General features: G+C 42.8%; 53 protein-coding genes. 26 read left to right on the top strand and 27 right to left on the bottom strand.

The window, feature by feature from the left end:
* Positions 1 to 8 precede the first annotated feature (8 nt).
* Positions 9 to 866: a 3-deoxy-8-phosphooctulonate synthase gene (gene kdsA / locus H4I94_RS00910; RefSeq protein ID WP_092819466.1), complete on the bottom strand. Its 858-nt coding sequence runs from the start codon at positions 864 to 866 to the stop codon at positions 9 to 11.
* Positions 867 to 898: 32 nt separating this feature from the next.
* A complete protein-coding gene (locus H4I94_RS00905; RefSeq protein WP_261180987.1) occupies positions 899 to 2,539 on the bottom strand; it encodes a CTP synthase in 1,641 nt (546 codons plus the stop codon).
* Positions 2,540 to 2,765: 226 nt separating this feature from the next.
* Between H4I94_RS00905 and H4I94_RS00900 the strand changes: the two genes are divergently transcribed.
* The 3 genes from H4I94_RS00900 (at position 2,766) to H4I94_RS00890 (ending at position 4,828) form a co-directional block, all read left to right on the top strand.
* Positions 2,766 to 3,182 carry an internalin gene (locus H4I94_RS00900; RefSeq protein ID WP_261180986.1) on the top strand — a complete coding sequence of 139 codons (417 nt, stop codon included), beginning with the start codon at positions 2,766 to 2,768 and terminating at the stop codon, positions 3,180 to 3,182.
* A 543-nt stretch (positions 3,183 to 3,725) separates the two neighbouring features.
* Positions 3,726 to 4,202: a CinA family protein gene (locus H4I94_RS00895; protein ID WP_261180985.1), complete on the top strand. Its 477-nt coding sequence runs from the start codon at positions 3,726 to 3,728 to the stop codon at positions 4,200 to 4,202.
* A gap of 2 nt (positions 4,203 to 4,204) precedes the next feature.
* Positions 4,205 to 4,828, top strand: a complete 624-nt coding sequence (locus tag H4I94_RS00890; RefSeq protein ID WP_261180984.1) for an aminotransferase — start codon at positions 4,205 to 4,207, stop codon at positions 4,826 to 4,828.
* Positions 4,829 to 4,861: 33 nt separating this feature from the next.
* Here H4I94_RS00890 and prpC read toward each other — a convergent pair whose 3' ends face one another.
* A complete protein-coding gene (gene prpC, locus H4I94_RS00885; protein ID WP_092819461.1) occupies positions 4,862 to 5,998 on the bottom strand; it encodes a 2-methylcitrate synthase in 1,137 nt (378 codons plus the stop codon).
* A 37-nt stretch (positions 5,999 to 6,035) separates the two neighbouring features.
* Entirely contained in the window at positions 6,036 to 6,911 is an 876-nt protein-coding gene (gene prpB, locus H4I94_RS00880) for a methylisocitrate lyase (protein ID WP_092819460.1), read from the bottom strand.
* Between the two features lie 246 nt (positions 6,912 to 7,157).
* On the opposite strand from prpB, the gene H4I94_RS00875 reads away from it, so the two are divergent.
* The 3 genes from H4I94_RS00875 (at position 7,158) to H4I94_RS00865 (ending at position 9,411) form a co-directional block, all read left to right on the top strand.
* A complete protein-coding gene (locus tag H4I94_RS00875) occupies positions 7,158 to 7,808 on the top strand; it encodes a TetR/AcrR family transcriptional regulator (RefSeq protein WP_261180983.1) in 651 nt (216 codons plus the stop codon).
* A gap of 111 nt (positions 7,809 to 7,919) precedes the next feature.
* Positions 7,920 to 8,840, top strand: coding sequence for an ornithine carbamoyltransferase (gene argF / locus H4I94_RS00870; protein ID WP_092819458.1), 921 nt, complete (start codon positions 7,920 to 7,922; stop codon positions 8,838 to 8,840).
* Between the two features lie 100 nt (positions 8,841 to 8,940).
* Positions 8,941 to 9,411, top strand: coding sequence for a hypothetical protein (locus tag H4I94_RS00865; RefSeq protein WP_261180982.1), 471 nt, complete (start codon positions 8,941 to 8,943; stop codon positions 9,409 to 9,411).
* Between the two features lie 25 nt (positions 9,412 to 9,436).
* Here H4I94_RS00865 and H4I94_RS00860 read toward each other — a convergent pair whose 3' ends face one another.
* The 7 genes from H4I94_RS00860 to rpiA all read right to left on the bottom strand — a co-directional run bounded on the left by H4I94_RS00860 (position 9,437) and on the right by rpiA (position 16,670).
* Positions 9,437 to 9,790 (bottom strand): YnfA family protein, encoded by a 354-nt coding sequence (locus tag H4I94_RS00860; RefSeq protein ID WP_092819457.1) that lies wholly within the window; start codon positions 9,788 to 9,790, stop codon positions 9,437 to 9,439.
* A 104-nt stretch (positions 9,791 to 9,894) separates the two neighbouring features.
* A complete protein-coding gene (gene clpA / locus H4I94_RS00855) occupies positions 9,895 to 12,171 on the bottom strand; it encodes an ATP-dependent Clp protease ATP-binding subunit ClpA (RefSeq protein WP_131273984.1) in 2,277 nt (758 codons plus the stop codon).
* 9 nt (positions 12,172 to 12,180) lie between these two features.
* Positions 12,181 to 12,603, bottom strand: coding sequence for an ATP-dependent Clp protease adapter ClpS (gene clpS, locus H4I94_RS00850; RefSeq protein WP_092819455.1), 423 nt, complete (start codon positions 12,601 to 12,603; stop codon positions 12,181 to 12,183).
* Between the two features lie 18 nt (positions 12,604 to 12,621).
* On the bottom strand, positions 12,622 to 13,377 hold the full coding sequence (locus H4I94_RS00845) for a DUF6776 family protein (RefSeq protein WP_261180981.1): 756 nt from the start codon (positions 13,375 to 13,377) through the stop codon (positions 12,622 to 12,624).
* 78 nt (positions 13,378 to 13,455) lie between these two features.
* A complete protein-coding gene (argC, locus tag H4I94_RS00840) occupies positions 13,456 to 14,511 on the bottom strand; it encodes an N-acetyl-gamma-glutamyl-phosphate reductase (protein ID WP_261180980.1) in 1,056 nt (351 codons plus the stop codon).
* Positions 14,512 to 15,195: 684 nt separating this feature from the next.
* Entirely contained in the window at positions 15,196 to 15,870 is a 675-nt protein-coding gene (locus H4I94_RS00835) for a M48 family metallopeptidase (protein WP_261180979.1), read from the bottom strand.
* 128 nt (positions 15,871 to 15,998) lie between these two features.
* A complete protein-coding gene (gene rpiA, locus H4I94_RS00830) occupies positions 15,999 to 16,670 on the bottom strand; it encodes a ribose-5-phosphate isomerase RpiA (RefSeq protein WP_261180978.1) in 672 nt (223 codons plus the stop codon).
* Between the two features lie 107 nt (positions 16,671 to 16,777).
* Between rpiA and ilvA the strand changes: the two genes are divergently transcribed.
* On the top strand, positions 16,778 to 18,316 hold the full coding sequence (ilvA, locus tag H4I94_RS00825; RefSeq protein ID WP_092819450.1) for a threonine ammonia-lyase, biosynthetic: 1,539 nt from the start codon (positions 16,778 to 16,780) through the stop codon (positions 18,314 to 18,316).
* 56 nt (positions 18,317 to 18,372) lie between these two features.
* On the opposite strand, the gene H4I94_RS00820 is transcribed toward ilvA, so the two are convergent.
* Positions 18,373 to 18,918, bottom strand: a complete 546-nt coding sequence (locus H4I94_RS00820) for a hypothetical protein (protein ID WP_261180977.1) — start codon at positions 18,916 to 18,918, stop codon at positions 18,373 to 18,375.
* Positions 18,919 to 19,221: 303 nt separating this feature from the next.
* Between H4I94_RS00820 and H4I94_RS00815 the strand changes: the two genes are divergently transcribed.
* Together H4I94_RS00815 and H4I94_RS00810 are read left to right on the top strand one after the other, a co-directional pair.
* Positions 19,222 to 19,872, top strand: a complete 651-nt coding sequence (locus H4I94_RS00815; protein WP_131273991.1) for a potassium channel family protein — start codon at positions 19,222 to 19,224, stop codon at positions 19,870 to 19,872.
* Positions 19,873 to 19,875: 3 nt separating this feature from the next.
* A complete protein-coding gene (locus H4I94_RS00810; protein ID WP_131273992.1) occupies positions 19,876 to 21,216 on the top strand; it encodes a TrkH family potassium uptake protein in 1,341 nt (446 codons plus the stop codon).
* A gap of 54 nt (positions 21,217 to 21,270) precedes the next feature.
* Here the strand turns inward: H4I94_RS00810 and H4I94_RS00805 are convergent, their stop codons facing one another.
* The 3 genes from H4I94_RS00805 to H4I94_RS00795 all read right to left on the bottom strand — a co-directional run bounded on the left by H4I94_RS00805 (position 21,271) and on the right by H4I94_RS00795 (position 26,214).
* Positions 21,271 to 22,425, bottom strand: a complete 1,155-nt coding sequence (locus tag H4I94_RS00805; protein ID WP_261180976.1) for a phospholipase A — start codon at positions 22,423 to 22,425, stop codon at positions 21,271 to 21,273.
* 29 nt (positions 22,426 to 22,454) lie between these two features.
* On the bottom strand, positions 22,455 to 25,394 hold the full coding sequence (locus tag H4I94_RS00800) for an insulinase family protein (RefSeq protein WP_261180975.1): 2,940 nt from the start codon (positions 25,392 to 25,394) through the stop codon (positions 22,455 to 22,457).
* A gap of 370 nt (positions 25,395 to 25,764) precedes the next feature.
* The gene (locus tag H4I94_RS00795; protein ID WP_092819444.1) at positions 25,765 to 26,214 is read right to left on the bottom strand and encodes a GNAT family N-acetyltransferase; all 450 of its coding nucleotides are present in this window, start codon (positions 26,212 to 26,214) and stop codon (positions 25,765 to 25,767) included.
* Between the two features lie 136 nt (positions 26,215 to 26,350).
* Here H4I94_RS00795 and H4I94_RS00790 point away from each other — a divergent pair, with 136 nt between their 5' ends.
* Genes H4I94_RS00790 through H4I94_RS00780 form a run of 3 tightly spaced genes read left to right on the top strand, consistent with a single transcriptional unit; the run spans position 26,351 to position 28,316 of the window.
* A complete protein-coding gene (locus H4I94_RS00790; RefSeq protein ID WP_092819443.1) occupies positions 26,351 to 27,355 on the top strand; it encodes an adenosine kinase in 1,005 nt (334 codons plus the stop codon).
* Positions 27,356 to 27,369: 14 nt separating this feature from the next.
* Positions 27,370 to 27,681, top strand: coding sequence for a Rieske (2Fe-2S) protein (locus H4I94_RS00785; protein ID WP_261181331.1), 312 nt, complete (start codon positions 27,370 to 27,372; stop codon positions 27,679 to 27,681).
* A 17-nt stretch (positions 27,682 to 27,698) separates the two neighbouring features.
* Entirely contained in the window at positions 27,699 to 28,316 is a 618-nt protein-coding gene (locus H4I94_RS00780) for a YqiJ family protein (protein WP_261180974.1), read from the top strand.
* Between the two features lie 75 nt (positions 28,317 to 28,391).
* On the opposite strand, the gene H4I94_RS00775 is transcribed toward H4I94_RS00780, so the two are convergent.
* Both H4I94_RS00775 and H4I94_RS00770 read right to left on the bottom strand, forming a co-directional pair.
* Positions 28,392 to 29,060: a YidB family protein gene (locus H4I94_RS00775; RefSeq protein ID WP_261180973.1), complete on the bottom strand. Its 669-nt coding sequence runs from the start codon at positions 29,058 to 29,060 to the stop codon at positions 28,392 to 28,394.
* A 98-nt stretch (positions 29,061 to 29,158) separates the two neighbouring features.
* Entirely contained in the window at positions 29,159 to 29,629 is a 471-nt protein-coding gene (locus H4I94_RS00770; protein WP_261180972.1) for a DUF6231 family protein, read from the bottom strand.
* A gap of 34 nt (positions 29,630 to 29,663) precedes the next feature.
* Here H4I94_RS00770 and H4I94_RS00765 point away from each other — a divergent pair, with 34 nt between their 5' ends.
* Positions 29,664 to 30,536, top strand: coding sequence for a DUF2797 domain-containing protein (locus tag H4I94_RS00765; RefSeq protein ID WP_131273999.1), 873 nt, complete (start codon positions 29,664 to 29,666; stop codon positions 30,534 to 30,536).
* A 59-nt stretch (positions 30,537 to 30,595) separates the two neighbouring features.
* Here the strand turns inward: H4I94_RS00765 and H4I94_RS00760 are convergent, their stop codons facing one another.
* The 3 genes from H4I94_RS00760 to H4I94_RS00750 form a co-directional block, all read right to left on the bottom strand.
* Entirely contained in the window at positions 30,596 to 32,464 is a 1,869-nt protein-coding gene (locus H4I94_RS00760) for a SurA N-terminal domain-containing protein (protein ID WP_261180971.1), read from the bottom strand.
* A 132-nt stretch (positions 32,465 to 32,596) separates the two neighbouring features.
* A complete protein-coding gene (locus tag H4I94_RS00755) occupies positions 32,597 to 32,869 on the bottom strand; it encodes an HU family DNA-binding protein (protein WP_004651791.1) in 273 nt (90 codons plus the stop codon).
* A gap of 158 nt (positions 32,870 to 33,027) precedes the next feature.
* Entirely contained in the window at positions 33,028 to 33,495 is a 468-nt protein-coding gene (locus H4I94_RS00750; protein WP_261180970.1) for a phasin family protein, read from the bottom strand.
* 190 nt (positions 33,496 to 33,685) lie between these two features.
* Between H4I94_RS00750 and H4I94_RS00745 the strand changes: the two genes are divergently transcribed.
* The 8 genes from H4I94_RS00745 to fdx all read left to right on the top strand — a co-directional run bounded on the left by H4I94_RS00745 (position 33,686) and on the right by fdx (position 39,871).
* Complete coding sequence (locus H4I94_RS00745; RefSeq protein ID WP_261180969.1) at positions 33,686 to 34,333, top strand: hypothetical protein; 648 nt, start codon at positions 33,686 to 33,688, stop codon at positions 34,331 to 34,333.
* A gap of 112 nt (positions 34,334 to 34,445) precedes the next feature.
* Entirely contained in the window at positions 34,446 to 34,919 is a 474-nt protein-coding gene (locus H4I94_RS00740; protein ID WP_086197843.1) for an Rrf2 family transcriptional regulator, read from the top strand.
* Between the two features lies 1 nt (position 34,920).
* The gene (locus H4I94_RS00735) at positions 34,921 to 36,138 is read left to right on the top strand and encodes an IscS subfamily cysteine desulfurase (protein WP_092819435.1); all 1,218 of its coding nucleotides are present in this window, start codon (positions 34,921 to 34,923) and stop codon (positions 36,136 to 36,138) included.
* A gap of 105 nt (positions 36,139 to 36,243) precedes the next feature.
* Positions 36,244 to 36,630, top strand: coding sequence for a Fe-S cluster assembly scaffold IscU (gene iscU / locus H4I94_RS00730; RefSeq protein WP_092819434.1), 387 nt, complete (start codon positions 36,244 to 36,246; stop codon positions 36,628 to 36,630).
* Positions 36,631 to 36,668: 38 nt separating this feature from the next.
* Positions 36,669 to 36,989, top strand: a complete 321-nt coding sequence (gene iscA, locus H4I94_RS00725; protein WP_086196349.1) for an iron-sulfur cluster assembly protein IscA — start codon at positions 36,669 to 36,671, stop codon at positions 36,987 to 36,989.
* Between the two features lie 105 nt (positions 36,990 to 37,094).
* On the top strand, positions 37,095 to 37,610 hold the full coding sequence (gene hscB / locus H4I94_RS00720) for a Fe-S protein assembly co-chaperone HscB (RefSeq protein WP_261180968.1): 516 nt from the start codon (positions 37,095 to 37,097) through the stop codon (positions 37,608 to 37,610).
* Between the two features lie 46 nt (positions 37,611 to 37,656).
* Positions 37,657 to 39,519 (top strand): Fe-S protein assembly chaperone HscA, encoded by a 1,863-nt coding sequence (hscA, locus tag H4I94_RS00715; RefSeq protein WP_092819432.1) that lies wholly within the window; start codon positions 37,657 to 37,659, stop codon positions 39,517 to 39,519.
* 13 nt (positions 39,520 to 39,532) lie between these two features.
* Positions 39,533 to 39,871, top strand: coding sequence for an ISC system 2Fe-2S type ferredoxin (gene fdx, locus H4I94_RS00710; RefSeq protein ID WP_092819431.1), 339 nt, complete (start codon positions 39,533 to 39,535; stop codon positions 39,869 to 39,871).
* A 70-nt stretch (positions 39,872 to 39,941) separates the two neighbouring features.
* Here fdx and H4I94_RS00705 read toward each other — a convergent pair whose 3' ends face one another.
* The 5 genes from H4I94_RS00705 to aspA form a co-directional block, all read right to left on the bottom strand.
* Positions 39,942 to 41,402 carry an adenylate/guanylate cyclase domain-containing protein gene (locus H4I94_RS00705; protein WP_131274005.1) on the bottom strand — a complete coding sequence of 487 codons (1,461 nt, stop codon included), beginning with the start codon at positions 41,400 to 41,402 and terminating at the stop codon, positions 39,942 to 39,944.
* A gap of 65 nt (positions 41,403 to 41,467) precedes the next feature.
* Positions 41,468 to 41,902, bottom strand: a complete 435-nt coding sequence (locus H4I94_RS00700; protein ID WP_092819429.1) for an HIT domain-containing protein — start codon at positions 41,900 to 41,902, stop codon at positions 41,468 to 41,470.
* A 233-nt stretch (positions 41,903 to 42,135) separates the two neighbouring features.
* Complete coding sequence (gene mfd, locus H4I94_RS00695) at positions 42,136 to 45,594, bottom strand: transcription-repair coupling factor (RefSeq protein ID WP_261180967.1); 3,459 nt, start codon at positions 45,592 to 45,594, stop codon at positions 42,136 to 42,138.
* A 133-nt stretch (positions 45,595 to 45,727) separates the two neighbouring features.
* Positions 45,728 to 46,099, bottom strand: coding sequence for a hypothetical protein (locus H4I94_RS00690; protein WP_131274007.1), 372 nt, complete (start codon positions 46,097 to 46,099; stop codon positions 45,728 to 45,730).
* Between the two features lie 139 nt (positions 46,100 to 46,238).
* Positions 46,239 to 47,687, bottom strand: a complete 1,449-nt coding sequence (gene aspA / locus H4I94_RS00685; protein ID WP_261181330.1) for an aspartate ammonia-lyase — start codon at positions 47,685 to 47,687, stop codon at positions 46,239 to 46,241.
* Between the two features lie 474 nt (positions 47,688 to 48,161).
* Between aspA and putP the strand changes: the two genes are divergently transcribed.
* Positions 48,162 to 49,700, top strand: a complete 1,539-nt coding sequence (putP, locus tag H4I94_RS00680; RefSeq protein ID WP_261180966.1) for a sodium/proline symporter PutP — start codon at positions 48,162 to 48,164, stop codon at positions 49,698 to 49,700.
* Between the two features lie 66 nt (positions 49,701 to 49,766).
* Here the strand turns inward: putP and H4I94_RS00675 are convergent, their stop codons facing one another.
* On the bottom strand, positions 49,767 to 50,252 hold the full coding sequence (locus H4I94_RS00675) for an Lrp/AsnC ligand binding domain-containing protein (RefSeq protein ID WP_092819505.1): 486 nt from the start codon (positions 50,250 to 50,252) through the stop codon (positions 49,767 to 49,769).
* 118 nt (positions 50,253 to 50,370) lie between these two features.
* Between H4I94_RS00675 and putA the strand changes: the two genes are divergently transcribed.
* The 3 genes from putA (at position 50,371) to H4I94_RS00660 (ending at position 56,010) form a co-directional block, all read left to right on the top strand.
* On the top strand, positions 50,371 to 54,141 hold the full coding sequence (gene putA, locus H4I94_RS00670) for a trifunctional transcriptional regulator/proline dehydrogenase/L-glutamate gamma-semialdehyde dehydrogenase (protein ID WP_261180965.1): 3,771 nt from the start codon (positions 50,371 to 50,373) through the stop codon (positions 54,139 to 54,141).
* Between the two features lie 312 nt (positions 54,142 to 54,453).
* On the top strand, positions 54,454 to 55,536 hold the full coding sequence (gene trmA, locus H4I94_RS00665) for a tRNA (uridine(54)-C5)-methyltransferase TrmA (RefSeq protein WP_261180964.1): 1,083 nt from the start codon (positions 54,454 to 54,456) through the stop codon (positions 55,534 to 55,536).
* Positions 55,537 to 55,779: 243 nt separating this feature from the next.
* Entirely contained in the window at positions 55,780 to 56,010 is a 231-nt protein-coding gene (locus tag H4I94_RS00660) for a hypothetical protein (protein WP_092819423.1), read from the top strand.
* Between the two features lie 80 nt (positions 56,011 to 56,090).
* Here the strand turns inward: H4I94_RS00660 and H4I94_RS00655 are convergent, their stop codons facing one another.
* On the bottom strand, positions 56,091 to 56,849 hold the full coding sequence (locus tag H4I94_RS00655) for a phosphodiester glycosidase family protein (protein WP_261180963.1): 759 nt from the start codon (positions 56,847 to 56,849) through the stop codon (positions 56,091 to 56,093).
* Between the two features lie 157 nt (positions 56,850 to 57,006).
* Here H4I94_RS00655 and H4I94_RS00650 point away from each other — a divergent pair, with 157 nt between their 5' ends.
* Positions 57,007 to 57,540 carry a lecithin retinol acyltransferase family protein gene (locus H4I94_RS00650; protein WP_261180962.1) on the top strand — a complete coding sequence of 178 codons (534 nt, stop codon included), beginning with the start codon at positions 57,007 to 57,009 and terminating at the stop codon, positions 57,538 to 57,540.
* Positions 57,541 to 57,671 lie beyond the last annotated feature (131 nt).

Raw genomic sequence — 57,671 nt, 5'->3', positions numbered from 1 at the left:
TATATAATTTAGTGTGTATCCAGCTTTTTGAAACCTTTGACCAAGGTATCCAATTCTTTCAGCTGCGCCAGGAATGGCTCAAGTTGCGACATACGAAGTGCGCAAGGACCATCACATTTGGCATGTTCAGGATCTGGATGAGCTTCCAGGAATAAACCGGCAAGACCAGTGGCCATACCCGCACGAGCCAAAGTGGTAATTTGCGCACGGCGACCGCCCGCAGAATCAGCACGACCGCCCGGCGTTTGCAGCGCATGGGTCACATCGAAGAATACCGGCACATTCATTTCTTTCATGATGTCGAAGCCCAGCATGTCTACAACCAGGTTGTTATAGCCAAATGCCGAACCGCGTTCACAAAGAATCAGCTTGTCATTTCCGGCTTCCAGACACTTATGCAGAATATGACGCATTTCGTGTGGTGCCAGGAACTGGGCTTTTTTGATGTTAATGATGGCTTGGGTTTTTGCCATGGCTTCAACCAGGTCAGTCTGACGGCTCAGGAATGCCGGAAGCTGGATAATGTCCGCCACTTCAGCCACAGGCGCGGCCTGGTAAGGTTCATGTACATCGGTAATGATGGGTACATTGAAGTGTTTTTTAATGTCCGCTAACCACTCGATCCCTTTTTCCAAGCCTGGGCCACGGAAAGAGTTCAAGCTTGAACGGTTGGCTTTATCAAAACTTGCCTTAAACACGTAAGGAATTTCCAGACGCTTGCAGATATCCACATAAGTTTCTGCAATTTCAAAAGCAAGGTCTTTTGACTCAAGTACATTCATTCCGCCGAATAATACAAATGGCAAGTGATTTGCCATTTGTATATCGCCTAAACGTACAATTTCTTGTGGTTTTAATTGCGACATTTAAACTTTCCTAGTTTAGTCTTGCCCAGCCATTATTTGGTTTTTTGGTACTGTTTTTTCGCAGCATCAATAAAGCTGGCAAATAACGGATGCCCATCACGTGGTGAACTTGTAAATTCCGGGTGGAATTGTACAGCAATAAACCAAGGATGTTGAGGAATTTCAACTGTTTCTACCAAATGTTGTACTGGTGAATAACCTGAAATCTTCATGCCTTTCTCTTCTAGAGCAGGAATGAAACGGTTGTTCATTTCGTAACGGTGACGGTGACGTTCGATAATTTCATTCGAACCATACACTTCTGCAGTTTTTGTACCTGCAACCAGTTCAGATTTTTGCGCACCTAGACGCATGGTGCCGCCAAGATCAGAATCTACAGAACGCTGTTGAACTTCACCGCGCTCATCCAGCCATTCAGTGATCAGACCAATCAACGGTGATTTGGTTGAACGGTTGAATTCTGTTGAAGATGCATCAGTGATACCCGCTACGTTACGCGCGTATTCGATCACTGCCAACTGCATACCTAAACAGATACCCAGGAATGGTATACCGTTTTCACGTGCATATTTGATTGCCAGCATTTTGCCTTCAGTGCCACGCTCACCAAAACCGCCTGGAACCAGAATGGCATCTGCATCTTTAAGCGCTTCATTTACATCTTGGCTTTCAAGATCTTCAGCATTGACATAGTCAATTTGGACTTTGACGCGGTTTTTAATGCCCGCATGAAGCAGCGCTTCGTTCACAGATTTATATGCATCTGGAAGCTCAACATATTTACCAACCATTGCAACACGTACTGTGTATTCAGGGTTTAATAAAGCTTCTACAACATTGTCCCAGTCAGAAAGATCCGCTTCGGGCAGGTCGTTATAACCAAAACGTTCACAAATTAAATCATCAACATCCTGTTCATAGAAAGTGCGCGGGATTTGATAAATAGTACGTGCATCTTTACAGACCACAACCGCACGCGCTTCCACGTTAGTGAATAGTGCAATTTTACGGGTTGTATCTGCATCTACATCATGCTCGGTACGGCAGATCAAGATGTCAGGTTGAATACCAATAGACAACAGCTCTTTCACAGAGTGCTGGGTCGGCTTGGTTTTGAGTTCTGCTGCTGACTTGATGTATGGAAGCAAAGTCAAGTGCATCAGCATGGTGCGTTTATGACCAAGTTCTACCATTAACTGACGTACAGATTCCATGAATGGGAGAGATTCGATGTCACCTACTGTTCCGCCAATTTCCACAATTGCAACGTCATAACCTTCACCAGCGCGAAGAACACGTTCTTTAATATTATCGGTAATATGTGGAATAACCTGAACTGTACCACCCAGATAGTCACCACGACGTTCTTTATTTAAAACGTCCTGATAAACTCGACCTGATGTGAAGTTGTTCAGTTTGGTCATTTTCGCACGACGTAAGAAACGTTCGTAATAACCCAAGTCTAAGTCAGTTTCAGCACCATCCTCTGTGACAAAAACTTCACCGTGTTGGAACGGACTCATCGTCCCTGGATCGACATTAATGTATGGATCCATTTTGACCATGGTCACTTTTAAACCACGGGCTTCTAAAAGCGCAGCCACAGATGCAGCTGAAATACCTTTACCTAGTGATGATACAACACCACCAGTAACGAAAATAAAATGGGTCATTAAGTTTCTCGTACAATGGAGCCTAAATTGGCCTACAATGTTGTGCGATTTTACTTTACTCTGTACCAATAAAGCAAAGTCATTCCGCATCAATTCATAGAACAATAAACAATTGGTTATTCTATCAGCATTTCCGATAAAAAATTAGGGTAAGCTGATAGGATTTTTAAATTCGTATTTGCTGTTATAATGGCGACATCCAATTAATGCTTTATTTTGTGCGATTATGAATAACAAACTTTTACTTTGTGGTGCTATTGCAATCAGTTTACTTTTAACAGCCTGTGTAAAAAAAGAAAGCCCTGAAGATGAGCAAGAGCAGGTTGAAACAACCGAGCAAACCGAGCAAGTGAATCAGCCTGCACAAGCTGTACCTTTGGAAGCTGTTGAAGATAATGACACCCAGGTTCCAGCACAAGTAGAAGTTGAACGTGAAGAAACGCCAAATACGACGACAACCATTCGTCGTGAAGTGCGTGAAGCCCCTCAACCAACTGCGGCTGAAACGGCTAAACCTGAAGCACCAAAAGCTGAACCAAAACCTGCTTCAGAAGCCCCGGCCAAATCAAATAATGAAGCTCAGACTGAGGATGATGCTGTTGCTGCTGCAATTGCTGCTGCAACACCTGCGTTGGATCAATAAATTCAGTCAGTTTCAAAGACCCGTCTTTATGACGGGTTTTTTATTGTGGTTTGTTTACCAGAGATCGAAAATAATTTATAGATTCTAAATAAACTTTTTATTTAAAAACAATCGAGATAAAGTAAACTTCTTTCATAAATCATTTTAGAAACTAAAAATTGTTGGTAAAGCTGAAATTAAATTAGATTTTAGTCGATATCAGCTTCACGAGTGTGGCATGGATGCCACACGTTTCCCATCACGACAAGGATGTCGTGTATGGGAAACAAAAGGTTTTTGTCTACTTTTGACCTTTCAAAAGTAGAGAGATTGCCTACGAGAAGGTAAAAGAATTAAATCAGTTAAATGAGGCCGTGCTGATTTAAAATATCTTATATTGAACATTTTTTGATTTATGAAAAACATCTAGTGAAGCACAAAGAATACTGATTTAAAAACAAACCCAAAAATGAAAAATTGGTTTCTGTCTTTAATCCTATGTAAGTGAAGTAACCCAAAGATAAAAAAGCAGAACAAATAGCATTTATGTTGAGAGATAAACCCATGCTAAAACAATGTTGTGATTTGCTCGAAACACATCAGTTAAAAATTGCTTTTATCGAAAGTGCCAGCTCGGGCTATCTTTCCAGTCAGTTTTCTATTTGCAAAAACAGTGGCGCCGAGATTTTACTGGGTGGACTGGTCAGTTATGACCCCTCAATCAAGATTGATATCCTGCATATTGATGCTGAACTGATAGAAAAATATACCGCGGAATCTGCTGAAGTCACAGAAGCAATGGCAAGGCAAGGAAAACATCTGTTTACTCAAGCCGATATTATTGTGGCTTGCACAGGTTTACTCAAACCTGGCGGTAGCGCAACACAAAGTAAACCTGAAGGCACATTTTTCACCTCAATTTTATATTTAAATAAAATTCACAATTTTCAATATTTTATTGAGGGTACACCATTAAAACGCCTTGAGGTTTTAACTCAATATATTGCAGATGAAGTCACCCAACTCATTCAGGGAATTTAAGCATGTTTAACAATAAAACTTTCGCATTGAGTCTGATACTGCTGCCCTGCACCTGTTTTGCAACCGTAGGCGGACCTCAAAATATTCAAGTGTTGGGCTATGAAAGCAAAGAGCAAAAAGTCTATCTGCTTAAACATTATCTGGATGGTCGTGGTCGCCTGCCGCAGCTTTATTATTATCAGTTTAAAAACACCAAATACCCGGAAAAGCTGATTCAGGTGAATTCGCTGTATATCAATCCTAAAACCAGGAAAATTGATTATGATCAAGACAGTCGGCAGTTCGATAAGGAAATAGCAAAAATCAAAAAACGGCTTAACCCTCTTGCACCACTTCCTCAATCGGGCATCAAAATTCAGGTGTTAAAGAAAATCACATCTAAAGAGAAATCCTGGTATGACCCGAAACAATATATTCCGAAATATACTTATAGCTACCAGCTCAGCAGTCAAAACTTGAAAAGCCAGATCCATCAGGCAATCATTTATCGCTACGGATTAAGCATATCCCAAGCCTACAAGATTCCCCAACAACAGAAGATTCTAGCGGTAGTTAAATACCTGGGCATTCCTTTTGAAACAGGTTACACCATTGAAGATCCGGTTTTACTGACTGCAAAAAAATAAAGCCTCTTACGAGGCTTTATTCATGCTTTTATCTTAAGCTGCAGTACGCTCTGCAATTGGAACCACTTTACGCAGTTCAGGACCAGTATAATCCGCGCTTGGACGGATAATACGGTTGTCTGCACGCTGTTCCATTACATGTGCTGCCCAGCCTGTTACACGACTCATCACAAAGATTGGCGTGAACAGTTTGGTTGCAATCCCCATAAAGTGGTAAGCAGATGCATGGAAGAAGTCTGCATTACAGAACAGTTTCTTCTCGCGCCACATCACTTCTTCACAGCGTACTGATACCGGATAAAGTACGGTATCACCTACATCTTTAGCCAGACGCTCAGACCAGATCTTGATGATGCCATTACGCGGGTCATTGTCTTTATAAATGGCATGACCAAAGCCCATGATCTTTTCTTTACGCTCCAGCTTGCCCAGCATTTCGCGTTCGGCTTCTTCTGGAGAGGTCCAGTTTTCAATCATTTCCATCGCTGCTTCATTGGCACCGCCGTGTAATGGACCACGCAGTGAACCAATGGCACCGGTAATACATGAGTGCATATCAGACAAGGTCGATGCACACACGCGCGCAGTAAATGTAGATGCGTTAAACTCATGCTCTGCATAAAGAATCAGCGATACATTCATCACCTGCTCATGCAGTTCATTCGGTTTTTCACCACGAAGTAAGTGCAGGAATTGTGCACCGATTGAATCATCATCGGTATTTTCTTCAATGCGCACGCCATCGTGGCTATAACGATACCAATAGCAGATGATTGCAGGTAAAGTCGCCAAAATACGGTCGGCAACATCTTGCTGCTCATCAAAAGATTTTTCAGTTTCAAGGTTGCCGAGCATGGATACACCGGTACGCATCACATCCATCGGATGCGAATCTGCCGGAATGCGCTCCAATACTTCTTTCAATGCTTGTGGAAGCTGACGTAAAGATTTCAATTTGGCCTTATAAGCCGCAAGCTGTTCAGTCGTTGGCAATTCACCAAAGAAGATAAGATAAGCCACTTCTTCAAATTGGCAATTTTCCGCCAGATCCTGCACATCATAACCACGATAGGTTAAGCCTGCGCCACTCTTACCAACAGTAGAAAGTGCGGTTTTACCTGCAACCTGTCCACGTAATCCTGCACCTGTCAGTACTTTTCCTTCAGCCATTTTTAATTCTCCATTTTGAATTATTTATTTAAAAAACTTATTTAAACAGTTTATCTAAAGTGTTCTCAAACGTATGATAATCAAGAAACTCGTAAAGCTCTTTACGCTGTTGCATCTTGTCCAATACATTCACTTGCGTACCGTTTTCACGAATAGAACGCATCACTTCAAGTGCCGCTTTCTGCATTGCACGTGTCGCAGACAGTGGATACAGCACCATACGAATGCCTTGCTCACCCAACTCGTCTACAGTGTAATAAGGTGTATCACCAAATTCGGTAATATTTGCCAATACCGGCACGCCTACTGCATCGCAAACAGTTTTATACATGGTAATGTCGGTCATTGCCTCAGCAAAAATCGCATCTGCACCCGCTTCCACACATGCACATGCACGGTCAATTACCGCTTGCAAACCTTCTTTTTGCAAGGCATCGGTACGCGCCATCACGACAAAGTTCGAATCGGTTTTGGCATCCACTGCCGCCTTAATGCGGTCGACCATTTCCTGCTGTGACACGATTTCCTTGTTTGGACGGTGACCACAACGCTTTTGTGCAACCTGATCTTCAATATGCACTGCTGCTGCACCAGCCGCAATCATCTGTTTAATGGTACGGGCAATATTAAATGCTCCGCCCCACCCTGTATCAATATCTACAAGTAGAGGCGTATCGACACGTTCGGTAATACGACGCACATCTTCCAGAACATTGTCCAAACTGGTCATACCCAGGTCAGGCAGGCCATAAGAATAGTTGGCAACTCCTGCGCCCGATACATAAATGGCTTTATAACCTACTTCTTTTGCCATCATGGCTGCATAGGCATTCACTGTGCCGATAATTTGTAATGGCTTTTCCACTTCCAGTGCTTGTCTAAATCTTAAGCCTGCAGACATTTGTTGTGTCATCTTCCTTTCCACAGTTTCACTTTATTTATCGAAGTTTGAGTATATCCATAAACCCCTGTGTGACCATGACTATTTAGAATCTTTACTCTATAACTTTAGTCAAATATTCAGCAAAACTATAGTAATATTTCGTTTCTTCATAATTGTTTCAAAATAAGACAACGCCTTTATTTCAAGAAATGTGTGCATATTTTTGCTATAATTGCAATTGATTTCATTTTTTAATTATTGAAGCCAATACGCCATATGCAAGAACTCGCTCAATTAGAACCACTCGCTCGTGATACACCACAAACAAAACGTGGTCATGAACGATGTCTGGCGCTTTTACTCAGTGCCAATGAGCTGTTTTTGAAACATGGTTATGATGCTGTGTCTCTGGATGATATTGTCAATCATGCAGGCGGTTCCAAAGCGTCAATCTACAAATTTTTCGGCAATAAAGAAGGCCTATTCACCGCGATTTGCGATTATCGTCGGGAACAGTTTTTTAAAGACATTTGCATCCCGTTTGAACACGGCAAAGATGATCTTCGTGCCTATTTAATTCAAACCCTGATGAATGTTAAACAGCACTTGATGCTTCCAGAGAATGCTGCCTTCCTTCGCTTAATCATTGAACAGACACAGCGCAGCCCACAACTCGCCCTCTACATTCACGAACAGGGTCCAAAGCATATTCAAATTGCTATAGCCAATGCGCTAACCAAAGCGGATGAAATCGGGATGATTCAATGTAAACAACCGATTTATTCTGCTCAACTGTATTTTGGCATTATCCGTAATATTGAATGGTGCGTACTCATGGGTGTTCCAATCGGTGAAAATGATCAAGAAACCATCAATTACATCACTTATTGTGTAGATCGCTTCCTGGAAGGTCATCAACCTCATTAGATTTTTTGCAATTTGTCTCGCATATAGTATATTAGCCGATTCCGTATTTTTTCTTAACCAACCAGCAACTAATTGCTGATGATTTTTTCAGCGGTTATTGTGGAGTAAATGATGGCTCTCCGTCACTTTCTGACTTTACGTGATTTATCGACTTTAGAACTTAACCAGATTTTGCAACGCGGGATTGAACTCAAGCGTAAGCAGCATAACAATGAAGTTTTCCAACCTTTCGTTGGTAAAGTCATGGGTATGATTTTTGAAAAATCCAGTACTCGTACACGTGTTTCGTTTGAAGCTGGCATGAGTCAATTCGGTGGTAGCGCAATTTTCCTTTCTTCACGCGACTCCCAACTTGGTCGCGGTGAGCCAGTTGAAGATTCGGCACGCGTGATATCGAGCATGCTGGATATCGTGATGATCCGTACTTTTGGCCATGACATCGTTGAGCGTTTTGCTTCTTATTCAAAAGTACCTGTAATCAATGCATTAACAGATGATCACCATCCTTGCCAATTATTGGCTGACATGCAAACTTACCTCGAACATCGTGGTTCAATTGAAGGTAAAACCGTTGCCTGGATTGGTGATGGCAATAACATGTGCAACTCTTATATTGAAGCAGCGCACATGTGGGGCTTTAAACTTAAAATTGCAGCGCCTAAAGGCTATGAGCCGCAAGAAAAATTCCTGACCGAATTTGCGCATTGTGTCGAACTTGTCGATTCGGCTGAAGATGCAGCGGTAAATGCCGACCTGATCGTGACTGATGTCTGGGCGAGCATGGGCCAGGAAGAAGAGCAAAAAATCCGTGAAAAAGCCTTTGCTGATTATCAGGTCAATGAGCGTTTAATGGATCTTGCACACCCGGATTGCCTGTTCATGCACTGCTTACCCGCTCACCGCGGCGAAGAAATTTCAGAAAACATGCTCGACCACAAAAATGCCGTGGTTTGGGATGAAGCTGAAAACCGCCTGCATGCACAAAAAGCGCTGGTTGAATTCTTGTTAAACGAGAATTTAAAACAAGATTAAATTTTCAAACTAAAGTTTTCTAAAAAAGTACCTTCGGGTGCTTTTTTTATGCCTATAAATTGTTTAATTTAGATCATAAACATTTTAAGTGATGATGATCATGCCATTTAAAACAATATTTTTTTGTTTCAGTACTTTTCTCATATTCAATACCGCACATGCCAAAGCCACCGAACTTGATCAATATTTTGTTAAAAAGCAGATTCTGGATTCATCTTATAAAATTAAAGACCGCAAAGCCCTAAATGAAATTTTAGATGTAATCAGTGATGAAGATTCGCGCACCCTGCCTTTCCAGATCGATCAAAACATGTTGATGGAAAAGTACCAAATGAGCGCGAATGAAGTAAAGATTGAAGGCATTATCACCACGCCTGATTTTGCCCAGTTTGCTCAGGATGTGGGGGATAAGGAAGTCAAAAAACTGCTGAGAAAAAATATCCTGCAAAACTGCAGCTTATTGTTTGAAAACGAATTTCAGCGTGTCAATCCCTACCATGTTGAATTAAAGTTGTCATCAGAAAGTAAAAACTATGACTTTAAAATTAAAAATAGTGAATGTTCTTTTTAAGAGAGTATCTTGATACGTTAGTTGACTAACGTATCAAACCTTGCGGCTGTAAAATAATAAGCATCGCACCCAGTATGACCACCAATCCTCCTAGCATATCCCAACGTGTCAGAGTGACATGATCAACAAAACGTAGCCACATTAAAGCGGTAAAAATATAAATGCCGCCATAGGCTGCATAAATTCGCCCCGAGGCAGCAGGATGCAAAGTCAGCAACCAGACAAATACCGCCAAAGCCAAAGCCGTAGGCAACCATAACCAATGGGATTTTCCTTGATTCAGAATCAGATAAGGGAAATAACAGCCTAAAATCTCCATCACAGCAGTGACTAAAAATAATAGGCATGTGGTAATAACCTTATTCAGTTGAATATCCATAATTTTAAATTTTCAGTTTTTCTATCTTCAGGAAAGGATCAGAATGCGAGCAAGTAAAATAAAATAACCCGTGCAAACACGGGTTATTTTATTCATTGGCTTGATTAAGCTGGTTCCGCTGTTTGATCTTCAAACACTTCCAGTTTAAGACCGACCGCTTTACCATTTTCTTTCTTCACAGAAACCGCAACATTACCGCCATGTTCTGCCAATTCACCAAAGAGGATCATTTCAGCAAGCGGTTTTTTCAGGTGTTCCTGAATCAGGCGTTGCATTGGACGAGCACCCATCAAACGGTCATAGCCATTTTCAGCCATCCATTCACGTGCACTCTTATCCACTTCAAGAATGACTTTTTTGTCATCCAGCTGTGCCTGAAGTTCAGTCAGGAATTTATCCACGACATTTTCAATAATTGTGGTTGGCAATGCCTTGAATTGGATCACCCCATCCAGACGGTTACGGAATTCTGGAGAGAATGCGCGTTTCATCGCTTCCTGATTGTCATTGCTGTTGTCTTGCTCTCTAAAACCGATGCTGACACGTGAAATGCTCTCCGCACCGATATTGGTAGTGAGTACCAGAATCACATTACGGAAATCTGACTTACGACCATTATTATCTGTTAAGGAGCCATGATCCATAATTTGCAATAATAAGTTGAATACATCCGGATGCGCTTTTTCAATTTCATCCAGCAGCAATACACAATGTGGACTCTTATGAATCGCATCGGTCAGCAAACCACCCTGATCGAAACCCACATATCCCGGAGGCGCACCAATTAAACGTGAAACTGCATGACGCTCCATATATTCCGACATATCGAAACGGACCAGCTCTACGCCCAACAATTTTGCCAATTGCTTGGTTACTTCAGTTTTACCTACCCCGGTTGGGCCTGCAAAAACAAAGCTACCGACAGGTTTATCCGGTGATTTCAGGCCGGCACGTGATAATTTAATCGCTGAGGACAATGCTTCAATCGCTTCATCCTGACCAAACACCACACGTTTAAGATCACGCTCAAGGTTGGAAAGCACCGTTTTATCATCTTTGGATACGGTTTTCGGTGGAATACGCGCAATCTTGGAGATGATATCTTCAATGTTTTCAACCGTAATCAACGTATCATCTTGCTCAGCTTTCAAACGGCGTTGAGCCCCTGCCTCGTCAATCACATCAATTGCTTTGTCTGGCAAGAAACGGTCATTAATAAACTTGGCTGATAACTCCACTGCAGAAACCAAAGCTTTATCTTCATACTGTACGTGATGAAAATCTTCAAACTTGGATTTTAAGCCTCGCAAGATATCAATGGTTTCTGGAATAGAAGGTTCATTGACATCAATTTTCTGGAAACGGCGAGACAGTGCATGATCTTTTTCAAACACCTGACGGTATTCCTGAAAAGTGGTTGAACCGATGCAACGCAAAGTTCCATTCGATAATGCCGGCTTAATTAAATTTGATGCATCCATGGTGCTGCCCATACTTGAGCCAGCGCCAATAATCATGTGAATTTCATCAATAAAGAGCACGGCTTCCGGTTTCTTTTTCAACGCATTCAGCAGTTGTTTCAGGCGCTTCTCAAAGTCACCGCGATATTTGGTTCCTGCAACCAGTGCACCAATGTCCAGACTATATACTTCTGCATTGGCCAGTGGCTTAGGTGCTTTACCGTTAACGATCAACCAAGCCAAGCCTTCTGCAATCGATGTCTTACCCACACCCGGATCACCAACCAGCAAGGGATTGTTTTTACGACGACGGCATAAAATTTGTGCCGTACGTTCGATTTCTTTTTCGCGCCCGATCAAAGGATCTGTTTTGCCTTTTTGCGCTTCCACATTCAAATTGGTGGTATATAAATCGAGTGGACCGGCGTTGGAAGAGTTTGAGGTTTCCCCATCCAGCTCTTCCACTTCTTCTTCAGCCTGCACGTCTTCTTTACGTGTGCCGTGAGATAAATATTGAGTTAATGTTAAACGGTTAATTTGATGACGTTTAAGCAAGTAAACCGCGAAAGAATCACGTTCAGAATACATCGCAACAAGAATGTCTGCACCTTCAACCGTACGATCACCACCGCTGGATTGCACATGGAAAATTGCACGTTGCAGAATACGGTCAAAACTTTCAGTCGGATGTGGCGCCTGATCGCTATGTTCGCCTAATTTAGGGGTGTGTTGCTCAACATATTCTTCCAGTTCTTTACGAAGAACGATAATGTCTGCTCCACATGCTTTCAGCGCATTTACCGCAGAGTCATTATCCAGTAAAGCCAACAATAAATGTTCAACCGTGAGAAACTCATGTCTCTTTTGACGAGCCATGCTGACAGCCAAACGTAAGGATACTTCTAATTGACGACTGAGCATGTAATCCCCTTAATCTTTTGGCTCAATCTGGCAAAGTAATGGATGACCTTGAGACCGAGCATAATTATTGACTTGGTTCGCTTTCGTTTCCGCAATGTCTCGTGGATAAACGCCTGCAACACCTTTCCCTTCATAATGTACAGTTAGCATTACTTGGGTCGCTTGGTCAAGATTCAAAGCAAAGTATTGTTGTAAAATTTCAATTACAAAGTCCATAGGGGTGTAATCGTCATTCATTAAGACGACAGCATACAAGGGTGGACGTTTTAATTCAGGGGGAGCGGTTTGTACCGCAATATCCCCGTCAGTCCCTTCTGAATCATCCTGCGAGTCATTACTTAAGCGTGGACTAATATGCCAGTCGACATATCCCGATTGATGAAAAGAATTCTTGAGGGTGTTTAAACAATGATGACGCTTATTCATTCGCATAGGATTTTTAATTCACATTTATTGTGCATTTGCTTCTGCTTGAGGAATTTCAGAAATAAATGCCGATTGACTCTCTATCGGTTTGCCACGACCCCAACTAAAACGTTTAATCACTGGTGTACTTGTTGCACCGCTTAAACGCACTTCAATGAATTGTGGCGTAAAGCCTTTAGGCATGGTCCAGCGTCCGGTTAAGCGTTCATAATCTTCAAAGTTAAAGTTTTTGTCTTCCATAGGAACCACTAAAACTTCAGTGCCTTGAATCAAGCGTAACTCTACAGTTCCGGAAATCCCCCGTCGATTCGGACTGACTTGAACCAGATCCAGCTCGTATTCATAAGCATTTTCCGGCAAGGGCTTAATGCCGATATTTTGTATGGTCAGGCTTAAACCGCCACGCTGGCGTAACACTTCCCGGTAGATTACGGCCAAACCTTCAGACTGGGCCTTATCTTCACGAGCCTGATTCAAAGCAACAAACAAATCATTTGAATTGCTGACTGCAACATCACGTTCCTGTACAGCCAGATTCAAATTCTTGTTCAGTGTTTGCAAACTGCTCTTTTGCTTTTGTACCACTTCGACCAGCTGTTCTGCATCTGCTTCATAGCCCACTGCAGTCAAACCTTGCCGATGCCCAACCGAATAACCCAATAAACCACTGCCTGCTACCAAAATGGCAGCACCAATTGCCAACGGCAAATTCCCTTTTAAAAAAGGTTTTTTACTCAGGAAAGGTAGCTGTGACGGAGTATTTGATTCTGTATTCGGCATCGTCATCTCTAATTTTGATTCATTCAAAGCACACATTTAAATCCAAATCCAAATGTGTGTGAAGTCGAAAAACGTTTTTTATGGTAATAAACCAATTCCAGCAAGACCTGCATTTTCAGCAAAGCCAAACATCAGGTTCATATTTTGTACCGCCTGTCCTGCCGCACCTTTCACCAGATTGTCCTGTACAGATAACACAATCAGTTTTTTCGGTTGCGGTTTATACAAGGCAATTCGGAGCTGGTTCGCACCACGCACCGAACGTGTTTCTGGCGAGCTGTTGGCAGGCATTACATCTACAAACTGTTCATTGGCATAAAACTGTTCATACAGGCTTTGCAAGTCCGCAGCATCCCCTGCATCTGTCAAATCAATATAGATCGTGCTGAGCATGCCACGGATCATCGGCACCAAATGCGGTACAAAAACGATGTGATCGAACACGCCCTTTTGACCGGAAATATTTTCCAGTGCTTCCACAATTTCAGGATGATGACGGTGACCTGCAACGCCATAGGCCTTAAAGTTATCGGCATTTTCAGAATAAATCATGCCGAGGCTGGCTTTACGACCTGCACCAGATACCCCGGATTTTGCATCAATAATAATGCTTTCCGGTTTCACCAATGCTTCAGTTTGTTTAAATAATGGTGCAAGACCAAGTTGCACAGTCGTTGGATAGCAACCCGGGTTACCAATCACCTTGGCATTTTTAATTTTGTCACGATTCAGTTCTGACAAACCGTAAACCGAATCTTTTAAAATATCTGGGCAGGCATGTTCAAGACCATACCATTTTTCAAACTGTTCTAGATTTTGCAAGCGGAAGTCTGCTGCCAAGTCGATGACTTTAGTATTGGCTGCAAGCAGTTCTGCCGCATGTTTCATGGCTACACCATGTGGGGTTGCAAAAAACACCACATCGCATTTCTTTAGTTCGTCGATGTTCAAATCTGAGTATTGAAGATCGGTATGACCGCGCAAGCTTGGGAACATGTCATCGACACGGCGACCATTTTCGGTACGTGATGTCAGTACATTTACCTGTACATTTGGGTGTCGTAGTAAAAGACGCAACAATTCAACGCCTGTATAACCTGTACCACCGACAATACCAACAGTAATCACGATCACTACCTCAAATCAAAAGTTTCCATTTCGTAACTGCGTAGTATGACAGGAAGTTCACGTTTTCTAAACCATTTCTCAAAGGTTTGATGTTTTTTTATAAATTTTAGACCTGTTTCTCAGCCCTATTTTCAGTTTATGAATTAGCTGTTTCCAGCTTCGGCAACCCAGATAGACAGCAGAAAAAACCAGCTAAAGCCAAGAATATAATCGCATCACTACTAGTCGATAACCCTATCACAGCAAGTACTATTCCCTTGAGCGCTAGAATTTAGGAACAGGTTTTTTCCATACTCTAAAACAGTGCAATAACAAATAGAATGATCCAATAAAATAGGATAGAGAATGCTCAGGATAAAAATCAAACAGAAGAATAATGCTGGAGTACACATCAAAAAACCAGCTGACTTAACACCACTCTATTCCACTTTATTTTAAGCAAGATTCTAATTTTTATGGTTTATTTTAACTAAATTTACAGTTATAGAATATTTGATTTGCTTAGGCTATTTTCAGAGTAAAATAATAAAAAATATTCAACTGCAGTTTTTATCTAAACGTTGATAAATTCTTAAAGAAACCAATCCGCCAATCACAGCGATTCACCAATGCAAAATCATCTATTTACATCAGTCTGACAAATATGACCCGAGTGATTTTTAAGTGATGCTGTATATCCAGCAGATTCTTTTAAGTGCACCACCAATACGGCATTGGTGTCGTTTTTAAAATTTTGCGATGTTGCTGATAATTTGCATCATGTTTTCCCACCTCTGCCCAAAACCTTGGACTATGGTCAAAATGCCGGGTATGCGCCAACTCATGCACACAGACATAACGGATCACCTGTTCAGGAAACAATACCAGACCACTATTCAACATAATGTCATGTTTGGCCGAGCAACTCCCCCAGCGCGTTTTTGGTTGTCGGATTGAACATTTGCCAAAATTCAGCTGACATTCCTGGCTGGTTTGCTCTAAGTAAATGGGTAAATGCTGCTTGGCATAAGCAATCACGAAAGCTTTTAAATATTGTTCAGGCTGACGGTCACTAATGAATAGCTGTAAATTCTGAGCATCGAAAATAAATGAGTGTTTTTGAACTTGATAAACAAGCTGTAAAGGTTGCTCTAAATTAAAAAGCTTTAGTTCATTCGGCAATATCTGCTGTTGTATATGCTGTGCTTGCTGTTGCCAGGTTTTCAGCAACCATTCTTCAGCCTGATCCAGAAAGTTTTGAATTTTTCGCTTGCTGCACAGTAACGGTACAGTTAAACGAATTTGGGCCGAGTCGACACGCAAGCGCAAACGTTTCGCTCGCGCATGATGGACAATCTGGATTTCAGGTAGATCGTTTAGGGTCATATTTTTATTTTGTTTTATATAAATCCCCCTCAATCCCCCCCTTTGGTAAAGGGGAAGCGTTCTTTGAATACCAATATTTAAAGAACTTAGCCCCTCTTTGAAAAAGAGGGGTATGGGGAGATTAAAAATTAAACCGCAGTACGCTCTTCAATGCCGTTGTCTGTTGCAACTACAGCAATATCGGCTTTATTCAACGCAAAAATACCGTTACACACCACACCTGGAATGTTGTTAATGGTTTTTTCAAGTTCAAGCGCATTCAAGATATTCAGGTTGTGCACATCTAGAATCACATTGCCGTTATCTGTCACTACACCTTCACGGTAAACCGGGTCACCACCGAGTGAAACAATTTTACGGGCTACCGCAGAACGCGCCATTGGAATGACTTCTACAGGAAGCGGGAAATCACGGCCCAATTGCTCAACCCATTTTGAATCATCAACGATACAGACAAATTTCCTTGCAATCGATGCCACGATTTTTTCACGGGTCAGTGCAGCGCCGCCGCCTTTAATCATATGCATGTGACGGTCAATTTCGTCCGCGCCATCTACATAGGCATCCAGGCCGCCTACAGAATTCATGTCGACCACTTCAATGCCCAATTTTTTCAGACGCTCGGCAGTCGCTTCAGAACTCGCAACCGCAGCTTCCAGTTGCAATTCTGGCAATAATTCAATGAGGAAGTTCACTGTACTTCCTGTACCTACCCCCAAAATCCCGCCTTTAGGCAAGTGTTTTAAAGCGGCTTTTGCAGCAGCTTGTTTCTTTTCATCTTGGGTAGCATACAGACTCATAACTTGGCTCAACTATTTTTTGACATTTGTTGCTGATTTAACAGCCCAAATGTACAGGGGTTTGTTACAATAAAGGCCTATTTTAAACTGTTAGATGGAAAATTAACATGCTGTCTCGTTTGGTTCGACAAATATTACAAGCAACGGTGTATGACGTTGCAATCGAAACTCCACTCGAAGCAGCGCCACGAATTAGTGAAAAGCTAAACAACAACATTCGCTTTAAACGCGAAGATTTGCAACCTGTCTTTTCCTTTAAACTACGCGGTGCCTACAACCGTATTAGTCAATTACCGAAATCTCAGTTGGAACGTGGCGTTATTACGGCTTCAGCAGGTAACCATGCACAAGGTGTGGCCCTATCTGGTAAAAAACTGGGAATTCGCGCCATTATTGTCATGCCAAAAACCACGCCTGACATTAAAGTTCAGGCAGTAAAACGTTTGGGTGGTGAAGTGGTCTTGCACGGCGATTCTTTCGATGTGGCCAACAGATATGCGATTCAACGCGCTACCGAAGATGGCATGACCTTTATTCCCCCTTATGACGATGAACTGGTGATGGCCGGTCAAGGCACCATTGCCAATGAAATTTTGCGTCAATGGCGTGATGTGGAATATGTATTTGTTGCCGTTGGCGGTGGCGGTTTGATTGCAGGTGTTGCGGCTTACCTGGGCGATGTTGCGCCACACGTAAAAGTCATTCCGGTGGAATATGATGAATCGGCATGTTTAAAAGCTGCATTTGAAGCCAATGAACGTGTGATTTTACCTTCGGTAGGTTTATTTGCTGATGGTACGGCGGTCGCTCAAATTGGTGAAAAACCGTTTGATGTGATTCGTATGCAAAAATCAGACAACTCGGGTCCAATTGTTGAGCCGGATGTGGTACTGGTGAACACAGACGAAATCTGTGCTGCAATTAAAGACACCTATGATGAATGCCGCAGCATTGTTGAACCTTCCGGTGCCATGGCACTTGCCGGAATCAAGAAATATGTGGCTGAACATAAACTTGAAGGCAAAAACATGGTGTCGATCGTTTGCGGTGCCAACATGAACTTCGACCGCCTGCGCTATATTGCCGAACGTACAGAGCTCGGTGAACGCAAAGAAGCCATTTTTGCCGTGACCATTCCTGAAGAAAAAGGTTCATTCCTGAATTTCTGCCGTGCCCTGCAAGGCCGTAATATCACGGAATTCAACTATCGCGCCAGTGATGCCAGTGCTGCACAGGTTTTTGTCGGCATCAGCCTGAAAGGTGGTGAAAAAGAACGTCACGACATTTATGAAACCTTGAAAGTTCAATACGATGTAGATGATTTGTCTGATGATGAAGTGGCAAAACTGCATATCCGCTATTTGGTCGGTGGTCATGCAGACATTGAAAATGAACGTCTGTTCCGTGTGGAATTTCCGGAACGCCCAGGTGCCTTACTCACCTTCCTGGAACGTTTAGGACCTACCCATAACATTACCCTGTTCCACTACCGTAACCACGGCGCAGCCGAAGGTCGCGTACTTGTAGGGCTTGAAGCTGAAGATGCCCAACAGAATCCAGATGGTTTAATCGAGACCTTGGAAAGTATCACCTATCCATATGCAGAAATTACTAACAACTTGGGTTATCAGCGTTTCTTGAAATAAGCCCACTCATTAAAAAAGAGCCATTCATTGGCTCTTTTTTTGAATTCAAATGGTTTTCAAGTCGATCTTAAGCAGTCCAGTTTTATATAATGTTCTATACAAATCCCTTCATGCTTAAATTGTTTTGAGAAGGACTTACAGAATTTATGGATTCTGACATCTTCATCGGGCACGGCCATCCAATAGGCCGTTTCGGCATAAATAATCAACAATTCAAAATTTTGCAACTTTAAAAAAGTATAAATTTCCTCAAAAACAATATCAAAAACATGGGCATTTACATTGTAGTATTTTCCAATGACCTCTTTATGCTTCTGATAATGCTGATATAAAGGCGTGGCCCTGTTACGAATGCTTTGCTGGATTAACCCCATATCAATATTTTTATGCTGCAACATTGCGCATCGTTCCAATCCATTTTCATAAGGATTTTCAACGTCTATGGACATTAAATAGGCATGCTCATGCTGGCCTGCCTGTTCAGCGGCAAGCCATGTCCGAAATTGCTGAAAATCACCTCTATATTTTTTCTTTGGAATTTCCTGATGTTTCAGTAGCGGAAACCATCCCTGTAATATCTTAAAAATCTTTTTATCATCCATTTTCATTCCCTATAAAAATAGAATTATACCTACAAAGATATAGCAGGTTTTTGACCATCTCATGACATGCTGCAATTCACACTCCCCGCTCACACTCTTCACAATTAACCACAATTCACCAATTTATAGATTCATGCCTAAAACATTCGGGCCATACAGGTCAATGCTTTTCAAAATAAGCCTTTGTTATTAATAATTTTGTAAGCTGGATAGCTGAACGAACCATAAAATTATAAAATCAGTGTATAGATCCATACACCTCACGAATCAAAACCATATAAAAATGGATAAGGAATACGTTGCATGGCATTATTTGCAGTCATTGGTTTAGGTAGCTTTGGTTCCACCATTGCAACCCAGCTGGTCAGCTTAAATCACGATGTGATTGGTATCGATAACAACAAAAGAAATGTTGAAAGCATTTCAGATCAAATCACCCATGCTGTCATTGCAGATGCCACTGATGAACATGTACTCAGAGAACTGAATATTCAAAACTGTGAAGCCGTAGTAGTGGCGATTGGCGAAGACATTGAAGCCAGTATTCTATGTGTGCTGCATCTGAAAAATCTGGGCATGAACAAAATTTGGGCCAAGGCCAAATCCAAGGCGCATCACATGATTTTGACCCATCTGGGCGTCAGCAAGATTATTCACCCGGAAGAAGATATGGGTACCCGCGTAGCCCAGTCTTTAAGCTACCCGATGGTCAGCCGTTATATGGGACTGGAAGACAATCACTTCATTGTCAAAATCGAGATTAAAGCCAGCTTGAAGGGTGAGCGCTTCAATCACCTGATGGGCAATATTCCGGCAATTAAAACCATTCTGCACAAACGCGGCAAGGAAATTTTATATAACATTGATCCCAATTTAATCCTGCAAGAAGGTGATATCTTAGTGGTGGAGGGTGAACTTGAACCCTTAAGAAAACTGTCTGCCCGGTTTAAATAGAATATGAATCAAGCACAAAACAACAAGCATAATACGATTAACCTGAGCCCTCCAAGCTTACTGGCGCTGGGTTTCTTGAGCTTTATTATAGTCGGAACCTTATTGCTCAAACTCCCGATTTCGCATCATGGTGAATTAAGCTGGCTCAATGCCCTGTTCACTTCAACCTCTGCCGTGACCATTACCGGGCTATCTGTGGTCAATGTTGGAGAAGCCTATACCACCTTTGGCAAGATCGTCATTATGCTGTTACTGCAAAGTGGCGGCCTGGGTTTCATGACCTTTGCCATACTGGCTGCGCTGAGCCTTTCCTCCAATATCAGGCTTAAACAGCAAATGATGGCACAGGAAACCATCGGTCAAACCAGCCTGGCCAAAGTATCATTCACCATCAAAGGCGTGCTGTTATATTCCCTGTTTTTTGAGGCGATTGGCACATTTATTTTAACCATTGCCTGGATGCAGGAATACGATTTTTCCCGCGCCTTTTTTTATGCGGCTTTTTATAGCGTTTCCGCATTTAATAACGGCGGCTTTTCCCTGTTTCCCAACAGTTTGATGAGTTTCGCGGATCATTACCTTATTACCTTTACCATCAGTATGCTTTATATTATTGGCGGTATTGGCTTTGTGGTGCTGATGGATATCAAGCGTGCCCGACGCTGGAAAACCTTAAGCCCCAATAGCAAACTAATGCTCTCCACCATTGCAGGCTTGAACCTGTTTGCCTTTATTGTGATTTGGGCTTTGGAAGCCAGTAATCCGCTCACCCTATCCAGCATGAGCCTGGGTGATCAAGCCTTGAATGCCTGGTTCCATGCCACCGTACCACGCTCATCCGGGTTTAACAGTTTAGATGTCGCCAGCATGACAGATGCCTCTACCCTTGTGACCATGATTTTGATGTTTATCGGCGGTGGTTCTTTAAGTACCGCAGGGGGTATTAAAGTCGGGACTTTTATTATTGTTATTTTAAGCGTGATTACCTTCTTACGCCGTTCTGAAGAATTGCGGGTATTTAATCATTCTGTTTCAAAAGCGACTTCATTTAAGGCGTTTGCCGTCCTGTCCATTACTGCGATCTTGATATTTTTAGGATCGTTTACGCTTCTCATTCTAGAGCCGAACAAGGACTTCCTGGATTTACTCTTTGAAGCGGTTTCAGCCGCCTGTACAGTCGGACTATCACGGGGCATCACCAGTGAATTACAGCCTGCCAGTCTGTTTGCTTTAATTTTGCTGATGTTCGCGGGTCGTTTGGGACCTCTGACGCTGGCCTACCTGATTGCCACCCCGAAAAAGAGCCGTTTAAAACATCCACCAGCAGATATTCAAATCGGTTAAACCCGATTCAATAAAAAACCACTCATAAAGAGTGGTTTTTTAAGCATCAGTGATTTAGTACCAATTCATCAAGGACACACCCAAACCGACATACGTCGCACGATGGTTATAATCAATCAGGCTTTCACCATAGCCATCAAACAACTGGAAATGACCACGCAATTTACCGCTAATCGGGAATGCCCAGTCAAACTGCGCTGCCCCATGCGCATCATTACCGCCTTTCAGCGAGTGACGCAGCATCAGTGAAAACTCATGATCATTCTTGCGGTAGAATGCAGTCAAGTCGCCACGGCCGATATAATTTTTAATATCCGGGTTGTTATCATCTTTTGCATCTTCTTCAATGCGATACCAGGGACGTAACATCAACGCAAAGTTGTCGCGTTCTAGACCGACATTAAAGATAATACGGTTCCAGCTACGCGATAAGGGATCGGCACGGCCATTGGACTGATGGTTAAAGGTCACACCCAACAAACGTGCATTTAAGCCCAAAATTTCATAATTGGTACGAAAAACCAGACTGGCTTCAGGTTCATAGTTGGTTTCACGGAAAGGACGCGAAGCATCTGCATTATAGACCTGCCAGCGTGATGACTGGGTATAACCCAGCCAGACATCACCATTATCCCCAAACAGGTTTTCTACTGCTTTGGTTTTTAAAGACAGCTGGAACTTGGCTTCCATCGATTTCAGGTTTTGCTCATCACCTAGCTGTACCGTGTTGTTTTCATTCGGACTGGAAGGACGTTCATTTTTGTCCGAAGTCCAGAATCCTGGCAGTAAATAAACCGGCTGGTGCGCACGAATATTCCAGGTTCCAAGCTTGCTTTCAGGTGACAGCTCCCAACGCTTGTCCAGCAAGGACGTATTGGGATCAATTTTTGGCCCTTCAGCTGCAAATACGTTACTCACCCCATGACTGATTTTATCTTTTATCGTTTCCGGTTCAGTCGGTGCAGGTGCGATTTGATTGGCTGCCTGACGTTCAGACACCAGTGCCATTTTTTCTGTCTCCGGCACTTTGAACAAGGTGTCATAACAGGCCAGACGATCCGCATTGGATTCTAAGGCGACACATGCTTCCGGACTTGCGGGAGTAATCAATGATTGTGGGGTTTGTGCATGAATATTCGTCACATACAAAGAACTGAGCATGATCATGCTCAGTTGCAGCGTAGTGCGTTCAAACATTTTGAACGCCATAGGGTCTTACCTCAAATGATGTTTTTTTATTAGTTCACTTGTTTAATATCAAAACCAAGTTCAAGCAGCGCTTCACGTTTTGCCACTGGTGCAACCATCGCTTTCACCGGTTTTTGCTGAACCAGATATTGTTCTGCAACCCGTTTCAGATCATCCAGAGTTACAGCAAGTAAACGTGCACGTAATTGCTTGCGCACCGCAGGTGTACGTGCATGCAATAATGCATAGCAGGCAGTAATCGCCTCACCGGCAGGAGAACCCGGTTTATCCATGCTCGCAATTAAGCCCAAAATTGCTTCTTCAAGTTGATGCGGCTTGTGTTCGCTATTCAACAACCACTGAATACTGGCATCAAAGTCCTTAAAAGTCTCTGCCAGGCGCGGATCACGATAGCTATAGAAACGGAACGAACAGGCATTGCCATCGTAGCTTGCGCCACCGCCGTAAGCCCCACCTTTTTCACGAATTGCACTGTGCAAAAAGCCATTGCGTAAATAAGCTGCCAACACCATAAGAGGTGCAGCATCGGGATGAGACATTTCTACCGCAGGATAAGCTGCCGCACAGAATTGGACATTGGCCTGAATCAGCCATGCTTCGTCAAGATTGCTATTTTCTGTGATGATTTGCGTTAATTCTACTGGAGTTTGATCCACACTCAATTTATCCCAAACCATCTGGATTTCTTCAATCAGACGATCGGACTGCTGTTCTTCACACACCAGCAGGAATTGTTTGGGTGCCTGTAACAGCAGACGATGAATGGCTTTTAATTCCGCAATTAACGCCTCATAAGCAGCTTCATCAGTTTCAATTTTATTCACCAGATTGCCTAACCAGTTCAGCGCTCCCAAACCGGTATTCTGATAGTCACGTTGTGCCAAGGCACTGTGGTTACGTCCTGCAATTTGCATGGCATAACTATGCCCCGAACCAGAAATACGTGAAGTCCAGCGTGTTTTACGTTGCTGCAATAATTCAATAATGCGATCTTTCTCATCAAAACGTAGCTGTTCAAATGCCAGTTTCAACAGGCGGATGGCTTCAAAATTATTCACCAGCGATTTGGTGGTCAAGGTGAGCCAAGCACTAATCTTGTTTTTGTCATCAATTTTTGAACGTAAAGATGCACCCATCCCCACGCCACCACTCACTGCGGTTTGCAGTTGTTGCAGTTCCAGATAGTCGTACTCGCCCGCACCTACCTCACCCAGCAAAATTGAAAGTAAATTGAAATATGGCGACTGAACCACCTGATCCGGAATTTTGACTAGCACCTGCTGATAGTAAATGCCATTGGTCCCAGCATGATACAAATTCAAAGGCGTATCCAGGTTATTGCTGATAATTTCACGCAATTGACCTTGTACGATGTGTAAATCTGCAGGAACATCTTCCAGACCGACTTTTGGCAACAGGTTCAAATCATCCGGCGAATCTTGACGTTCTTTTAAGGCTTCGGTTTGCTTGATGATTTCCGCTTTTTCCTCATCCGTCAGTTTGGCACCAATGGCAGCCAGACGCGCTTTTTCTGCTTCAGCTTCTCTTGCCGACTTGGTTGCATCAGGCACCAAAGTCATCTGTACACGATGCGGATTATCCAGCAGATATTCTTGAATCAGGTTCGACAACCACATTGGGTCTTTGAGTTCTTCTTTCACCTGTTCAATGGCTGTATCGACATCCCAGACCTGAATCGGATCGCTGTGATGAATTACGCTGCTTAACCCATTTAAAATCAGGCTTAAACCGTACGGCATGCCATCGCCATTGATTTCACGCTGATGCAATTCAATCTGATGCAAAATGGCATCGACCATTTCAGTGTCGACCGGTTTGGAAGCAACTTCTTCAAGCACCTTAAACACACCGTCTTTAAATTCCTGGGCATGTTCAGGATTTGAACCTTGTACACCGCAGAAGAAAGTCATTTCAAAGTTGGAATCATCCACGCCCATAATTGGACCGGTCGACTGGGCATAACCACAGGTTTCCAGATAATGACGCAAAGGCGAAGCTGAATCCTCCAGCAAAATTCCTTCAACCAGGCGCATCCCCAAGCGCAATTTAATATCGCTGGCTTGCGGCAACAGCCATGCAATCACGTGATAGGTTTTATCTTTTAGGTCTTCCGCATCTACCGCATAAGTTTCTGTGACTTCAAGCGGTGCAGTTAAACGGGTTTCGGGCGTTGAATGCAGGGTTTGACCTTTTTCAAATTTAGACAAGGCTAAAGTTTCAAATTGTTCCTGCAAGTAATAAGCCGACTCATTGCCAAAAGTCATAAATACCGCATTACTTGGATGGTAATGTGACTTATAGAAATTAACTAACTCTGGGTAAGTTAAGTCCGGAATATCCTTGGGATCACCACCGGAATTGTAATGATAGGTGGTATGCGGAAATAAATGGTGCGCCAGTTGATGATAGAGCTGATCTGAAGGAGAACTCATGGCCCCTTTCATTTCATTAAACACCACGCCTTTATAGACCGGTTCGCCATTTTCCAGCTCAATGCGAATCCCTTCCTGGGCAAAATCCAGTTCATTCAAGTTCGCAGCAAAAGCAGCATCCAGATACACTTCCAGCAGGTTCTGGAAGTCTTTTTTGTTTTGCGTTGCGAAAGGATAGGCGGTCCAGTCCGCTGAAGTGAACGCGTTCATAAAGGTATTGAGTGAACGGCGAATCATCAGGAAGAATGGGTCACGAACCGGAAATTTTTCAGAACCGCAGAGTGCGGTATGTTCTAAAATATGCGCCTCGCCTTTTGAATCCATCGGCTGGGTACGAAACGCCACCAGAAAGACATTTTCATCCAGATCGCTGGCCAGATGATAATGTATGGCCCCCGTGACTTTATGCTGATATTCTGACACCCGAATATCTAGGGCTTCAACATGGTGTTGACGTATCAACTGAAACGCAGGATGAACAGTTTGAGAAATGGTTTCAGTGACATCTACAGTCATGTGATCTCCAACATTTACATATTTATAAGATGGTTTTGATTATACCTGAATATTGCACTATTTGAATTTGTACTGTTACGAAATTCCAAGCATTTCAGTCCAGTTTTAAAAGCGTCATAGGTTAAAAAGGGGCGCAATTTTTAATGTAACTTTATTAAAAGTGAATTCTAGCTGGGAATCATTCCGTATTTAAAATCAGTGCAAAACAAAGCTATCCACATAATAAACAAGAGATTGAATTGAAATAATTTTTAATTATTTGTGTAGACTGGTATCAGCAGAATAATAAAGCATTTAAATTAATAAATTGCTTCAGCATGACACCATCAAGCCCACCTGGACTGAACAGTGTCATAGTCAAAGATCAAAACTAGATCAGATATTTGAAATAACTATAGTTAGGATGATTTTCTACAAACACATAGTTTTGTTTTTGATAGAAATGTGCTGCATTTTTGGTGTCAGTATTCAGGCACAGGGCTGAAAAGTTGGCACGTGCCTCTTTTTCCAGCTGTTGTAACAGTTGTTTGCCTACACCATGCTTGCGATATTCAGGCAAGACATAAAAACGACGTACCCGGCCAATCCGGCTATCAATTTCATTTTCATTCCATTGCTGGTTTAAACCGCCACAAGCCACAAGCTTGTCATCATGATAGCCCAACAACAGGAATTCGCCCGGTTGATCAAACCTGTTCTTGCCACTTTCAAACTCTTCAATCAATCGATCAACAAACTGAAATCCTTCTTGCTGTGCCTGCTTGGCTAATTCCTTGATTTGTTCAGGTAATTGTTCAGCTTTATCAATCGTGATATTCATCTAACCTTCCTTATTCTGTCCTATAGGGTATTTTGAACGAATAAATTGACTATATATTGAATTTTATTCATCAATCTACAGCAATCATGAGCATTGGTGTAAACTTAGCGTTTTAATTTAAATGTGAATGAAAGACATGACAACTGTTGATCTTTTTGCAATTGGTAATGCATTAATCGACCAAGAATTTAAAGTCTCTGACGATTTCCTGATTCAACAAAATTTGCAAAAAGGCACTATGCAGTTGACTGATGGTGAAACGCAAGCAAATTTATATAATAATTTAAAAGAAACACAACTATACAAAGGTCAAGCCTCGGGTGGGTCTGCCGCAAATACCACCGTTGCGTTTAGTGCCTTGGGCAGCACAGCATTTTATGCTTGCCGCGTAGGCAACGACGAACTTGGTCAGATTTATCTGAAAGGTTTAAACGAAGCAGGTATTCAAACCGCCGAGCAATCCGTCAGTGAAGGTGTGACAGGTACCTGTATGGTTCTGGTGAGTCCGGACTCTGAACGCACCATGCAAACTTACCTCGGCATTACCGCTGAACTGAGTGAAGCTCAAATTAATTTTGAACCTTTAAAAACCGCAAAATGGCTGTATATTGAAGGCTATTTGTCCACGAGCGATACTGCACGTCAAGCGGTTAAACAGGCCCGTGCAATTGCAAAAGCACATGGGGTAAAAATTGCCTTAACCCTTTCTGATCCTGCAATGGTGCAGTATGCACGTCAAGGTCTGGATGAGCTTTTAGATGATGGCGTGGATTTATTGCTGTGCAATTATCATGAAGCTTTAATGTACACAGAAACCGATTCAATTGAAGCAGCACTGGCTAAATTGCAACTAAAAAGCAAATACACTGTCATTACATTGTCAGCTGAAGGTGCCTTAATTTCCGACTCTGAACAAACCTTGAAAGTTCCAGGCCGTAAAGTGACTGCGGTAGATGCCAATGGTGCCGGTGATGCCTTTGCAGGCGCATTCCTGTATGCATTGAATGCAGGCTTAAGCCTTAAACTGGCTGCTGAACTTTCAATCCTGATTTCAAGTGAAGTGGTTTCACAGTTTGGCCCGCGCCTGAGTGTAGAAAGTTACGCAGAATTATTAAATAACTTTCAGAAGGAATGTGCATAATGATTAAAATTGCCATGATGGAAGAGATTCCTGAACGTGAAGCACGTTCATACGAAACGCCAAATGGTGATACGATTTTCATTACCCAGCGTGACGGCTCATTCTATGCCTATCAGAATCTCTGTCCTCACTTGCAGGTCGAGCTGGAATTTGTGGAAAACCAGTTTCTAGACCGTGATCAGGAATATATTGAATGCTCTACTCATGGAGCCCTGTTTCTGGTTGAAACCGGTGAATGTATTTCTGGTCCCTGCCAGGGGCAATCACTTGAAAAAGTTGAAATTACCGTGCATTCTGATGGTGGAATTTACCTGAAAGAAGAATAAACCCAATGGAATTTGCCATGCTTGAGTTTCTACAAGACTATAACTTGATCCCGTTTCATTTAAGTTTATTGGCCTTAATTGTACTCAGCATGGCAGAAACCATTGGCTATTATTTTAACATTCGCCCGACCGAGTTTCTAAAAGCACTCTCGCCAAAGAAAATTACCGACTCACCACTGCTTAACGTCAAGTTCTCCAAAACACTGATTGTGGTGTTTTTACTCATGAACTTCAGTTTTGCAGGCTATTTTCTGCAACTTTGCGTATTTGCACAGCAGAAGGCATTCTTGCCTGCTTATTATCTGATGATGCCGGCGCTGATCATTGCGGTGTTTTTCACTGTATTTATGATTCATTGCCTTGACCAGGTCATCAAGCCGACACTGACCAAGCAACAGGTCAGTCTACTGGGACGTTTGGCGACCATTTCTAGTGGCAATGCCCGTCCGGGATTTTCCGCACAGGCACGGGTACGGGACAGTTTTGGACAATTACATTATGTCCAGGTTGAGCCTGAATTTGGCGAACTGGAATTTCAATCGCAGATTATTTTGATTCGCCTAAAAAAGTCCCACTATATTGCTAAAAAAATTTCCAAATCCAATAATTTATTTAACATGGAAAATCATCAGTAGCATTTATTTAGCATAGGCTATTTTATTTTAAATGCTTAACAACCAGCTGAGCCAGCCACTCAGCCGGTTAAAATCTTAACGTTTCAAAAAGCCGGACACCAGGTTCATCACCTGCTGAATATCAGCATTGGCTTCCTGCTTATTGGTTTGTTCGCCTTGGGGCGTCAGTGAATCAATAATTTGCGGCAAGACTTTTGAAATCGCAGCGTAAATATCCTGTTTGGGTACGTGGGTTTCCTGCGCGACCTGCTCGACTTCCTGATCATCAAACAGACCCTGTACCTGCTGCTGGTCCACACTGACATTTTCACCTGGACCTGTAGAAACCCAATCATCCACCTGGCGACTGAGCCCCATACCTTTTAGTTTATCCAGCGCACCCTGCAAACCGCCTTGTTTCTGAATCCAGGCAAGCACCAAAGGAAGCACCGCAATCAATAAGGTCTTGGTCGCATTAGCACCTACATTACTTCGCTGTTGGGTGTACTGAGGTTGCTGATTTTGTTGTTGATTATGTTGACCACTCAAATTTCCGAGCACCGATCCCAAAATTCCGCCCAACCCACCTGGCTGTCTTTGCTGGTTCTGCTGGTTTTGTTGTTGACTTTGCTGAGTGTTATTCGCACTCATCTGGCCAAATACCGAAGCTAAAATATCTCCTAAACCACTCTGCCGTGATTGTTGCTGATTGCCACCCAAAGCCTGTTTAGCCAGTATTTCGACGATATTGCTAAGATTAGTCATCGCATTATCCTTTTATGAGCCTAATAAAAGAATACGATGCTTTGAAAGTAATAAATCAACCGCTATTGTTAAAATTTGCAATTATAAAAATCAGCACATTACCATCGAAATTTATTCCAGTTTTCAGGATTTGCCCAGAATTTGGAGTTAAACCAGTCAGGCACATGTTTATAGGTTAAAATATTGAATTGCCACAGTGCAAAATCACTATCATGCTGGGTTTTATCAATCAGCTGGGTAAAACCCAAGGCACGCAACAATTTTTCATCTTCTAATCGGCTGACCACAACAATTCGTTTTGCCATCAGGTCACGTAATCTCACTAACAGCTGAGACTTCTGCACATCAGAAAGTAGCGCCAGCTCTTGTGAATCCATCACCACAAAACCCAGATCATATCGCTGGGTAAAAGGCAGATTTAAAAACTCAGTTACGTTAAAATAGTGCCATTGAATTGATTGATTATTGTCGTATTGAGCAAGATTTTGACCAATACATAATGCAGTTTGGATAGGCTGTTCCTGAGATAAATCGTCTAGCATTGAAGTAATGACATTTTGTTCAGCCATAACTGCATCCTTATTATTGAAGAGAGTATTCTGTATGGAACTACAAGGCATTTGCCATAAAATGCATGCAGGTCTTAAGGACCTTAGTGTAACTGATCAACATACACACAAGGCAAATGTTGAATATAAATTTATTCTAGATCGTTCAGAAGTTGACCTGCCATTCAATTTAGGCCAGGAAATTGAAATCGAATGGACCGGCAATATCTACTGTGTATCCTGTGGTAGCAAAACCAGTAAATCCTTTTCACAGGGTCACTGCTTTAAATGTTTCAAAACCAAAGCATCCTGTGACATGTGCATTATGAAACCGGAAACCTGTCATTATCATCTCGGGACTTGCCGCGAAGACAGCTTTGCTCATGAGGTGTGCTTCCAGCCGCATATTGTTTATCTGGCGAATTCAAGTGCATTAAAAGTCGGCATCACCCGTCTTGGACAGATGCCAACGCGCTGGCTGGACCAGGGTGCAACCCAGGCTTTGCCGATTATGAAAGTAGGTTCCCGCCGTCTCTCAGGCCAACTGGAAATTATGTTTGGCACTCAGGTTGCAGACAAGACCGATTGGCGCAAACTACTCAAAGGCGAAGCTGAACCGCTCAATTTAATAGAAGTGCGTGAACAGCTGATAGAAGAATTTGCACCGAAAATTCAAACCATTCGGGATGAATTTAGCCAGAACCTCGAATTTAACGAAACAATTGAAGTCATGGAAAATGAGCTGCCACGCGAGTTTGTTTATCCGGTCGAGCAATATCCCGAAAAAATTAAGTCGCACAACCTGGATAAAACTCCGATTATTCGTGGCAAATTGCTGGGCATTAAAGGACAGTACCTGATCCTGGATACAGGGGTCATTAACATCCGCAAATATTCAGGCTATGAACTGAAAATCCGGGCTGAATAAGCTTCAATTCAGCCATAAAAAAAACCTGCGTTAACGCAGGTTTTTTATTTCACTTAAGATTACTTAATTTTCGCATGTGACTTTAGATATTGCGTGTAATCATCCAGTTCCTGCTGACCACGAAGCTGTTGATACAACTTGGACAATTCACCCAACTGTTCATTGGTTAAGGCATTCGAAGTCGTCTTGTTCACATTTGATACAGCAACCACCACCAATTCATTAGGCAAAGAAGCAGTCGTGACTGACCACATGCCTGCTTTCGGTGCCGGAACACTGAATGCCGCACGTTCAATCTCACGTTTTAGGCCTTGTGAACGGGTAAATACACCAGCATTTTCAAAAGTAATCTGACTTTGTGCCACAACGCTAGCAGCTGGTTGTGATTTAAAGTTATTCAATGCGGTCTGGATTTTCGCTTTCGCTGCATCACTTGCTTTCTGTTCGATGAGTTTTGCTTTTACACGTGGTGTTGCTTCAGCCAAAGTCTGCACACCAGCCGCATGATAATTACGTACTTTTACCCAAACAGTATTGCCATTTGCCATTTGAATGCTGCTAGATGCATTGCGATCGCCATTTTTCACATCATCATTAAACAGCTTGACCTTGACATTGGCATCGCTCAGTACAGGATGCTGTGTAGCCAGGGTCATACCTTTCACAGACTGAACCGTTACACCTTTAACTTCCTGCGCCACCACATCTAGCGCATCGCTCCCTACAACCAGCTCATTCAGGCTATTTACAGCATCCGAGAATGAATTTGCGGCTTTATTCTTTTGCAACTCAGCCAGCAAGCGCGGTTTTTCAGTCTCAAATGAAGGCAACTTCATTGCAGCGGCTTCGGTTTCAATTAAATGATAACCATACTGGGTTTTAACCGGTGCTGAAACTTGTGCGGGTTTTAAAGAAGCAACGCTTTGATCAAATGCATCACCAAACACGCCTTTTGCATAGGCTTCTACCACACCACCCTTAGATTTCGATTCAGTATCATCCGAATACTGTGCTGCAGCTTGGGCAAAAGACATGCCTGCTTTAATTTTTGCAGCAACCTCATTGGCTAATTTTTTCGCCTCAGCGTCCGAACGGGTGTCTGCCGTAATTAAAATATGTTTGACCAATGGCTTAACATTCTGCTTTTGCGCATCAACAAATGCATTATAAGCTTGCTGCAATTCAGCATCTGTCACTTGAGTATTGGCAGGTGCAACATCAGCAGGCGTAAGCACAACGTAGTCCACATCTACACTTGCAACCTGCTTAAACGCATTTTGATGCTTGTTGTAATAAGCTGCTATTTCTTGCGGTGTGACTTTGATATTTTTCTTGTATTCATCCAGTTTAATGCTGGCAAGATGCAAGGTGCGTTGTTCAGTTTGCAAGTTGGCAATTTGCTGAATATCAAGCTTGCTCACCAATGCATAGTCCATAAATGTTGAAGTCAACATTTTCAAAGCATGGTCTTTACGCAAGTTGGCGATCAAAGACTGGCTGGTCATGCCCACTGAACGCAAATAATTTGAGTACAAGGCTTCAGAAAATTTACCGTTTTCCTGGAAGCTTGGTTGCTGCGCAACCATCTGTTCAATTTGTGCATCACTTAATGAAATGCCCAGCTCTTCTGCCTGCTGTAACAACAAGGTTCGAGCGACCAGACTATCCATCGCCTTGTTTTCAATGAAAGATTGATTCAGTAAAGTTTCGTCGCCGTTGGCATAAGCCAAATATTGTTCTTTAAATGTTTGGGTCAGCGATTCTAATTCTTTTTTAGAAATTTCCTGGCCATTCACCAGTTTTGCTGTGTCTTCTGACTTACCACCACTAAAATATCCTTCAATACCTACAAGTGCTAAAGGGGTCAAAAACAAAATGAGCAACACTTTGCCCAACCAGCCCTTAATAACTTTACGAAAAGATTCCATAAGTATTCCAATATTTTATTTCTGGGGGGATTTTACCCGAAAACCTCAGCTGAATGAATGTGTTCACACTGTAAATCGGCATTATTAATAAAAAACGCGCCTATAGGGCGCGTTTATCGGCTTTAAAAAAGATTAAGCTACAGAATCTTTTAAACCTTTACCTGCTTTAAAGCTTGGTACTTTGCTTGCTTTAATTTCTAAAGCTGCGCCAGTTTGCGGGTTACGACCTGTACGTGCCGCACGTTCTTTAACGTTGAATGTACCAAAACCAACAAGTGTAACAGTATCACCAGATTTAAGTGCTTCAGTAATTGAAGCAATTGTTGCATCTAAGGCTTTACCTGCATCAGTCTTAGACAATCCCCCTTTCTCTGCAATTGCATCGATTAATTCTGATTTATTCATGAAGATTACGTCCTCTTAATATCGTTTATTTAAGGTCTAAGGATTCCATAACACCTTTATATCAATGCTTTGGGGCAAAACGCAATACTCTCAATCAGCTTTTCTATAAAATAATTGCGAAAAAAATTGTTGAAAAATGCAGAAAAACTAAAAAAGTTTCATTTTTGTAACATTTGTGCCTTTAACTGCTTATTTTCTTCAATCAAAAAATCGACTTTATTATGGAGTTGTAATATGAGACTTTCTAAATGTTGAATATCTTTTACAGTAACCAGACCAATTCTGTTTAAAGAGTGGTTAACACTATGGTCAATGAGTTTTTCGACCTTGTCTTTGGTATCGCTCACCGATTCTTTGGCTTTTACCGAAACTTTTTCTACGGTTTGATCGGCAATTTCAGACGTCTTGGATTCCAGTTCTTCACCGACCTTGACTAAAGAGTCAAAGAGTTTGTTGCCTTCCTCTTCCGCACGCGAAAAAGCCCCCAGGCCAGCAAGCCATATCTGCTGAGTATATTTACGAAAATCCAGACCCGATTTACGACCTGAACGTGATTTATTCTTTGTTTTATCAGTATTTTCATTTTTTAGTTGATCAATCTCTTGATCTTTTATTGATTTATCCATTCAGCCAATCTCCTGCTTATTTTCCATACAACTTAAATATAATTACTCAAAAAATACAGCTATAATAACAAATTAAATACTTGATCGATTTGCTAAACTGTTCTACAAAGCAAGATTAATATATTTGTTGATAAGTCCTGAAACACATTTTCGAGCATGGGATGCTCCTTTCAGGTAAGGATTAAGTTTTATGAGTGAATCGCAACAAGGTCAAAAACAACCGCATTTGTTGCTCACAATGACCATGATTGTTTTAGAGACAATCTTTACCTTCATCTTAAAACATGATCGGGTAGTTGGCTTGCAGGCTAAAAAATTTATAGATCAAAAAATAACCATTAAAATTAATAGCTATTTACCTTATTTTGATTTTTATGTGGTTTTTACTGAACACGGCATACTCTTTGACACCAAGGCACCAGCGAAAGTAGTCGATTTGGATATTCGCACCACGCTTATGGATTTAATCAAAGTATTTGTCTTTGGCAATCGACGCAGCATTAAAAAAATGCGTATTGATGGTGACAGCACCCTAAAGGATGAGTTTCGCGATTTAGCCTTGCTGTTCAGCTTTCCAAAAGTTTTATCTGACTGGAAACAGTGGCTTAGTGAACCCACTGATGAACAGGAGATTATTGCTTCCAAAAAACGTATTGCTCCCCTATTAGAAAAAATTGATCAACAACGTTCCAAGATCAATACCTTAGAGGTAGAAGTTAAACAATACAAGAATCGTATTCGTCGTATGCAGCAAAAACAAAAAAGAATGAATATCGTTTTTAGTCTAACTATCGTGCTATTAGTTGCGTTATTAGTGTATAATTGGTGGATTGTATAAATATATAATTTTCCTATAAAACAAAATAATTTAAACCCCCATAAAAAAACTTGACTATTTTAGTCAGGATTCATAAAATCGACACATCTAGTCTTAATATGTGTATCGAATCATGCGTCTTACTACTCGCGGTCGTTACGCAGTGACTGCTCTACTTGATTTAGCTTTGCAGCCAACTGAACAAACGATCACGCTTGCTGAAATTGCAGCTCGTCAAACTATTTCTGTGGCTTATCTTGAGCAGTTATTTGCGAAATTAAAGCGCCACGGCTTAGTTTCTAGTGTTCGTGGAGCCAACGGTGGTTATCATCTGGCACGTAACGCTGAAGAAATCACAGTATTAGAAATTATTGAAGCTGTAAACGAAACAGTTGACGCAACGCGTTGTGACCATAAAGGTAACTGCCAAAATGGTGCAATGTGCTTGACTCATGATTTATGGCAAGAACTCTCCCACCACATTGCCGATTATTTAGCAAAAATCACCCTTGCTGACCTGGTAGCACGCGACAACGTTCAAACCGTTGCAATTCGCCAAAATACAGCATCATTTGATTCAGCCCTTTTATCGGTTACAGGTATTTGACATGAAACGTCCGATTTATCTTGATTATGCAGCAACCACTCCTGTAGACCCTCAAGTTGCAGAACGCATGATGGAGTGCTTAACTTTCGACGGTACTTTCGGTAATGCTGCATCTCGTTCTCATGCTTACGGTTGGCAGGCTGAAGAAAAAGTAGAATATGCACGTGAACAAGTTGCGAACTTGGTCAAAGCAGATCCACGCGAGATCGTGTGGACTTCAGGTGCTACGGAATCTGATAACCTGGCACTGAAAGGTGTGGCTCAATTTTATGCCTCTAAAGGCAAACACATCATTACAAGTAAAATTGAACATAAAGCAATTTTAGATACTTGCCGTGAATTAGAAGCAGAAGGTTTCGAAATTACTTATCTTGAACCACTGCCTCAAACAGGTTTAATTACCCCGGAAATGGTTGAAGCAGCGATTCGCCCAGATACCATTCTGGTGTCGCTGATGATGGTGAACAACGAGATCGGTACCATCACTGACGTTGCAGCGATCGGTGAAATTACCCGTGCCAAGAAAATTTTCTTCCACGTGGATGCGGCTCAGGCTGCAGGCAAGGTAGAGATTGATCTTTCAACTTTAAAAGTTGATTTAATGAGTTTCTCTGCGCACAAGATTTATGGCCCTAAAGGTATCGGCGCATTATTTGTTCGCCGTTCACCACGTGTCCGTCTTAAAGCGCAAATGCATGGTGGCGGTCATGAACGCGGCATGCGCTCAGGTACACTTGCAACTCACCAAATTGTAGGTATGGGCGAAGCGTTTGAACTTGCAGGCAAAAACCTTGAAGCCGAACAAAAGCGGCTACGTGTACTGCGTGACAAATTATGGAATGGTCTACAAGGTTTAGAACAAGTGTTCTTAAACGGCCATCCAACTCAAAACGTTGCAAACTATCTCAATGTCAGCTTTAACTTCGTTGAAGGCGAATCATTGATGATGGCCCTGAAAGATGCAGCTGTATCTTCTGGTTCAGCATGTACTTCTGCAACCCTTGAACCCTCTTATGTACTTCGTGCACTTGGTCTTTCTGACGAGCTTGCCCACAGTTCAATCCGTTTCAGCTTCGGTAAATACACCACTGAAGAAGATATCGATCATGTTCTTGAAATCACTAAAGCTGCTGTTGAGAAATTGCGTGAACTTTCTCCGCTTTGGGATATGTATAAAGAAGGTATCGACCTTTCAACAGTTGAATGGGCTGAACACTGATTCATGTCCTGGAGATAGCTTTAAAATTTAAAGCTATCTCGTTGATAAACGTAATTTCACCCCCATATTAATCTTAAGGCTGACCCCGAGGTTTGGAGAAGCATCATGGCTTATAGCGAAAAAGTAATTGATCATTACGAAAACCCTCGTAATGTTGGCGTTTTAGACAAAAATGCTGAAAATGTTGGTACAGGTATGGTCGGTGCACCGGCTTGTGGTGATGTAATGCGTCTTCAAATTCAAGTGAATGATGAAGGTGTGATTGAAGAAGCACGTTTTAAAACTTATGGTTGTGGTTCCGCGATTGCCTCTAGCTCGCTTGTGACTGAATGGCTAAAAGGTAAAACCTTGGACGAAGCTCAAGCGATCAAGAATATCGACATCGCGAACGAACTGGCTCTCCCTCCAGTAAAAGTACACTGCTCTGTGCTGGCTGAAGATGCCATTAAAGCTGCTGTTGAAGATTACCGCAGCAAAAAAACAAAAGCTTAAGTGTTTCAAGTTTTTGATGGAAAATTAACGGAGTTTTCATGATCCATTTAACTGAAAATGCTGCAACTCATATCAGCAATTACCTAAAAAATCGTGGTAAGGGTGAAGGCATTCGCGTTGGTGTGAAAACTTCAGGCTGCTCTGGCTTGGCTTATGTACTCGAATTCGTGGATGAAGTCGATACACATGACCAGATGTTTGAGCAGTTTGGTGTTAAGGTTTTCGTTGACCCGAAAAGCCTGGTTTATCTTGAAGGTATGGAGATGGACTACGTGAAAAACGGTCTCAATGAAGGCTTCGAATTTAACAACCCCAATAAAAAAGGCGAATGTGGCTGTGGTGAATCTTTCACCGTTTAAACACTCCATTGTCTCTCTTTTGGTGATTAAAACAGTGTAAAATGCACTGTTTTAATTGCATTTATAGCAGTCACTTTTGCATATCTATCGTGGATCCTATCTCCCATGAATCATTTTGAGCTGTTCAACCTCCCTGTAGCACTCGATATTGATTTAGCAGCCTTAAAAACTGAATTTTTGAAGTTGCAGCAACAATATCATCCAGATAAAGCCGAAGACAAAGATCAGGCCCTGATTAAATCGAGCGAGATCAATCAGGCATTCAAAGCTTTATCCAATGTTGATAGCCGCGCTGCCTATCTGTTGAGTCTGAAAAAACAGGATTATCACCTGGATCAGTCGATCAGTGATTTTGAATTTCTTCAGGATGCGCTGGAAATTCGTGAACAGCTCGACGATGCTGCATCTGCCGATGATCTGCAATCTTTAAAAGTTGAAGTGCAGCAATGGATTGACGGTTTAGTCCGTGAATTCAAAATCGACTATGACGATGAGGACTGGGGTGAAGCCCGTGATACCGTTCGTAAATTGCGTTTCTTTGTTAAGGTCATGTCTGACATCAACAAAGCTGAAGATCGTTTCCTGGATGACGACAGCTTTGATTTAGATGATGATTTTTAATTTGCTTTGATTTTATTTTTAATTTTAGTTCTAAGGATGTAACACAATGGCTCTCTTGCAAATTGCAGAACCCGGTCAATCAAGTGCACCGCATGAACACCGCATTGCCATTGGTATCGACCTGGGTACGACGCATTCATTGGTTGCCACGGTACTTTCAGGTCAAGCCAAAGTCCTCAACGACGAACAAGGTCGCGTGTTACTTCCGTCCATTGTTCACTATAGCCATAACAACACGCATTATGGTGACGAAGCCAAGCCTTTTATTACCACAGATCCCAAAAATACCATTGTTTCAGTAAAACGTTTTATGGGTCGTTCCAAAGCGGACATAAAATTCCAGCACCCTTATACTTTGGTGGGTGAAGACAACCAGATGCCTGCTTTTGAAACTGCACAAGGCCGTAAAACACCTGTGGAGATTTCAGCAGAAATTTTAAAACAGCTGAAAGACCGTGCAGAAGAAAGTTTAAAAAATGAAGTGAATGGTGCCGTGATTACGGTTCCAGCCTATTTTGATGAGGCACAACGTCAGGCAACACGGGATGCTGCACAACTGGCGGGTCTGAATGTTTTACGTCTACTCAATGAACCCACTGCCGCGGCTGTAGCTTATGGTCTGGATCAGGAAACCAATTTAGCTCACGATCAAAACTATGTGATCTATGACCTGGGTGGCGGTACTTTTGACGTATCAATCCTGCGTTTCTCACAAGGTGTTTTTGAAGTTTTGGCGACTGGCGGACATACTGCTTTAGGTGGTGATGACCTGGATCGCCTGATTGTGAAATGGGCTAAAAAACAGCTGAATATTGAAACCCTAGATGATGCCGAATATGCACATTTTATTGTTTCTGCACGTAAAGCCAAAGAAGCCTTGTCAGATGCCGACTCAGTTGAGCTGAAAGTATTAGATCAGGTTCTGAGTTTAGACCGTGCTACATTTGAGGACATCATTAAAGTGGCTTTGGATAAAACCATCAGCGTATGTAAGCGTGTGATGCGTGATGCCAAACTTGAGCTGGATGATATTAAAAATGTCGTGCTTGTGGGCGGGTCTACCCGTTCTTATGCAGTGCAAAAAGCGGTTCGTGAAGTCTTCAATCAGGAACCGCTATGCACAATTAACCCGGATGAAGTGGTTGCGATTGGTGCATCAATTACAGCGAATCAACTGATTGGCAATTCCAAAGATGGTTCTTTGTTATTGGACGTTACTCCGCTTTCTCTTGGTCTGGAAACCATGGGTGGTCTGGTTGAACGTTTAATCTCACGCAACACTGCCATTCCAGTCGCGCGTCGCCAGGAATTTACCACCTATCAGGATGGCCAGACCGCCATGCTGATTCATGTGGTACAAGGTGAACGTGATCTGGTGGAACATTGCCGTAGCTTGGGTCGCTTTGTCTTGCATGGCATTCCACCAATGACGGCTGGTCAGGCACGTATTGAAGTCACTTTCCAGGTTGATGCCGATGGCTTGTTGACTGTTTCGGCTAAAGAAACCACGTCTGGTGTACATGCGCAAATCGACATTAAACCTTCTTATGGTTTATCCGATGCCGATACCGAACGCTTACTGATTGACGGTTTCAAATATGCTGAAGAAGATAAGAACCTTCGTCATTTACAGGAAACCAAGGTTGAGGCAAAACGTGAACTGGAAGCGTTGGAACAAGCCCTGAAAGTGGATGCCCAGCTATTAACTGCTGAACAGTTAGCCTCCTTGAATCAAGCCAAGGCTCAACTTGAGGCTCAACTCGAAACCACCGATATCAAAGCGATTGAACAGGCTGTAGAACAGCTTAAAATACACAGTGATGCTTTTGCTGCTGCACGTATGAATCAACATATTGATGCAGCCCTGAAAGGCACTAAACTTGATGACTGGTCAAACTCGGACAACTAAACAGGAAAAAATTATGCCACGTATTAAAGTTCTTCCACATGCGCAAATTTGCCCGAATGGTGCCGAGTTTGAAGTCGAACAGAATGCCAACCTGTGCGAAAGCCTGTTAAAAAATGGCATTAAGATTGAACATGCATGCGATATGTCCTGCGCATGTACCACGTGCCATGTCGTGGTTCGAAAAGGTTTTGACAGCCTTGAAGAAATGTCTGATGTTGAAGCAGATTTACTGGATCGTGCCTGGGGCTTGGAACCGGATTCACGTCTTTCATGCCAGGTAAAAATCGTGGATGAAGATCTAGAAGTGGAAATTCCAAAATATACCATTAACCATGCTTCAGAAAATCATTAAGATTTTTAGCCATAAAAAACCACGCAATCGCGTGGTTTTTTCATCTTTAGACTTCATCTAAATTACGTTTTTAGTGATACTGCTCGTCTTTCTCATCTTCAACCACATCTTCCAGATTCAGTCGGACTATACCTTCTGAATTGGTCATTTTTTGCTGCTTTTCAATACGCTTGATCATCTTCTCCAGCACTTGAATCAACTCCGGATATTCATAGTTTTGAACTTCATCCAGATTCAGCAATAAATGGAAACCCTTGTACTCATAATCAAACCAGCGCTGATAATCCGATTTGCGCGAAGTATATTTTTCCATGACTTGCCAGGTCTTCACCGGACCTTGAATGCCTTTAAGCCGAATCGGTGCTTTAGGCGCACATAAATAGTCATTTTTAATTAAATTATAGGTTTCATCAGAAATCAGGATTTCGTCGACTGCTGCGGCACTTTGCAGACGCGCGGCCAAATTGGCATCACGTCCCACAATGGTATATGCCATACGATGTGCTGCGCCATAGTTCCCTACGTGACAATATCCGGTACTGATCCCCATACGGATATGTAGGGCCGGATAGCCCATTTTAATCCAGCGCTCACGCAGCAGTTTCATTTGCTGACGCATATCGATCGCCATGTCCAGACAGGTTTTTGCATCCTGCTCCACACCTTGCGAGATTGGGTCACCAAAGAAAATCAGAATGGCATCCCCCATAAACTTGTCGACAGTCGCTTCATACTGTCTGGCAATTTCAGTCATATGACTTAAATAGTCATTCAGCAGGAAGGCTAAATCGTCTGGAATCAGGGTTTCTGAAAGCTCGGTAAAACCTTGAATATCTGAAAAGAAAATGGTCATTTTCTTGCGTTTGTATTCAATTTTGGCTTCCGATTCCCCTTTCATGATTGACTGCCACAACTGCACAGGTGCATAGCGGCTCAGCTGATTTGCGAATTCCATATAACGATTCATTTGATCGTAATAATAGGTTCGGCGATTACTGATATGTTGAATCTGGCTGCTTTGGTAAAAACTGCCCACACCAAAAAAGGTGATTAAACAGATAAAACCTAAAACAGTTAACTCACCGGTAGTTTGTTCAAAATACTCACCAAAACCAAAAATCAGAATATTACACAGATAAAAATTTGCGATTCCAATCAGGCTTGCCAATGACACCGCTAAAAATGAAATCTTGTTGGTGATTGCGGTATATAAAATGACAAATATTGAAATAAAAGTCAGAACCAGGTTTAAATGAATGGCAGATAAAATAACCGAAATAACAACGACATCGGTAATAAACAAGACACTGCGTTTTATATTGGAATTAAAGCGATACTGGAGCCAGTTCGATAATCTCGGTGTAACCAGAAAAACCAGCAGCAGGAAAAAAGGAATATAAATCTGATATTGGGTGTCAGAAGCCGTGTAATGGTAGACAATCACAAGTAAAGACAACATCATATATCCCATCAAGCGATGGAAATATTCAAATTGTCTGGGCTCTTTTCTAATCCAGTCGTCTAATGACACTCAATCACTCCTGATCCGAGTCTTTACACCATAAATTCCATACTATGGCTTTCAATAGGCAGGAATTAATCCATACGCCAGTCAAATGGCATATCACCCTGACCACGTAGTGCCAGCATCAAGGTTTGACGCATATGTGCAAGAACTTCATTGGTATAAGGAACTGCTGGTGTACCCCAGACCGGTTTTGGCCAAGCAACGTCATTCTGGTAACGCACGACATGATGAAAATGCAATTGTGGAACCATATTTCCAAGGGCTGCCACGTTCATTTTGTCTGCGCGGAATACGCGTGAAAGCTGACTCGATAACCAGCTAGATTCACGCAGGAACTGTTCCTGGTCAGCCTGACTTAATTCATATAACTCGCTCACGCCTGGTACGCGTGGAATTAATATGAGCCACGGAAATTGCATATCATTCATTAAACGACATGTTGACAGTGGAAAGTCGCCTACAAAAAAAGTATCTTGAGCAAGTTGTGGATGCAAACTAAACATATCTTTATAAATTATGCAAAATTAGAATGATGGCTAATACTATCACATACAATGGGACGTGAATATTCTATGCAATGTGTTTCATTACAAATAAACCACTATTTACAGCGAATACGTGAACATTCACGAATTTAATAAATTTCTTTAAAAAATCAAGCGCTTCATCGCACTATCTTTTAAAATCCGATCAAATTGCAAAGGGAATGCGTAAATATTATGCACTCCCTGTCAAATCAATGAATTTCTTTTAACAAACTGTCCATTAAATCGACAATAAACTGAATACGTTTTTGGTAATCTTCCAGCATAACCATGATTTTCAGGCGTTGCCCGCCATCCATACGGAAAAAGGTCGGATGTTTTTGCATCATTTGAATAATACTGATGGCTTGTACCGGTGTTTCGGGTGAAAATTCGATATGTCCACCCTGAGAACCAATATCAATCTTGGTGATGCCCAGCTGCTCCGCTTTTAAACGGATTTGATGCACAGCAAACAGCTGCTTCACTGGCTGCGGCGGCACGCCAAACCGGTCAATCAGTTCCATCCGGATATTGTCGAGTTTTTCCTGGGTATCGGTATTACTGATGCGTTTATAGAACAATAGGCGCTGATGCACATCTCCCAGATATTCATCTGGAATCAAGGCTGGCATATGTAGATTGATTTCCGCAATCAGGGACAATGGTGCATCGAAATTCGGGGTTTTGCCTTTTTGGATGGCTTTGGTGGCTTTTTCCAGCATTTCCATATACAGGCTATAACCAATCGCCTGCATGGAGCCACTTTGCTGTTCGCCCAACAGTTCACCGGCACCACGAATTTCCAGATCTTCCGTCGCCAGCATGAAACCGGCCCCTAAATTCGATGCGCGCTGAATCGCATCCAGACGTTTCTCTGCATCTCCCTTTAACCCCTTGATTGAAGGTACCAGCAAGTAGGCATAAGCTTGATGGTGTGAACGTCCGACACGGCCCCGTAATTGGTGCAACTGGGCAAGTCCCAGCTTATCAGCGCGTTCAATTAAAATGGTATTGGCATTGGGAACGTCAATCCCGGTTTCAATAATGGTTGAACAGACCAGCACATTGTATTCTTTATGATAGAACTGCTGCATCACCTGCTCCAGTTCACGTTCCCGCATTTGGCCATGAGCAACCGCCACCCGGGCCTCAGGCACCAGTTCACGAATATTTTCAGCAGTACGCTCAATGGTATCCACTTCATTATGCAGGAAATATACCTGTCCACCGCGCAGCAATTCACGCAGAATCGCCTCTTTAATGGATTCACTGGTCTGTTCCTGTACAAAGGTTTTCACAGCCAGACGACGTGCAGGCGGTGTAGCGATAATCGAAAGGTCGCGCATCCCGCTAAAGGCCATATTTAAAGTTCGTGGAATTGGCGTCGCGGTCAGGGTGAGCATATCGACATCTGCACGCATAGCTTTAATACGTTCTTTATCACGTACCCCAAAACGATGCTCTTCATCGACAATCATCAGGCCCAGATTTTTAAACTGGATATTCTGCTGCAAAATTTTATGTGTACCAATCACAATATCGACTTTACCATCAGCCAGGTCTTCAATGGTTTTCGTGTGTGATTTACTCGAACCAAAACGTGACAACACTTCTATGCGCACAGGCCAGTCAGCAAAACGGTCTTTAAATGATTCATAGTGCTGCTGTGCCAACAGTGTGGTCGGAACAAGAACCGCCACCTGTTTATTGTTCTGTACCGCCACGAATGCCGCGCGCATCGCAACCTCAGTCTTACCAAAACCGACATCGCCACACACCAGACGATCCATGGGTTTTGCCATTTGCATGTCGTGCAAAGTCGCTTCAATGGCATTGGCCTGATCCAGGGTTTCTTCATAGGCAAAGCCGCTGGCAAACTGCATATAAGGACTTTGTTCCAGTTCAAAGCTAAAGCCCGGTTTAGACTGGCGACGCGCCTGAATATGCAACAGTTCTGCTGCCACATCATGAATCTGTTCCAGCGCTTTACGTTTGGCCTTGTTCCAGGCATCGGTGCCCAATTTATGTAATGGCGCCAGATCAGGATCACCACCACTATAACGGCTGATCAGATGCAAGTTGGTGACCGGAACATAGACCTTGGCAGCGTCGGCATAATCCAGCTGTAAAAACTCATGTTCCTGGTCGTCAATACTTAAAGTGACTAGGCCAGCATAACGTCCCACACCATGATCGATATGCACCACAGGTGCACCAATACTCAGTTCAGTTAAACTGCGAATCAGGAATTCTTCGGATACTTCTTGCTGACGCTTGCGGCGGCGCTGCACCACCCGATGTTCATAGAGCTGGTTTTCCGAGATGATGGTAAGCTGATCAGGAATGACCAGACCCCGATCCAACGGTGCACTGGTAATGGCTATAGCATGTAAAGAGCTTCTGAATTGTGCATAATTTTCAACATTGGGAATGTCTCCCAGCGCTGGACGCAAGGCATCCTTGAGTGTTTCACGACGGCCAGCACTTTCAGCCACCAGCAGGACTGGATGATTGGCAGCATCAATATATTTTTTAACCGCAGAAAACGGTTTTTCCTGTTTTGGATCTACTGGTAAGCGCGGTGGAATTTCCGTATTGAAATTAATCACACCGCTTTTTTCAGCGAATGTTTCTGTTGAGGCAATAATTCTGGCAAACTGATTCAGCTGTTCCAGCACCTGATTCGGCTGCAAAAAGATGTCTTCCGGCGGCAAAATAGGCTGCTCGACATTATGACGGCGATCTTCATAACGGCGCAGTACATCATTCCAAAAATTGCTTAAACCTTCATCCAGATGCTTGTCTGTAATGACAATGCCATTCTTGGGTAAGTACGCCATGAGCGTGCTTTGGGTTTGCATCGCTTCTTTGCTGAAGAATAAAGGGAAATAAAACTCCAGTCCCGGCGATGCAATGCCTTCAAGTACATCCTGATAAAGCGGATTCTTTTTGGGATTTGCATGAGGAAAACTTTCAGCATAGCGGTCACGGAAGGTTGCCCGTCCTTCTTTAAGCGGAAATTCCTTGGCGGGCAATACAGAAAACTGTGGTAAGTTTTGAGTGGTTCTTTGGGTTTCAGGATCAAAAAATTTTAAGCTTTCAATTTCATCATCAAATAAATCGATACGGATGGGCGCGCTTTGACCAGACGCGTAAATATCCATAATGCTGCCACGCATGGCAAATTCACCATGATCATAAACGGTATCGACCAGATGATAACCGGCCTGAACCAAACGCAGTTTCTGCTGTTCCAGTCCAAATTTCTGTCCTACCTGAATATCAAAATGTTCACCCAGCAGCCATGAAGGCGGTGCGACACGCTGCACTAAAGTAGACGCAGATACAAGCAGCACCCCCTGCTTCGGCATATTGGATAAAATGGAAAGTCTTTCAGACACGATATCCTGATGCGGAGATAAACGGTCATAAGGCAGAATTTCCCAATCGGGGAAAATGGTGGGTTTAATCCCGTAAAATTCCAGCTCACTTTCCAACTGTCCCAAATGCTGATTATTTCTGGCAACAACAATGAACAATTGCTTACTTTGTGTGGCAATTTCTTTGAACAATAAAGCGGCCGAAGAACCTTGCAAATTGCCGACCCAGCGTTTTTCGCCTGCCTTTAACTGTTGCAGATTTAATTGGGAAATTTCTTGTTGGAACATGTATATAGCTTTTGGTCTAAATGACATGGACCGTATATTAACATGGGTTTTTTCTTGGTTGAGTTATTTTTATATACAGCAAAGGATTGCATCTAAATCCTTTTAGATGCCGAATATGCAGCTGTTGATGCGATTATTTTTCACGCAGAAAATTACGATAATAGTCATTCAGTTTCTGAATGATCTGCTTGAACTGTAATAGGTTTTCTTCGGTGTTGCCCAAACGTGCAACAAAACGCTGACTGGCAATTTCCAGGTCAATTTTTTCATTAATCAGGATGGCAGTAAAATATAAAGTTTTTAAATCATCAAAGTTGTTCAGTTTACGATTGGAAAAATAAGCCAAACGCTCAGACAGCTGATTGACCACGATTCCGTCCACAATATAGCCTTGTTCCGGATCAAACAGGATATTGTTTTCTTGAAGATACAGCTGTTCAGGAGAAGGTTTTGAACTTTTAAGCAGTCCTGAACCTGTAAATAGTCCGGCAAGTTTGTTCAGCATGGGCATGACACATCGAAAAAAATCCTGAATATTTTAACCCTGTGCTGCAGCATATTCACCACTATTTTTCATATAAAAAGGGAGCCGTTTAAACAGCTCCCTTTTTATCAAGGTCATCATTAAATTGTTGTAGCAGTAGTTAGCCGACCTGTGCCAAAGCTTCATGCTGTAAAGTGACTTCTGAAACCAGATTGCTAAAAGCAAAAATTTCATCCAGTTGTTCTTGAGTCAGTAATTTCTGCTCTAAAACCACCTGCTGAATAGTTTTATTTTCGGCAATGCACTGTTTCCCAATTTCATCGCATTTGGCATGTCCCAAAATCGGATCCAGCAAAGTGACAATACCGACACTGCGCATTACAGCATCGTAACACACCTGCTCATTGGCCTGAATACCTTGAATGCATTTACGGTCAAGGCTGACAACCGCTTGGGTGAGAAGTTCAATCGACTCATTAATTGCAACCGCAATTACCGGCTCCATGACATTGAGTTGCAATTGTCCCGCTTCTGCTGCCATGGTCACGGTTAAATCGTTGCCAATGACCTTAAAGGCAATCTGGTTCACCACTTCGGGAATCACCGGATTGATTTTGGCCGGCATAATAGACGAACCCGCCTGTAATTCAGGTAAGCGAATTTCGGCCAGACCGGTACGCGGTCCCGAACTTAATAGGCGTAAATCGTTACAGATTTTTGAAAGCTTGACTGCCAGCCGTTTCAGGGTGCTGGATAAAATAATGAATACGCCGCAATCGCTGGTGGCTTCGACATAGTCTTCTGCACCCGTTAAATTCAGACCGGTAATTTTATTTAAAGACTGAATTGCAGCATGGGCATAGCCTGGGGGGGTATTCACGCCAGTGCCAATCGCTGTTGCCCCCAGATTCACTTCGAGCAAAAGCTCACGGGTACGCTGAATCAGACGTATATCTTCCTTTAATAAGGTAGCAAATGCACGGAACTCTTGCCCCAAAGTCATCGGTACCGCATCTTGCAGCTGGGTACGTCCCATTTTTAATACAAATTGAAATTCGGCAGCCTTGATATGCAGGCTATCCACCAGTTTCTGGATCGGAAGCAATAAGTCATCCAGACTATAATATGTGGCTAAACGTAAAGCCGTGGGATAGACATCATTAGTGGATTGTGACTTATTGACATGATCGTTGGGATGGACATGTTCATATTGCCCCTTATGAAAACCTAAATGTTCCAAGGCAATGTTGGCCAGGACTTCATTGGTGTTCATATTGATGGAAGTGCCTGCTCCGCCCTGATAGACATCTAAGGGAAAAGCCTGACTCCATTTTTCAGGTTCTGCAATTAAGCTATTGCAGGCATGCTGAATAGCCAGACTGACCTGTTCTGAAATTTTATTAAATTTAAGATTGGTTTGTGCTGAGGCTTTTTTGACTTGAGCCAGGGCACGAATAAAATGGGACTGACTTCCCACTTTCTGATTCGAGATCTGAAAATTCTCCAGAGCACGTAAAGTATGAATACCGTAATAAGATGCGGCCGGAACTTCCTTTGCTCCCAGCAAATCACGTTCTATTCTTGTATTGTCGGGTTGAACTGTTGTCACTTTAAATATACTCACATGTATGCACCAGAATTGTGCAATTGAAAAAGTATTAAGGCTTTGCCCTATTTTAAATATTGTAAAAAGATATTTATTTGGCAATGCTCTTTAACCAAATACATCGACTCTGTAGCGAGTGTAAGCACTTGTAACTATCGCATGAAACTATCTTAGCGCTTCCAATTTTTATCATTAAAAAATCAGGCATAAAAATCTTTCAACGACATTTTCAATTCACAGTAGACAATTATCTGAACAAGATGAATGACATTAAGTACCAGGCTTATAAATTGTTTATTTTCTTAGATTTTTATCAATTGTATCTAAAAATACATTCCGCTACATAACACGTCATGAAATCCCTTAGAAATGTTACAGAAGGTAATTTCAATTTTATGTTTGAATCAGCGCCTGACTGAACCTGCACAAAAATTCATCTCGGAAAGATGGTATTCATAAAGACATAAGGATGCGCCCATGAGTCAACTGAACCCCACCCTCATCACATTTATTTTTTATATTATTGCCATGGTCGGTATAGGACTGTATGCCTATAAAGCCACCTCCGACTTTTCAGATTACATTCTGGGCGGACGCAGTCTGGGCAGCGTGGTCACCGCCCTTTCCGCAGGCGCTTCCGATATGAGTGGATGGCTGCTCATGGGCTTACCCGGTGCAATCTATCTTTCAGGCTTGTCAGAAGCCTGGATTGCAATTGGCCTGATTATTGGCGCATGGCTGAACTGGCTGCTGGTCGCCGGCCGCTTACGGGTGCATACCGAAGTGCAGAACAATGCCTTAACCCTGCCGGACTATTTCACCAGTCGTTTTGGGGATCGCAAGCGTGTATTACGGATGATCTCGGCTCTGGTGATTCTGGTGTTTTTCTCCATTTACTGCGCGTCAGGCATGGTAGCAGGTGCACGATTATTCGAAAGTATTTTTGGCATGTCTTACACGACGGCACTCTGGATCAGTGCAATCGCCACCATCAGCTATGTATGCATTGGCGGTTTTTTAGCGATTAGCTGGACCGATACCTTTCAGGCAGGACTGATGATTTTCGCGCTGTTGCTGACGCCGATCATGGCCTATATGGCCATCGGTGATCATAGCCAGCAGTTTGCCACAATGATTGAAACGGCTCGCCCGCATGCCACCAATATGCTTTCAGGATTAAGTACGGTCGCCATTTTATCATCACTGGCGTGGGGCTTAGGCTATTTTGGACAGCCGCATATTCTGGTGCGTTTTATGGCAGCAGATTCAGTCAAGACCATTCCGGCAGCACGTCGTATTGGCATGAGCTGGATGATTCTATGTCTAGGGGGTGCAGTCGGAGCCGGTTTTATTGGCATTGCCTACTTCCAGCATCATGCAGAACTTGCAGGCGTGGTTTCCCAGAATCCTGAAACCATCTTTATGGAACTGACCAAAATTCTGTTTAACCCCTGGATTGCAGGCGTAATTTTGGCCGCCATTTTAGCTGCGGTGATGAGTACCCTGAGCTGTCAGCTTCTGGTCTGCTCCAGCACCCTGACGGAAGATTTGTATAAGGCATTCTTACGCAAAAATGCTTCGCAAAAGGAACTGGTTTGGGTTGGACGCCTGATGGTACTGGCGATTGCCATACTTGCCATTATTCTGGCAAGCAATCCAAACAGTAAGGTTCTAGGTCTGGTTGCCTATGCCTGGGCCGGTTTCGGTGCTGCATTTGGTCCGCTGATTATCCTGTCTTTGTTCTGGAAACGCATGACCTTAAACGGCGCGATTATGGGGATTATTGTCGGTGCAATTACCGTGATTGTGTGGAAAAACACCATGGCCAGCACCGGTTTGTATGAAATTATTCCCGGTTTTATTCTGTCATTTACAAGCATTGTCGTGGTCAGCTTATTAGAAAAAGCACCTTCGCAAGAAGTGATTCAGCGTTTTGAACAGGCAGACGAATTGTACAAGAAAGAAATGGCAGAATTGCAAAATGAGCTGCCTACCCAGTCCGAGAATGCTAGATAAGTATTGCAGGATAATTTCTTTCACCGGATAAACATCAAGGGGCATTAAGCCCCTTTGTTTTATTTTTTATCCTTTGGTTTTCAGATAAATTTTGGAACTTTCCTTAATCACTTCCATCACCGGATAGCTTCGTGTTTCCTTAATTCCGGGAAGCTGCCACAGTACCTGCCCTGAAATTTTCCGAAATTCTTCCATATTGGCACAGCGGATTTTCACCACAAAGTCGAATCCGCCACTGATCATGTGACATTCCACAATTTCAGGATATTGCATGATCGCATCAGAAAATTCTTCCAAAACATTGGGGGTGGTTTTGTCCAGTAAAATCTCGACAAAAACCACAAAACTGGCATTCAGCATGTCAGGATTCAGCTTGGCTTCATAGCCCAGAATAAACCCATCTTTGGCCAGTTTCTGTACCCTGGCCAAGGCCGCAGTCGGGGACAAATTCACCGCTTCGGCCAGTTTGATATTCGAAATCCGACCATCATTTTGCAGAATATCTAAAATTTTGATATCTGTTCGATCCAGGGTAAAAATCGGGCTGCGCATCAGCATTATTCTCTAAAATAAACCAAAATTATAGTGAGTTATTCGGCATTCTTTCTGTAATCATAAATTATATAAAGCATTTTACTCAACAAAAATTTGGCAGTCACAGGATGTTGGCATGAATATGATGGACACTGAAACCCGCTTTGACCAGGCAAAACCTCACTTTGGATATATTACCGAATTCAAAGAAAAAAATGATTATGAAGTTGAGGTAAATACTGCCTGGCGCCGTGCTGAACCTGACTGTATTGAACATTTACTCGAACATACCCAGATTTCTGAACAGCTGAACCAGCGCATTTATGATCTGGCATTCGACCTTGCCCACACTCTGCGCGAACGCAAAAGCTCGAATGGTAAAGCCGGGATCGTACAGGGATTATTGCAGGAGTTTTCACTTTCCTCTCAGGAAGGCATTGCCCTGATGTGTCTGGCGGAAGCCTTGCTGCGAATTCCGGACAGTGCCACTCGTGACTTGCTGATTCGTGACAAAATCAATCAGGGTAACTGGAAAGAGCATGTGGGGCAAAGCAGCCTGATGTTTGTCAATGCGGCTGCCTGGGGCCTCATGCTGACCGGCAAACTGATGGAAACGCCTAAACAAAAAAGTTTATCTGGCATCCTGACCGGTCTTTTGGCACGTAGTGGCCGCGGGATTATCCGCAAGGCTGTGGATGTCGCCATGCGTATGATGGGCGAGCAGTTTGTTACCGGTGAAACCATTCAGGAAGCGCTAGAACATGCAGAACCTTTAGAAGATAAAGGTTTCCGCTATTCCTATGACATGCTCGGTGAAGCCGCGCTGACCGAACATGATGCTGAACGTTATTTTCAGGATTATAGCAATGCCATCCATGCCATTGGTCAGGCTTCCAAAGACAAAGATGTTTATGATGGCCCGGGCATTTCCATCAAGCTTTCCGCCTTGCATCCACGTTATCAGCGCGCGCAGATAGACCGTGTGCATGATGAGCTGTATCCAAAAGTGCTGCAATTGGCAGAACTGGCAAAACGCTACAATATTGGCCTGAATATTGATGCCGAAGAATCCGAACGTCTGGAAATTTCTTTAGAATTACTGGAGCGACTGTGTTTTGAGCCTGGCCTTGCCGAATGGAAAGGCATTGGCTTTGTAATTCAGGCCTATCAGAAACGCTGCTTCTACGTGGTGGACTATGTAGTGGACTTAGCCAAACGCAGTCAAAAACGCCTGATGATCCGCCTGGTCAAAGGTGCTTACTGGGACAGTGAAATCAAGAAAGCCCAAATTGAGGGCATGACGGACTATCCGGTATTTACCCGTAAAGTGCATACCGATCTTTCCTATATTGCCTGTGCGAAAAAACTGTTGGCTGCGCCAGAGCAGATTTACCCGCAGTTCGCGACGCATAATGCCCAGACCCTGGCAACCATTTACCATCTGGCCAATCCGGACCAATATTACAACGGTCAATATGAATTCCAGTGCCTGCATGGTATGGGTGAACCGCTGTATGAACAGGTGGTGGGCAATAAAACGGATAACAAACTGGGTGTACCGTGCCGTATCTATGCCCCTGTAGGCAATCATGAAACCTTACTGGCTTATCTGGTGCGACGCTTACTGGAAAATGGCGCCAATACCTCTTTCGTGAATCGCATTGCCGACAAAAGCCTAAAAATTGAAGATCTGATTGAAAATCCGCATGCAGAAATTTTGAAAAATGCAGTCAAAGAATCACAGGTGGGTCAGAAGCACCCTGCTATTCCCTTGGCCCCTGATTTATACGGTGATAACCGTCCAAACTCTGCGGGTCTGGATTTAGCCAATGATCATGACCTGACCGACCTTAACCAGACTGCACACAACCTGAGTCAGCATCAATGGCAGGCAAAAGCCTTGGGGAAAAACCTTGGTCTTGAAAATGACTCAACTGATACAAGCCCACAGTCACTTCTTATTGTGAATCCTGCCGATCATCTAGATATCGTGGGTCATGTACAGGAAGCAAGCGCTGATCAGGTCAATCAGGCCCTGGTTCAGGCCGTGAATGCACAAGCTGAATGGAGCAATACACCGAAAGACACGCGTGCTGCTTGCTTACAGCGTGCAGCGGATATCATGCAATCGCGTTTGCAGGAATTGATGATTTTACTCTGCCGTGAAAGTGGTAAAACCTATGCCAATGCCATTGCAGAGGTTCGCGAAGCAATCGACTTCCTGCGTTATTACGCCGCTCAAATGATCGATCTGGATGATGACGCCGTGATTCAGCCCCTGGGCACGGTGTTATGCATCAGTCCGTGGAATTTCCCTTTGGCGATTTTCACAGGGCAAATCTCGGCGGCACTGGTGGCCGGAAATACCGTGATTGCCAAGCCTGCCGAGCAAACCCCTCTGATTGCCGCACAAGCGGTTCAAATTTTGTGGCAAGCCGGCATTCCTCAAGATGTGCTGCAACTTCTTCCGGGTCAGGGTGAAACCGTCGGTGCACAATTGAGTTCAGATGCGCGTATTCAAGGCATCATGTTTACCGGTTCCACTGAGGTTGCCAAAATTTTGCAAAAGACCCTGGCTCAACGACTCGGTACGTCGGGTCAGCCTATTCCTTTAATTGCGGAAACAGGCGGTCAAAATGCCATGATTGTGGACTCGTCCGCATTGACCGAACAGGTGATTCTGGATGTGGTCAGCTCGGCTTATGACAGTGCCGGTCAGCGCTGTTCAGCCCTGCGTGTGCTCTGCGTGCAGGAAGACAATGCCGATAGTGTCATTCAGATGCTGAAAGGCGCGATGCAGCAACTGCGCGTTGGCAATCCGTTGCTATTAAAAACCGATATCGGACCGGTGATCAATCTTGAGGCACAAAGCAATATTCAGAAACATATTGATCAGATGCGCTCTAAAGGTCATCCCGTACATCAGCTGATGTTGAATCCTGGACAGGATCAAAGCCTGACACAAGGGACTTTCATTCCGCCTACCCTGATTGAATTGCCGAATCTGGACGATTTGCAGCGTGAAGTATTTGGCCCGGTTTTACATGTCATCCGCTACAGATACGGTCAACTTGAACAGCTGCTTGAACAGGTCAATGCCAAAGGCTATGGCCTGACCATGGGACTGCATACCCGTATTGATGAAACCATTCAGACCGTGATTGCACATGCAGAAGTCGGCAATTTATACATCAACCGCAATATTGTCGGTGCGGTGGTCGGTGTTCAGCCTTTTGGCGGTGAAGGCTTGTCCGGTACGGGTCCTAAAGCCGGCGGCCCAATTTACCTGTATCGTTTGATGCAGCACTGCTCTGCGAAAAAACTGGCACAACCATTTGCGACTCAGACACAGGTTACACAGCCAGCACATCAGCCTTTATATGACGTGTTTTACACCTGGGCAGAAAAAACCTTCCCGCAATATCAATTGCAACCGTGCCCTGCATTCTGTGCTGGCCATCATTATGAATTGCAAGGCCCGACCGGTGAAAGCAATCAATATGTGGTGTTGCCAAGAAAACGCGTGCTGTCTCTGGCAGAGCAGGAACAGGATCAGATTCAGCAACTGGCGGCAATTTTTGCGGTTGGCAGTCAACCAGTGGTGCTGGCCGATAATACTTTTATGCTGAAGTATCTGGCTCAAATGCCCAAAGAAATTGCACAGCGTTTTGCCGTAATCCGGAACATCGAAAGCGGCGATTTTGATGCGGTACTGCATCACGGCACCCAGGCCCAACTGCAACATTTGCAAACTCAAATTGCTGGCCGTTCCGGGGCAATTATCGGCGTCACGCATTTAAAACCGCTGGATCACGATATTCCTTTAGAACGATTGGTGATTGAGCGCGCGATCAGCATCAATACCGCAGCTGCAGGAGGCAATGCCAGCCTGATGACCTTAAATTAAAAGCTCTACTTCAACTTAAATTTAAATAGCTTTAGCGCTGGACAACAGATCCAGCTGTCGTTTCCTCTTTGCCAAGTCAACTTCTCCCTGGTCTGGTTGACTTGGTTTCTTTTTGATTCCGAAACCGTTCCAACACTGCTCATTTTTGTCTTTTAATCAACCTCCGCCTTGTTCATACGCAAGATCAAAAAACATATTTGAATTTAAGTTCAAACTGTATATTTCTGCTGCTTATTGGGGAATAAGTTTAGTCATCTGATGCAAACTTTGTTACCATCCCTGTTTTCAATGTGTTTGTGATTTTTACTGCATATGACTTCAGCTTATCAGTTACAACTTGATGCCAAGATTGCACGTATTTCTGCTCAATTTGCCGAGTTTAATCCTCCTTCTTTAGAAGTATTTCCGTCGCCTGAACAAAACTTCCGTATGCGCGCAGAATTCCGTATTTGGCATACTGATGACGATATGTTTTATGCGATGTTTGAACGCAGTGAAGACAACCAAAAAAAGGTCATTCGCATTGACGAATTTCCGATTGCAGATAAAAGCATTAATCAGCTGATGCCAATTTTGCTGCAAGAACTGAAAAGCAATGCGGTATTGTCTAAACGCTTGTTTGAAGTTCACTTTTTGGCGACATTAAAAGGCGAAATGCTGGTTTCATTGGTTTATCGCTGTCCGCTGGATGCTGAATGGGAAAACTTGGCAAAACAGCTGGCTGAAAAACTGAAGATCAAAATTATTGGTCGTAGCCGCGGTCAAAAAGTGGTTTTAAGTGATGAGTTTGTCGTAGAAGAACTTCAGGTCTTTGAGCGTACTTATCAATACAAGCAGATCGAAAGCAGCTTTACCCAGCCGAATGCACAAGTCTGCCAAAAAATGCTGGAATGGGCATGTAATGCTGCTGAACAGTCAGATAAAGACTTACTGGAATTGTACTGCGGTAACGGTAATTTCACCCTGCCACTATCCACCAGGTTCAATCGCGTACTGGCAACCGAACTGGCCAAATCATCGGTCTATGCGGCACAGTGGAATATTGAACACAACCAGATTGACAATATTCAGGTAGCCCGTTTATCGGCTGAAGAATTTACCGAGGCCTATAATGGTGAACGTGAATTCCGCCGCTTGCAGGAAGCGGAAATCGACATCACCAGCTATGACTTCGATACGGTATTTGTTGATCCGCCACGTGCAGGCATTGACGATGAAACATTAAAACTGCTGCAGCGTTTTGAACGGATCATTTATATCTCATGTAATCCGGATACTTTAGAGGACAATTTAAAGACCTTATCGCATACGCATAAAGTGACCAAATTTGCGATGTTTGACCAGTTCCCCTACACCCATCACGTCGAGTCAGGTGTGTTGATGGAAAAGATTTAAACAATTTATTTCATTTTTAGTTTTATATACAAATGAAGCTCAACTGAGCTTCATTTTTTATGATATTGAAAATTAAATGTTTACAAACCTTCATCTGGCAGTAACTGTCATAATCCCGTTAAATTATTGTGTCAGAATCGGAAAAATTTGTGTCTAATTGCTGCTTTTATCACTGTTATAGGCTTGTATTCCTCAAAAAACTGGATATATTTCGATCTATGTTAGGTTGCATATGAAGGCTCTATGAGTTTTTGGCAAAAGCTGTTTTCTGCTAATCAACAGCACAACGAACACAAGAATCAGATTTCCTGTGTCGAAAATGATTGCTCTTGTAAATCGAATGAACAATTGATCGAAGCTTTAACGAAAGCAACAGATGAAAAAGTCATCATTGGAATTAAGAAAGTCTTAATTTCAAGAGGTTATAGCCGTAAAGAGTTAAATGAATTACAGCATCTACCACTTCAACAATAGAGTCTAAACCCTCTAAATAAAGGCATTTAGTTCACTGAATGCCTTTTTATTTGCCCTTTTTTAATGGCTGGCGAATTTCATTATTCAGTAGAACAGTTCTGTTGATCGATATAGGCCACCATCGGCCCTAAATGAAACAATGAGTCTGAACGCTTTAACTGCGGAATATAGGCACTTGAGATTGAACCATCCAGATACAAGGCATTTTGCACCTTAAGCTGTTGTTGAAAAAATTGTGCAAATTGATAAAAACTGACTGCATTGCGACTGATCACAAAATATAAGCTTTGATCTTTAATCCCGACAGCGTTACGGATTTTTAACGAGTCTGAATCTTTTAGAAAATTGGGATTTATCTGCCCGTCAATCACCAGCATCGGTCCCGATTGCGTCGCATATTCGGCATTAAAATTGAGCTTTTGATAATCTTCGGTCTTGGTAATCAGGCTTTGTCTTGAATTCCACGCTAGAACACCGTTGGGCTGAATATGAAAATTGCCATAACCTTGTTTTACCGTGTTGAGTTTTTGCTGTTGTTGAGATGCTTCTATATATAAACCTACAGCAGAATAATCTGCATGATACATCCCGGCATTCATGGCAAATAACAGCTTCTCACATGGCTTTAATTGCTTCTGTACGGCGCTGAATTTACCCAAAGGCTGATGGGTTTTGGCATCGTTTAAAAATAAACGCAGGTTTTTTGGCTGATCAATTTTGACGATATCGACATCGAGCACATCATTCTGAAAATGCTGACTTTCAACCTGTGCATGACTGATCGAGTTAAAACCGAACACAGCAATAGCTACAGATTGAAAAAATATGCTGCCCTTCATGCCTTCTCCTCATTCCTTCACTATTTGCATCATTTTATATGCGTTATCGCTTTAATATAAAAGACAATCGGCTGAGTCAAACAGTCGATTCTTTTATAAAGAAGCAGTAAACTACATCAATAAAATACATTTGTAACTTTATTGGCTATACGTCTACATGCAACAGCAGAAAACACGATTTCCTTTAGGGGCACATCTTATTGTTAAACATTTTGGATATTCCCATCACGGCATTTACGCAGGCCGTGGCCGGGTCATTCATTATTCTGGTTTTGCACATTTATTTAAGAAGCGTCCCATTGAGATTACTTCACTGGAAAAGTTCAGCTTTGGTAAAGCCATCATCGTCCAGCAATATGACAATCCCAAATTCAAGGGTCGTAAAGTGGTACGGCGCATGCGTTCGCGCATGAAAGAAAACCAGTATCATCTGATTATTAACAATTGCGAACACTTATGTACCTGGGCCATTACCGGTGTAGAAAGCAGCCCTCAAGTCATCCACATGATGAACCGTTTAACCACGATTGGTTATGTCAGCTCACTCATGAGTTTTATGAACAGCATGTTGCTGACCCTCACCACCACCTGTTTTGCATTGGTGCTGTACATCAAGAAAAAGTTACGTGATAAGGCAAAAAAACGGATTCCGCATTATCTCTGGTTAAAAGAACAGAATCCCAAGCAGTGATTGCACCGGCTTGTTTCTCATTGCAGGATAAAATTTAAATTACCCATAGACATCCAGATCTTTTAGCCAGTTTTAACTTCAAGGAAATGACTTCTCCATATACCCCATCTGCTCTATCTGCCCCATCTGCA

The sequence above is a fragment of the Acinetobacter sp. T_3_1 genome, from assembly GCF_025377055.1.
In the GTDB taxonomy this organism is placed as follows: domain Bacteria; phylum Pseudomonadota; class Gammaproteobacteria; order Pseudomonadales; family Moraxellaceae; genus Acinetobacter; species Acinetobacter kookii.
The sequence above is the reverse complement of the archived record's forward strand: the minus strand, read 5'-3'. Positions and strand labels throughout refer to the sequence as shown.

Coding starts and splice junctions, on each gene's coding strand:
- kdsA (WP_092819466.1), bottom strand. CDS start 866: ATGTCGCAATTAAAACCACAAGAAATTGTACGTTTAGGCGATATACAA.
- H4I94_RS00905 (WP_261180987.1), bottom strand. CDS start 2,539: ATGACCCATTTTATTTTCGTTACTGGTGGTGTTGTATCATCACTAGGT.
- H4I94_RS00900 (WP_261180986.1), top strand. CDS start 2,766: ATGAATAACAAACTTTTACTTTGTGGTGCTATTGCAATCAGTTTACTT.
- H4I94_RS00895 (WP_261180985.1), top strand. CDS start 3,726: ATGCTAAAACAATGTTGTGATTTGCTCGAAACACATCAGTTAAAAATT.
- H4I94_RS00890 (WP_261180984.1), top strand. CDS start 4,205: ATGTTTAACAATAAAACTTTCGCATTGAGTCTGATACTGCTGCCCTGC.
- prpC (WP_092819461.1), bottom strand. CDS start 5,998: ATGGCTGAAGGAAAAGTACTGACAGGTGCAGGATTACGTGGACAGGTT.
- prpB (WP_092819460.1), bottom strand. CDS start 6,911: ATGACACAACAAATGTCTGCAGGCTTAAGATTTAGACAAGCACTGGAA.
- H4I94_RS00875 (WP_261180983.1), top strand. CDS start 7,158: ATGCAAGAACTCGCTCAATTAGAACCACTCGCTCGTGATACACCACAA.
- argF (WP_092819458.1), top strand. CDS start 7,920: ATGGCTCTCCGTCACTTTCTGACTTTACGTGATTTATCGACTTTAGAA.
- H4I94_RS00865 (WP_261180982.1), top strand. CDS start 8,941: ATGCCATTTAAAACAATATTTTTTTGTTTCAGTACTTTTCTCATATTC.
- H4I94_RS00860 (WP_092819457.1), bottom strand. CDS start 9,790: ATGGATATTCAACTGAATAAGGTTATTACCACATGCCTATTATTTTTA.
- clpA (WP_131273984.1), bottom strand. CDS start 12,171: ATGCTCAGTCGTCAATTAGAAGTATCCTTACGTTTGGCTGTCAGCATG.
- clpS (WP_092819455.1), bottom strand. CDS start 12,603: ATGCGAATGAATAAGCGTCATCATTGTTTAAACACCCTCAAGAATTCT.
- H4I94_RS00845 (WP_261180981.1), bottom strand. CDS start 13,377: ATGCCGAATACAGAATCAAATACTCCGTCACAGCTACCTTTCCTGAGT.
- H4I94_RS00835 (WP_261180979.1), bottom strand. CDS start 15,870: ATGACCCTAAACGATCTACCTGAAATCCAGATTGTCCATCATGCGCGA.
- rpiA (WP_261180978.1), bottom strand. CDS start 16,670: ATGAGTCTGTATGCTACCCAAGATGAAAAGAAACAAGCTGCTGCAAAA.
- ilvA (WP_092819450.1), top strand. CDS start 16,778: ATGCTGTCTCGTTTGGTTCGACAAATATTACAAGCAACGGTGTATGAC.
- H4I94_RS00820 (WP_261180977.1), bottom strand. CDS start 18,918: ATGGATGATAAAAAGATTTTTAAGATATTACAGGGATGGTTTCCGCTA.
- H4I94_RS00815 (WP_131273991.1), top strand. CDS start 19,222: ATGGCATTATTTGCAGTCATTGGTTTAGGTAGCTTTGGTTCCACCATT.
- H4I94_RS00810 (WP_131273992.1), top strand. CDS start 19,876: ATGAATCAAGCACAAAACAACAAGCATAATACGATTAACCTGAGCCCT.
- H4I94_RS00805 (WP_261180976.1), bottom strand. CDS start 22,425: ATGGCGTTCAAAATGTTTGAACGCACTACGCTGCAACTGAGCATGATC.
- H4I94_RS00800 (WP_261180975.1), bottom strand. CDS start 25,394: ATGACTGTAGATGTCACTGAAACCATTTCTCAAACTGTTCATCCTGCG.
- H4I94_RS00795 (WP_092819444.1), bottom strand. CDS start 26,214: ATGAATATCACGATTGATAAAGCTGAACAATTACCTGAACAAATCAAG.
- H4I94_RS00790 (WP_092819443.1), top strand. CDS start 26,351: ATGACAACTGTTGATCTTTTTGCAATTGGTAATGCATTAATCGACCAA.
- H4I94_RS00785 (WP_261181331.1), top strand. CDS start 27,370: ATGATGGAAGAGATTCCTGAACGTGAAGCACGTTCATACGAAACGCCA.
- H4I94_RS00780 (WP_261180974.1), top strand. CDS start 27,699: ATGCTTGAGTTTCTACAAGACTATAACTTGATCCCGTTTCATTTAAGT.
- H4I94_RS00775 (WP_261180973.1), bottom strand. CDS start 29,060: ATGACTAATCTTAGCAATATCGTCGAAATACTGGCTAAACAGGCTTTG.
- H4I94_RS00770 (WP_261180972.1), bottom strand. CDS start 29,629: ATGGCTGAACAAAATGTCATTACTTCAATGCTAGACGATTTATCTCAG.
- H4I94_RS00765 (WP_131273999.1), top strand. CDS start 29,664: ATGGAACTACAAGGCATTTGCCATAAAATGCATGCAGGTCTTAAGGAC.
- H4I94_RS00760 (WP_261180971.1), bottom strand. CDS start 32,464: ATGGAATCTTTTCGTAAAGTTATTAAGGGCTGGTTGGGCAAAGTGTTG.
- H4I94_RS00755 (WP_004651791.1), bottom strand. CDS start 32,869: ATGAATAAATCAGAATTAATCGATGCAATTGCAGAGAAAGGGGGATTG.
- H4I94_RS00750 (WP_261180970.1), bottom strand. CDS start 33,495: ATGGATAAATCAATAAAAGATCAAGAGATTGATCAACTAAAAAATGAA.
- H4I94_RS00745 (WP_261180969.1), top strand. CDS start 33,686: ATGAGTGAATCGCAACAAGGTCAAAAACAACCGCATTTGTTGCTCACA.
- H4I94_RS00740 (WP_086197843.1), top strand. CDS start 34,446: ATGCGTCTTACTACTCGCGGTCGTTACGCAGTGACTGCTCTACTTGAT.
- H4I94_RS00735 (WP_092819435.1), top strand. CDS start 34,921: ATGAAACGTCCGATTTATCTTGATTATGCAGCAACCACTCCTGTAGAC.
- iscU (WP_092819434.1), top strand. CDS start 36,244: ATGGCTTATAGCGAAAAAGTAATTGATCATTACGAAAACCCTCGTAAT.
- iscA (WP_086196349.1), top strand. CDS start 36,669: ATGATCCATTTAACTGAAAATGCTGCAACTCATATCAGCAATTACCTA.
- hscB (WP_261180968.1), top strand. CDS start 37,095: ATGAATCATTTTGAGCTGTTCAACCTCCCTGTAGCACTCGATATTGAT.
- hscA (WP_092819432.1), top strand. CDS start 37,657: ATGGCTCTCTTGCAAATTGCAGAACCCGGTCAATCAAGTGCACCGCAT.
- fdx (WP_092819431.1), top strand. CDS start 39,533: ATGCCACGTATTAAAGTTCTTCCACATGCGCAAATTTGCCCGAATGGT.
- H4I94_RS00700 (WP_092819429.1), bottom strand. CDS start 41,902: ATGTTTAGTTTGCATCCACAACTTGCTCAAGATACTTTTTTTGTAGGC.
- mfd (WP_261180967.1), bottom strand. CDS start 45,594: ATGTTCCAACAAGAAATTTCCCAATTAAATCTGCAACAGTTAAAGGCA.
- H4I94_RS00690 (WP_131274007.1), bottom strand. CDS start 46,099: ATGCTGAACAAACTTGCCGGACTATTTACAGGTTCAGGACTGCTTAAA.
- putP (WP_261180966.1), top strand. CDS start 48,162: ATGAGTCAACTGAACCCCACCCTCATCACATTTATTTTTTATATTATT.
- H4I94_RS00675 (WP_092819505.1), bottom strand. CDS start 50,252: ATGCGCAGCCCGATTTTTACCCTGGATCGAACAGATATCAAAATTTTA.
- putA (WP_261180965.1), top strand. CDS start 50,371: ATGAATATGATGGACACTGAAACCCGCTTTGACCAGGCAAAACCTCAC.
- trmA (WP_261180964.1), top strand. CDS start 54,454: ATGACTTCAGCTTATCAGTTACAACTTGATGCCAAGATTGCACGTATT.
- H4I94_RS00660 (WP_092819423.1), top strand. CDS start 55,780: ATGAGTTTTTGGCAAAAGCTGTTTTCTGCTAATCAACAGCACAACGAA.
- H4I94_RS00655 (WP_261180963.1), bottom strand. CDS start 56,849: ATGAAGGGCAGCATATTTTTTCAATCTGTAGCTATTGCTGTGTTCGGT.
- H4I94_RS00650 (WP_261180962.1), top strand. CDS start 57,007: ATGCAACAGCAGAAAACACGATTTCCTTTAGGGGCACATCTTATTGTT.